Origin of the sequence: Pseudomonas sp. PS01301 (assembly GCF_029960215.1) — a bacterium.
In the GTDB taxonomy this organism is placed as follows: Bacteria; Pseudomonadota; Gammaproteobacteria; order Pseudomonadales; family Pseudomonadaceae; genus Aquipseudomonas; species Aquipseudomonas coleopterorum.
The window spans coordinates 1-55,664 of sequence record NZ_JASCPM010000018.1; the positions used below are offsets into that span (position 1 = coordinate 1).

Annotated in this window: 55 protein-coding genes (1 of these 55 running past the window's edge); 29 read left to right on the plus strand and 26 right to left on the minus strand. The window is 63.7% G+C overall.

The features are described 5' to 3' along the window. Positions 1-81 precede the first annotated feature (81 nt). Complete coding sequence (locus tag QMX89_RS11545) at positions 82-1,404, minus strand: aspartate aminotransferase family protein (RefSeq protein WP_282348258.1); 1,323 nt, start codon at positions 1,402-1,404, stop codon at positions 82-84. Positions 1,405-1,634: 230 nt separating this feature from the next. Between QMX89_RS11545 and QMX89_RS11550 the strand changes: the two genes are divergently transcribed. After that, positions 1,635-2,420: an aldolase gene (locus tag QMX89_RS11550; protein ID WP_282348259.1), complete on the plus strand. Its 786-nt coding sequence runs from the start codon at positions 1,635-1,637 to the stop codon at positions 2,418-2,420. Positions 2,421-2,788: 368 nt separating this feature from the next. Here QMX89_RS11550 and ppa read toward each other — a convergent pair whose 3' ends face one another. From ppa to QMX89_RS11570, 4 genes are all read right to left on the minus strand, one after another. Then, positions 2,789-3,316, minus strand: a complete 528-nt coding sequence (gene ppa / locus QMX89_RS11555; protein WP_049860823.1) for an inorganic diphosphatase — start codon at positions 3,314-3,316, stop codon at positions 2,789-2,791. Between the two features lie 271 nt (positions 3,317-3,587). Beyond that, positions 3,588-4,379: a M90 family metallopeptidase gene (locus tag QMX89_RS11560; RefSeq protein ID WP_282348260.1), complete on the minus strand. Its 792-nt coding sequence runs from the start codon at positions 4,377-4,379 to the stop codon at positions 3,588-3,590. Between the two features lie 4 nt (positions 4,380-4,383). After that, a complete protein-coding gene (locus QMX89_RS11565; protein ID WP_282348261.1) occupies positions 4,384-5,031 on the minus strand; it encodes a DedA family protein in 648 nt (215 codons plus the stop codon). 182 nt (positions 5,032-5,213) lie between these two features. Further along, positions 5,214-6,734: an aldehyde dehydrogenase family protein gene (locus QMX89_RS11570; protein ID WP_049860826.1), complete on the minus strand. Its 1,521-nt coding sequence runs from the start codon at positions 6,732-6,734 to the stop codon at positions 5,214-5,216. A gap of 187 nt (positions 6,735-6,921) precedes the next feature. Between QMX89_RS11570 and mpl the strand changes: the two genes are divergently transcribed. Next, a complete protein-coding gene (mpl, locus tag QMX89_RS11575) occupies positions 6,922-8,271 on the plus strand; it encodes a UDP-N-acetylmuramate:L-alanyl-gamma-D-glutamyl-meso-diaminopimelate ligase (RefSeq protein WP_282348262.1) in 1,350 nt (449 codons plus the stop codon). Beyond that, positions 8,268-8,897, plus strand: a complete 630-nt coding sequence (gene ubiX / locus QMX89_RS11580; protein ID WP_043192628.1) for a flavin prenyltransferase UbiX — start codon at positions 8,268-8,270, stop codon at positions 8,895-8,897. The genes mpl and ubiX overlap by 4 nt, the downstream gene beginning before the upstream one ends. Before the next feature lie 15 nt (positions 8,898-8,912). Here ubiX and QMX89_RS11585 read toward each other — a convergent pair whose 3' ends face one another. Next, positions 8,913-9,554 carry an oxidoreductase gene (locus QMX89_RS11585; RefSeq protein WP_049860828.1) on the minus strand — a complete coding sequence of 214 codons (642 nt, stop codon included), beginning with the start codon at positions 9,552-9,554 and terminating at the stop codon, positions 8,913-8,915. A 40-nt stretch (positions 9,555-9,594) separates the two neighbouring features. Then, the gene (locus QMX89_RS11590) at positions 9,595-11,304 is read right to left on the minus strand and encodes a C13 family peptidase (RefSeq protein WP_282348266.1); all 1,710 of its coding nucleotides are present in this window, start codon (positions 11,302-11,304) and stop codon (positions 9,595-9,597) included. A gap of 221 nt (positions 11,305-11,525) precedes the next feature. Between QMX89_RS11590 and QMX89_RS11595 the strand changes: the two genes are divergently transcribed. From QMX89_RS11595 to QMX89_RS11605, 3 genes are read left to right on the plus strand one after another with little or no spacing between them, the layout of a single operon-like run. Beyond that, complete coding sequence (locus tag QMX89_RS11595; protein WP_049860830.1) at positions 11,526-11,891, plus strand: CidA/LrgA family protein; 366 nt, start codon at positions 11,526-11,528, stop codon at positions 11,889-11,891. After that, complete coding sequence (locus QMX89_RS11600) at positions 11,888-12,604, plus strand: LrgB family protein (protein ID WP_049860831.1); 717 nt, start codon at positions 11,888-11,890, stop codon at positions 12,602-12,604. Before QMX89_RS11595 ends, QMX89_RS11600 begins: the two co-directional genes overlap by 4 nt. Positions 12,605-12,615: 11 nt before the next feature. Beyond that, complete coding sequence (locus QMX89_RS11605; RefSeq protein ID WP_282348267.1) at positions 12,616-13,206, plus strand: LON peptidase substrate-binding domain-containing protein; 591 nt, start codon at positions 12,616-12,618, stop codon at positions 13,204-13,206. Between the two features lie 36 nt (positions 13,207-13,242). Here QMX89_RS11605 and QMX89_RS11610 read toward each other — a convergent pair whose 3' ends face one another. Then, positions 13,243-14,562, minus strand: coding sequence for a bifunctional DedA family/phosphatase PAP2 family protein (locus QMX89_RS11610; protein ID WP_282348269.1), 1,320 nt, complete (start codon positions 14,560-14,562; stop codon positions 13,243-13,245). 3 nt (positions 14,563-14,565) lie between these two features. Continuing rightward, entirely contained in the window at positions 14,566-15,237 is a 672-nt protein-coding gene (locus QMX89_RS11615) for a DNA-3-methyladenine glycosylase (RefSeq protein WP_282348271.1), read from the minus strand. 168 nt (positions 15,238-15,405) lie between these two features. Between QMX89_RS11615 and QMX89_RS11620 the strand changes: the two genes are divergently transcribed. The 13 genes from QMX89_RS11620 to QMX89_RS11680 all read left to right on the plus strand — a co-directional run bounded on the left by QMX89_RS11620 (position 15,406) and on the right by QMX89_RS11680 (position 27,657). After that, positions 15,406-16,677, plus strand: a complete 1,272-nt coding sequence (locus QMX89_RS11620) for a glutamate-5-semialdehyde dehydrogenase (protein WP_056843995.1) — start codon at positions 15,406-15,408, stop codon at positions 16,675-16,677. 1 nt (position 16,678) lies between these two features. Next, complete coding sequence (gene nadD / locus QMX89_RS11625) at positions 16,679-17,368, plus strand: nicotinate-nucleotide adenylyltransferase (RefSeq protein WP_049860836.1); 690 nt, start codon at positions 16,679-16,681, stop codon at positions 17,366-17,368. Positions 17,369-17,385: 17 nt separating this feature from the next. After that, the gene (gene rsfS / locus QMX89_RS11630; protein ID WP_049860837.1) at positions 17,386-17,793 is read left to right on the plus strand and encodes a ribosome silencing factor; all 408 of its coding nucleotides are present in this window, start codon (positions 17,386-17,388) and stop codon (positions 17,791-17,793) included. Between the two features lie 8 nt (positions 17,794-17,801). Further along, positions 17,802-18,269 (plus strand): 23S rRNA (pseudouridine(1915)-N(3))-methyltransferase RlmH, encoded by a 468-nt coding sequence (rlmH, locus tag QMX89_RS11635; RefSeq protein ID WP_043192648.1) that lies wholly within the window; start codon positions 17,802-17,804, stop codon positions 18,267-18,269. 15 nt (positions 18,270-18,284) lie between these two features. Continuing rightward, positions 18,285-20,180: a penicillin-binding protein 2 gene (gene mrdA, locus QMX89_RS11640; protein WP_049860838.1), complete on the plus strand. Its 1,896-nt coding sequence runs from the start codon at positions 18,285-18,287 to the stop codon at positions 20,178-20,180. A 31-nt stretch (positions 20,181-20,211) separates the two neighbouring features. After that, the gene (gene rodA / locus QMX89_RS11645; RefSeq protein ID WP_049860839.1) at positions 20,212-21,315 is read left to right on the plus strand and encodes a rod shape-determining protein RodA; all 1,104 of its coding nucleotides are present in this window, start codon (positions 20,212-20,214) and stop codon (positions 21,313-21,315) included. 17 nt (positions 21,316-21,332) lie between these two features. After that, positions 21,333-22,343 (plus strand): lytic murein transglycosylase B, encoded by a 1,011-nt coding sequence (gene mltB / locus QMX89_RS11650; RefSeq protein ID WP_049860840.1) that lies wholly within the window; start codon positions 21,333-21,335, stop codon positions 22,341-22,343. Beyond that, positions 22,343-23,362, plus strand: coding sequence for a septal ring lytic transglycosylase RlpA family protein (locus tag QMX89_RS11655; protein ID WP_056843999.1), 1,020 nt, complete (start codon positions 22,343-22,345; stop codon positions 23,360-23,362). Before mltB ends, QMX89_RS11655 begins: the two co-directional genes overlap by 1 nt. Positions 23,363-23,484: 122 nt before the next feature. Beyond that, positions 23,485-24,645 carry a D-alanyl-D-alanine carboxypeptidase family protein gene (locus QMX89_RS11660; protein ID WP_049860842.1) on the plus strand — a complete coding sequence of 387 codons (1,161 nt, stop codon included), beginning with the start codon at positions 23,485-23,487 and terminating at the stop codon, positions 24,643-24,645. 79 nt (positions 24,646-24,724) lie between these two features. Next, the gene (locus QMX89_RS11665; RefSeq protein ID WP_049860843.1) at positions 24,725-25,000 is read left to right on the plus strand and encodes a DUF493 domain-containing protein; all 276 of its coding nucleotides are present in this window, start codon (positions 24,725-24,727) and stop codon (positions 24,998-25,000) included. Further along, the gene (gene lipB, locus QMX89_RS11670) at positions 25,000-25,647 is read left to right on the plus strand and encodes a lipoyl(octanoyl) transferase LipB (protein ID WP_049860844.1); all 648 of its coding nucleotides are present in this window, start codon (positions 25,000-25,002) and stop codon (positions 25,645-25,647) included. Before QMX89_RS11665 ends, lipB begins: the two co-directional genes overlap by 1 nt. Before the next feature lies 1 nt (position 25,648). Further along, positions 25,649-26,680 (plus strand): lipoyl synthase, encoded by a 1,032-nt coding sequence (gene lipA / locus QMX89_RS11675; RefSeq protein WP_049860845.1) that lies wholly within the window; start codon positions 25,649-25,651, stop codon positions 26,678-26,680. 65 nt (positions 26,681-26,745) lie between these two features. Next, on the plus strand, positions 26,746-27,657 hold the full coding sequence (locus QMX89_RS11680; protein ID WP_282348278.1) for an LD-carboxypeptidase: 912 nt from the start codon (positions 26,746-26,748) through the stop codon (positions 27,655-27,657). Between the two features lie 25 nt (positions 27,658-27,682). On the opposite strand, the gene QMX89_RS11685 is transcribed toward QMX89_RS11680, so the two are convergent. The 4 genes from QMX89_RS11685 to leuS form a co-directional block, all read right to left on the minus strand. Next, complete coding sequence (locus tag QMX89_RS11685) at positions 27,683-29,002, minus strand: lytic murein transglycosylase (protein ID WP_282348280.1); 1,320 nt, start codon at positions 29,000-29,002, stop codon at positions 27,683-27,685. Positions 29,003-29,200: 198 nt separating this feature from the next. Beyond that, positions 29,201-30,238 (minus strand): DNA polymerase III subunit delta, encoded by a 1,038-nt coding sequence (gene holA, locus QMX89_RS11690; RefSeq protein WP_282348282.1) that lies wholly within the window; start codon positions 30,236-30,238, stop codon positions 29,201-29,203. Positions 30,239-30,312: 74 nt separating this feature from the next. Further along, positions 30,313-30,918, minus strand: a complete 606-nt coding sequence (gene lptE, locus QMX89_RS11695; protein ID WP_049860849.1) for an LPS assembly lipoprotein LptE — start codon at positions 30,916-30,918, stop codon at positions 30,313-30,315. A 72-nt stretch (positions 30,919-30,990) separates the two neighbouring features. Beyond that, positions 30,991-33,597, minus strand: a complete 2,607-nt coding sequence (gene leuS / locus QMX89_RS11700; RefSeq protein WP_282348285.1) for a leucine--tRNA ligase — start codon at positions 33,595-33,597, stop codon at positions 30,991-30,993. 252 nt (positions 33,598-33,849) lie between these two features. Here leuS and QMX89_RS11705 point away from each other — a divergent pair, with 252 nt between their 5' ends. Beyond that, complete coding sequence (locus QMX89_RS11705; RefSeq protein WP_122742653.1) at positions 33,850-34,176, plus strand: hypothetical protein; 327 nt, start codon at positions 33,850-33,852, stop codon at positions 34,174-34,176. 59 nt (positions 34,177-34,235) lie between these two features. Beyond that, on the plus strand, positions 34,236-35,000 hold the full coding sequence (locus QMX89_RS11710; protein ID WP_282348288.1) for a YdcF family protein: 765 nt from the start codon (positions 34,236-34,238) through the stop codon (positions 34,998-35,000). A 35-nt stretch (positions 35,001-35,035) separates the two neighbouring features. On the opposite strand, the gene lnt is transcribed toward QMX89_RS11710, so the two are convergent. The 5 genes from lnt to miaB form a co-directional block, all read right to left on the minus strand. Further along, entirely contained in the window at positions 35,036-36,553 is a 1,518-nt protein-coding gene (gene lnt / locus QMX89_RS11715; RefSeq protein WP_282348289.1) for an apolipoprotein N-acyltransferase, read from the minus strand. 33 nt (positions 36,554-36,586) lie between these two features. Next, positions 36,587-37,426 (minus strand): HlyC/CorC family transporter, encoded by an 840-nt coding sequence (locus QMX89_RS11720; RefSeq protein ID WP_056844008.1) that lies wholly within the window; start codon positions 37,424-37,426, stop codon positions 36,587-36,589. 6 nt (positions 37,427-37,432) lie between these two features. Continuing rightward, on the minus strand, positions 37,433-37,933 hold the full coding sequence (ybeY, locus tag QMX89_RS11725) for an rRNA maturation RNase YbeY (protein ID WP_090360534.1): 501 nt from the start codon (positions 37,931-37,933) through the stop codon (positions 37,433-37,435). Continuing rightward, complete coding sequence (locus QMX89_RS11730) at positions 37,926-38,933, minus strand: PhoH family protein (protein ID WP_090360532.1); 1,008 nt, start codon at positions 38,931-38,933, stop codon at positions 37,926-37,928. The genes ybeY and QMX89_RS11730 overlap by 8 nt, the downstream gene beginning before the upstream one ends. A 149-nt stretch (positions 38,934-39,082) precedes the next feature. Next, positions 39,083-40,411, minus strand: coding sequence for a tRNA (N6-isopentenyl adenosine(37)-C2)-methylthiotransferase MiaB (miaB, locus tag QMX89_RS11735; RefSeq protein ID WP_043192685.1), 1,329 nt, complete (start codon positions 40,409-40,411; stop codon positions 39,083-39,085). Between the two features lie 133 nt (positions 40,412-40,544). Here miaB and QMX89_RS11740 point away from each other — a divergent pair, with 133 nt between their 5' ends. Further along, entirely contained in the window at positions 40,545-40,871 is a 327-nt protein-coding gene (locus tag QMX89_RS11740; RefSeq protein ID WP_043192686.1) for a DUF1820 family protein, read from the plus strand. A gap of 24 nt (positions 40,872-40,895) precedes the next feature. On the opposite strand, the gene QMX89_RS11745 is transcribed toward QMX89_RS11740, so the two are convergent. The 4 genes from QMX89_RS11745 to QMX89_RS11760 all read right to left on the minus strand — a co-directional run bounded on the left by QMX89_RS11745 (position 40,896) and on the right by QMX89_RS11760 (position 44,525). Continuing rightward, entirely contained in the window at positions 40,896-41,450 is a 555-nt protein-coding gene (locus QMX89_RS11745) for a tetratricopeptide repeat protein (protein WP_049860857.1), read from the minus strand. Positions 41,451-41,765: 315 nt separating this feature from the next. Continuing rightward, a complete protein-coding gene (hemL, locus tag QMX89_RS11750; RefSeq protein ID WP_049860858.1) occupies positions 41,766-43,049 on the minus strand; it encodes a glutamate-1-semialdehyde 2,1-aminomutase in 1,284 nt (427 codons plus the stop codon). 17 nt (positions 43,050-43,066) lie between these two features. Further along, entirely contained in the window at positions 43,067-43,693 is a 627-nt protein-coding gene (gene thiE, locus QMX89_RS11755) for a thiamine phosphate synthase (RefSeq protein WP_090360520.1), read from the minus strand. A 34-nt stretch (positions 43,694-43,727) separates the two neighbouring features. Next, a complete protein-coding gene (locus QMX89_RS11760) occupies positions 43,728-44,525 on the minus strand; it encodes a hydroxymethylpyrimidine/phosphomethylpyrimidine kinase (RefSeq protein ID WP_049860860.1) in 798 nt (265 codons plus the stop codon). A gap of 310 nt (positions 44,526-44,835) precedes the next feature. Here QMX89_RS11760 and QMX89_RS11765 point away from each other — a divergent pair, with 310 nt between their 5' ends. From QMX89_RS11765 to QMX89_RS11775, 3 genes are all read left to right on the plus strand, one after another. Beyond that, a complete protein-coding gene (locus QMX89_RS11765) occupies positions 44,836-47,262 on the plus strand; it encodes a hybrid sensor histidine kinase/response regulator (protein WP_282348295.1) in 2,427 nt (808 codons plus the stop codon). An 80-nt stretch (positions 47,263-47,342) separates the two neighbouring features. Further along, on the plus strand, positions 47,343-48,812 hold the full coding sequence (gene amn / locus QMX89_RS11770; protein WP_049860862.1) for an AMP nucleosidase: 1,470 nt from the start codon (positions 47,343-47,345) through the stop codon (positions 48,810-48,812). A gap of 117 nt (positions 48,813-48,929) precedes the next feature. Further along, positions 48,930-49,496, plus strand: coding sequence for a pseudouridine synthase (locus QMX89_RS11775; RefSeq protein ID WP_161804300.1), 567 nt, complete (start codon positions 48,930-48,932; stop codon positions 49,494-49,496). 124 nt (positions 49,497-49,620) lie between these two features. Here the strand turns inward: QMX89_RS11775 and QMX89_RS11780 are convergent, their stop codons facing one another. Beyond that, the gene (locus QMX89_RS11780) at positions 49,621-50,100 is read right to left on the minus strand and encodes an Lrp/AsnC family transcriptional regulator (protein ID WP_043192694.1); all 480 of its coding nucleotides are present in this window, start codon (positions 50,098-50,100) and stop codon (positions 49,621-49,623) included. A gap of 474 nt (positions 50,101-50,574) precedes the next feature. On the opposite strand from QMX89_RS11780, the gene QMX89_RS11785 reads away from it, so the two are divergent. Next, positions 50,575-51,588: a DUF6515 family protein gene (locus QMX89_RS11785; RefSeq protein WP_282348299.1), complete on the plus strand. Its 1,014-nt coding sequence runs from the start codon at positions 50,575-50,577 to the stop codon at positions 51,586-51,588. 310 nt (positions 51,589-51,898) lie between these two features. On the opposite strand, the gene QMX89_RS11790 is transcribed toward QMX89_RS11785, so the two are convergent. The 3 genes from QMX89_RS11790 to QMX89_RS11800 all read right to left on the minus strand — a co-directional run bounded on the left by QMX89_RS11790 (position 51,899) and on the right by QMX89_RS11800 (position 53,776). Beyond that, positions 51,899-52,768, minus strand: a complete 870-nt coding sequence (locus QMX89_RS11790; protein WP_282348300.1) for a cation diffusion facilitator family transporter — start codon at positions 52,766-52,768, stop codon at positions 51,899-51,901. A gap of 8 nt (positions 52,769-52,776) precedes the next feature. Next, a complete protein-coding gene (locus QMX89_RS11795) occupies positions 52,777-53,196 on the minus strand; it encodes a polyribonucleotide nucleotidyltransferase (protein ID WP_282348301.1) in 420 nt (139 codons plus the stop codon). 220 nt (positions 53,197-53,416) lie between these two features. Next, positions 53,417-53,776, minus strand: coding sequence for a helix-turn-helix domain-containing protein (locus tag QMX89_RS11800; protein ID WP_282348302.1), 360 nt, complete (start codon positions 53,774-53,776; stop codon positions 53,417-53,419). A 150-nt stretch (positions 53,777-53,926) separates the two neighbouring features. On the opposite strand from QMX89_RS11800, the gene gstA reads away from it, so the two are divergent. The 3 genes from gstA to hrpB all read left to right on the plus strand — a co-directional run. Continuing rightward, positions 53,927-54,556 carry a glutathione transferase GstA gene (gene gstA / locus QMX89_RS11805; RefSeq protein WP_282348304.1) on the plus strand — a complete coding sequence of 210 codons (630 nt, stop codon included), beginning with the start codon at positions 53,927-53,929 and terminating at the stop codon, positions 54,554-54,556. Positions 54,557-54,669: 113 nt separating this feature from the next. Beyond that, complete coding sequence (locus QMX89_RS11810; protein ID WP_282348306.1) at positions 54,670-55,107, plus strand: YqaA family protein; 438 nt, start codon at positions 54,670-54,672, stop codon at positions 55,105-55,107. A gap of 78 nt (positions 55,108-55,185) precedes the next feature. Beyond that, positions 55,186-55,664, plus strand: partial view of an ATP-dependent helicase HrpB gene (gene hrpB, locus QMX89_RS11815; RefSeq protein WP_282348308.1) — the 5' end (the start) only. Its footprint extends 2,044 nt past the window's final position; only the first 479 of its 2,523 coding nucleotides appear in the window; it begins with the start codon at positions 55,186-55,188; its stop codon lies off the right edge, out of view.

The window sequence follows — 55,664 nt, forward strand, 5'->3', positions numbered from 1 at the left end:
CCCCGCTCCCACAGGTAAATAAGATCTTCTGTGGGAGCGGGGCGGGCGGCGAGCTCTCTGCCCGCGAAGAGCCCAGCCCATTCACCGCATATACCTGCCCGAAAACTCACCGATCACCTCATCGAAAATCCCCAGCGCTTCCTCCACCTGGGCGGCATTGACGATGCACGGCGGCACCACGTGCAAGCGGTTCTCGACAATGAAAGTCAGCAATCCGCGCGCCTGAAACGCCGCTTTCATCTGGCCCATCACCGGAGCGGCCAGCGGCGTCTTGAGTTTTCTGTCGCTGATGAACTCCAGCGCCCAGAACAGGCCGATCCCGCGGGCCTCGCCGATCAACGGGTACTTCGCCGCCAGCGCCCGCAAGCCAGGCCCCAGCACTTCATGGCCGATCTGCCGGGCGTTGTCGACGATGCCTTCCTCGGCCATCACATCCAGCGTCGCCACAATGGCCGCCATGGCCAGCGGATGCCCGGAATAGGTCAGGCCGCCGGGGAAGAAATGGTCATCGAAATACTCGGCAATGGGTTTGGAAATCATCACCCCGCCGGCGGGCACGTAGCCGGAGTTGACCCCTTTGGCGAAGCAGATCAGGTCCGGCACGATGTCGAAATGGTCCAGTGCCAGCCAGCTGCCGGTGCGCCCGAAACCGGCCATCACTTCATCGAGAATCACCAGAATGCCGTACTCGTCGGCCAGCGCGCGCACGCCGGCCAGGTAGCCCTTGGGCGGCACCAGGATGCCGGCCGTGCCGGGTACGCTTTCCAGCAGGATGGCCGCAACGGCAGCCGGGCCTTCGCATTCGATGACCCGGCGCAGGTGCTGCAGTGCGCGCTCACATTCTTCCTGCTCGTTGGTGGCATGAAACTCGGTGCGAAACAGGTACGGATTGAAGAAATGCACATGGCCGCGGGCGAATTCATTGGGCACTCGCCGTGGATCGCCCGTGGCGACGATGGCCGCGCCGGTGCTGCCATGGTAGGAGCGGTAAGCGGAAAGAATCTTGTCGCGCCCGGTGAATAGCCGCGCCATGCGCATGGCGTTCTCGTTGGCGTCCGCGCCGGCATTGGTGAAGAACACTTTGCTGAAGTGGCTCGGCGCCCGCGCCAGGATGCGCTTGGCCGCCTCACCGCGCATCAGGTTGGCCGTGGCCGGAGCCACCGTGACCAGGCTGCTGGCCTGCTCGACGATGGCCGCGATCACTCTCGGATGCTGATGGCCAATGTTGGTGTTGACCAACTGACTGCTGAAGTCCAGATACTCGCGCCCCTCGTAGTCCCACAGCGTGCAGCCCTGGCCACCGGCGATCACCAGCGGGTTCAGCGCGCCCTGGGTCGACCAGGAATGGAACACGAATTCGCGGTCCAGGGCGTACACGTAGGCGTTGGAAACGGGCGTGCTCATGGGCTACCTCTGCAGGATCGTAGTCAGCCAAGGCTGGTGGCGGGGCCGTGAGCGCACGGCGGTGGCCCACGATAGGAACAAACACGGCCGCGTCCGTAGGGCCAGATGGGCTGAAACAGTGGGTCAGGCCGTTCGACTGGCCCAGGCAAACCGCGTAACTGTCCCTTGGCCCGCGGCTGGTTTTGGCTACGCTTGGCAGTCTCTCTCCAGCTTTTTCAGGACCCGTGACCATGGCTCACAGTTTCGATATCCACCCCGCTGTCAGCCCTATGACGCGTACAGCCAGTCTCGACAGCCCCGAGATCCGTCAGGCGCGCAGCGACTTGGCGGCCTGTTTTCGCATGGCGGCGAAACTGGGTATGGCCGAGGGGATCTGCAACCACTTTTCCTTTGTGCTGCCCGGCCATCCGCAGTTGTTTCTGGTGAACCCGTTCGGTCTGGCGTTCGCCGAAGTCACCGCGTCCTCGTTGCTGATCTGCGATTTTCAGGGGCGCGTCCTGGCCGGTGAAGGCAAGCCGGAGGCGACGGCGTTTTTCATCCACGCCCAACTGCATCGCCTCAACCCGCGTGCCACCGCCGCGTTCCACACCCATATGCCCAACGCCACGGCGCTGTGCATGCTCGAAGGCGACCCATTCGTGTGGGCCGGGCAAACAGCGTTGAAGTTCTATGAGCGGATGGTGGTGGACGAGCACTACAACGGCCTGGCCCTGGACGATGCCGAGGGCGAGCGCATTTCGCGCGCGGCCGGTGAGGCGGATATCGTCATGCTCAAGAATCACGGCCCGCTGGTGCTCGGCCCCAGCATCGCCGAAGCGTGGGATGACCTGTACTACCTGGAACGGGCCGCCGAAGTGCAACTCAAGGCCATGGCCAGCGGCCGCCCGCTCAAGCCCGTACCCCACGCCATCGCCAGCGCCGCGTGCCGGCAGATGCTGGTCGGCAACGCCGAGAGCGCGCGTCTGCATCTTGAGAGTGTCAAGCGTGGTCTGGCCGGCACCGGCTACGACCTGTAGGCGCTGCGAGTTACCGTGAAGAGGCTGGATTCGATGGCGACCCGAAAGACGCTTTCGCGGCCGATGACCGCTCCTACATGGGTGTACGGTGCTCCGTAGGAGCGGTCTGTGGCCGCGAAACAAGCGCTGAGCAGTTTCTTGCGGGCATTAAAAAGCCGGCTTATGGCCGGCTTCTCGTCGACGATCTTGCCTTACTTTTGGTAAGCCGCAACCGCCTGCAAACTGTTGACCAGCCTGAGCTGGTGAGGGCCAAAGAATACGCACGGGCGGGTGCCTGTGCAAATCTCTTTTTCCCCTCAAGGCCAAATGCCTTTGCTGCGCCCATGAAAAACCCCGGCCTGGGCCGGGGTTTTCGGTACAGCGACGGATCAGCCCTTGTACGCGGCGACCGACTTGGTGATTTCGGCGCGGGCAGCGTCTGCGTCGCCCCAGCCTTCGATCTTCACCCATTTGCCTTTTTCGAGATCCTTGTAGTTCTCGAAGAAGTGCTTGATCTGTTCCAGCAGCAGCGGCGGCAGATCGGTGTATTCCTTGACGTCCACATACAGCTGCGACAGCTTGTCGTGCGGTACGGCGATGACCTTGGCGTCGCCGCCGCCGTCGTCGGTCATGTGCAGGATGCCGACCGGACGAGCGCGGATGACCGAGCCGGGTGCAACCGGGTAAGGGGTGACGACCAGCACGTCGAGGGGGTCGCCATCATCGGCCAGGGTGTTGGGGATGAAGCCGTAGTTGGCCGGGTAGAACATCGGCGTGGCCATGAAACGATCGACGAACAGGGTGTCGCTGTCCTTGTCGATTTCGTATTTGATCGGCGCGTGGTTGGCCGGAATCTCGATGGCGACGTAGATGTCGTTCGGCAGGTCTTTGCCAGCCGGAATCTTGCTGTAGCTCATTGGGCGTTGCCCCCGTGGTTTGGGCCAGTCTGAAGGCCGTGCAGGCCGAAAATGTGGGCGCGATTATAGGCACATTGTAGGAACGCATGCCACACGCGCCGCGGTCCGGCCCCAGTCGTCTGCAGCGCCTGCCGACGCGGCTTGCGCCGCTGCTACAGGGAATGGGTTTGCCATTAAACGTGGCGTTGGGGAATGGGATTGGCTGTCGACGACCGACGCGGTACGGATGAACGCGGTCCCCTGTAGCAGCGGCGCAAGCCGCGTCCGGGCGTTATGCAGGTCGGGGGAGGGCCGCGAGCCGTTCGAGCGGATCCTGGCGATAGAACAGGCGCAACTGCTCGTAGACCAGCGGATAGGCCTGGTGCAGCAAATCCGGCGCGGCGAAGAAATACTCGCTGGTGACGGCGAAGAACTCCGCCGGGTTTTCCGCCGCATAGGGGTCGATGGCCGTTTCCGCATCCGGATCGGCATCGAGCTGGCGATTGAGATCGTCGTAGGCGTGCTGCATGGCGCTTGCCCAGTCGCTCACACGCATGTCGCCGTGCAGCGGTGGCAGGCCGTTGGCGTCGCCGTTGAGCATGTCGAGCTTGTGCGCCAGTTCGTGGATGACCAGGTTGTAGCCATCCCAGCCACCGCTGGTCATCACCCCCGACCAGGCCAGAATGACCGGCCCCTGTTGCCAGGCCTCGCCACTGTGCTCGCCGTCCCACTGGTGCTCCACGCCGCTGGGATCGCGGTAGCGCTGCGGGCTGACGAAATCGTCGGCGTACAGGACGATTTCGTGAAAGCCCTGATACCAGTCCAGATCACCCAGTTGCAGCAACGGCAACTGCGCCTGCGCCGCAAGATGAAGGCGAGCGCGATCGTCGAGTTCGACACCGGGCAGGCAGGTCAGGGCCTTGGCCTGCAGGAACAGCACGCAGGCCTCGCGCAGGTGCTGGTCCTGCTGTGCATCGAGGCCATCGAGAATCGGCAGGTCATCACGCACCGTTTGCCACAGCGCGTCATCGATACGGTGGCGGTCCAGAATTCGCTGGCGCCGCCAGGCCTTGTACGACCACATGATATCAGCGCGACGGGGCAGGGCCGCCCATACGGCTGCGCACCAGGCCGATGATCATCGGCAGCAGCGAAATCAGGATGATCGCTACGATCAGCAGGGTCAGGTTCTGTTTGATGAACGGCATGTTGCCGAAGAAGTAGCCCAGGGTCACCAGGCCGCAGACCCACAACACCGTGCCCAGCACACTGAAGCCCAGGAAGCGCGGGTAGTGCATTTTGCCGACACCAGCCACGAACGGGGCGAAGGTACGCAAGATCGGCAGGAACCGCGCCAGGGTAACGGTCTTGCCACCGTGGCGAGCATAGAAGGCGTGGGTCTGATCCAGATAGTCGCGACGGAAGATCTTGGAATCCGGGTTGCTGAACAGCTTGTCGCCTACGGTACGCCCGACGATGTAGTTGGTGCTGTCGCCCAGGATGGCGGCGCTCATCAGCAGGGCCGCGAGCAGGAACGGGTCCATGCCGCCGCCGGCCGCCACGGCACCGGCGATGAACAACAGCGAGTCACCGGGCAGGAAAGGCATCACCACCAGGCCGGTTTCGCAGAAGATCACCAGGAACAGGATCGCGTAGACCCAGGTGCCGTACTGGGTCACCAGCATGTTGAGGTACACATCCAGGTGCAGGATGAGGTCGATGAAGCTGAATTCCATGGCGGGTACCTGTGCTGATTCGATCTTTGAGAATCCGCGCAGTATACCGATGGGTGAAGCAGGTTTGTTGGTCGGTTCGCCAGGTCCGCACAAACGACCGACGGTCGCGTGTCGGTCCAGCGAAACTGGCAAGGTCGGCAGAGCAGGCAAGGGACGCCAAGGCATCCCTCGCTGTCGTTGGGTCAGAAGAAGCCCAGTGGATTGATGTCGTAGCTGACCAGCAGGTTCTTGGTCTGCTGGTAGTGGTCGAGCATCATCTTGTGGGTCTCGCGGCCCACGCCGGATTTCTTGTAGCCACCGAACGCGGCATGCGCCGGGTACAGGTGGTAGCAGTTGGTCCAGACCCGTCCGGCCTTGATGCCGCGGCCCATGCGCCAGGCACGGTTGATGTCGCGGGTCCAGACCCCGGCACCCAGGCCGAACTCGGTGTCGTTGGCGATGGCCAGGGCTTCGGCTTCGTCCTTGAAGGTGGTGATGCTGACCACCGGGCCGAAGATTTCCTCCTGGAACACGCGCATTTTGTTCGTGCCTTTGAGCAGGGTTGGCTGGATGTAGTAGCCGGTCGACAGGTCACCTTCGAGTTTCTGCACCTGACCGCCGGTGAGCAGTTCGGCGCCTTCACCCTTGGCGATTTCCAGGTAGGAGAGAATCTTGTCGAACTGCTGCTCCGACGCCTGGGCGCCGACCATGGTGTCGGTGTCCAGCGGATCGCCGCGCTTGATCTGCTCGACCTTCTTCATGACTTCCTTCATGAAGGCCGGGTAGATGGATTCCTGTACCAGCGCGCGGGAAGGGCAGGTGCATACCTCGCCCTGGTTGAAGAAGGCCAGCACCAGGCCTTCGGCGGCTTTCTCGATGAAGGTCTGCTCGGCCTGCATGATGTCTTCGAAAAAGATGTTCGGTGATTTGCCGCCCAGCTCCACCGTCGAGGGAATGATGTTCTCGGCAGCGCATTTCATGATGTGCGAGCCCACCGGTGTCGAGCCGGTGAAGGCGATCTTGGCGATGCGCTTGCTGGTGGCCAGCGCTTCGCCGGCCTCCTTGCCGAAACCCTGGACCACGTTGAGCACGCCCGGCGGCAGCAGGTCACCGATCAACTCCATCAGTACCGTGATGCCCAGCGGCGTCTGTTCGGCCGGCTTGAGCACCACGCAGTTACCGGCGGCCAGTGCCGGGGCCAGCTTCCAGGCGGCCATCAGGATCGGGAAGTTCCAGGGGATGATCTGCCCGACCACGCCCAGCGGTTCGTGGATATGGTAGGCGACGGTGTTGCCATCGATTTCAGCGGCGCTGCCTTCCTGGGCCCGCAGGCAGCCAGCGAAGTAGCGGAAATGATCGGCCGCCAGCGGAATGTCGGCGTTCAGGGTTTCCCGAATGGCCTTGCCGTTGTCCCAGGTTTCGGTGATGGCCAGGGTTTCCAGATTCTGTTCGATACGGTCGGCGATCTTCAGCAGGATCAGCGAGCGAGCCTGCACCGACGTCGTGCCCCACGCCTCGGCGGCGGCATGGGCGGCGTCCAGCGCCTTGTCGATGTCGCGGGCGTTAGAGCGGGGAAATTCGGCGATGGGCTTGCCGTTGACGGGTGAGGTGGTGGTGAAGTAGTTGCCGTCCACCGGCGCGACGAATTCGCCGCCAATATAGTTGCCGTACTTGGCCTTGAACTCGACCTTGGCGCCTTCGGTGCCCGGGTGTGCGTAACGCATGGGGAGTCTCCTGCTGTTGTGGTTCTGTGGAGGACGCGCGGTAGCGCCCCTTAAGCGTAGAACAAAGCCGGGCAGGGCGCCTTGAAACCACTGCGCGGCGGCAGGCCGGAGGCGGGTGATCGCCAATCAAAGGATGCGATTTTTCCTACCCTACGCTACCCTGCCTCGACGTTTTACGAGGCCAACCATGCACATTCACATTCTCGGTATCTGCGGCACCTTCATGGGCTCTCTGGCGGTGCTCGCCAAGGAACTGGGCCACCGCGTCACGGGGTCGGACGCCAATGTCTACCCGCCCATGAGCACTCAGCTGCAGGCTCAGGGCATCGAACTGACCCAAGGCTACGACGCCGCCCAACTGGAACCCGCACCCGACCTGGTGGTGATCGGCAATGCCCTGTCGCGCGGCAACCCAGCGGTCGAATACGTGCTGAACAAAGGCCTGCCCTACGTTTCCGGCCCCCAATGGTTGGCCGACCATGTGCTGCAGGGGCGCTGGGTGCTGGCCGTTGCCGGCACCCACGGCAAGACCACCACCAGCAGCATGCTGGCCTGGGTGCTGGAGCATGCTGGCATGGCGCCGGGCTTCCTGATCGGCGGCGTGCCACAGAATTTCGCGGTGTCCGCCCGCCTGGGGCAGACGCCGTTCTTCGTGGTCGAGGCAGACGAATACGACAGCGCGTTTTTCGACAAGCGCTCCAAGTTCGTCCACTACCGCCCGCGGACCACGATCCTCAACAACCTGGAATTCGATCACGCTGACATCTTCCCCGACCTGGCGGCTATCGAGCGTCAGTTCCATCACCTCATCCGCACGGTGCCCAGCGAGGGGCTGGTCATCCACCCCACCACCGAACCGGCTTTGAGTCGCGTGATCGAGATGGGTTGCTGGACACCGGTGCAGACCACGGGCGAGAACGGTCAGTGGCAGGCGAATCTGCTCAGTGCCGATGGCTCGCGCTTCGAGGTGTCGTTCGAAGGTGTGGTGCAGGGCACGGTGGATTGGCCGCTGACCGGCCAGCACAACGTGGCCAATGCCTTGGCAACCTTGGCCGCCGCCCGCCACGTCGGCGTGGTTGCGCCGCTGGGTATCGAGGCGCTGTGCGCGTTCAAGAGCGTCAAGCGGCGTATGGAATGGGTCGCCGAAGTGCAGGGCGTTACCCTCTACGACGATTTCGCGCACCACCCCACGGCCATCGCCACGACGCTGGACGGCCTGCGCAAGCGCATTGGTGATGCGGCATTGATCGCCGTGATCGAACCGCGTTCCAACTCCATGAGGCTGGGGGCGCATCGTGACGGCTTGCCCGAAAGCGTCTGCGACGCCGATCAGGTGATCTGGTACGCGCCCCCCAATCTGGGCTGGGACCTGGCCGCGACGGCGGCGCAGTGCCCGGTCCCGGCGGTCGTTGCCGATTCGCTGGAAGCCATCATCGAGCGGGTCAAGGGCCAGGCTCGGCCCGGCACCCATGTGGTGATCATGAGCAACGGCGGCTTTGGCGGCCTGCATCTGAAACTGGCGGAGGCGCTCAAATGAGTGGCCCGCAGCGCATCACCCTGGCCATGACCGGCGCCTCGGGCGCGCAATATGGCCTGCGCCTGCTCGACTGCCTGGTGCGTGAGGACCGCGAGGTGCATTTCCTCATCTCCAAGGCCGCGCAACTGGTGCTGGCCACCGAGACCGACGTCACCCTGCCAGCCAAACCGCAGGCCATGCAGGCTTTTCTCAACGAGTACACCGGAGCGTCCGCCGGGCAGATCCGCGTGTATGGCAAGGAAGACTGGATGTCGCCGGTGGCCTCGGGTTCCGGCGCGCCCAGTGCGATGGTGGTGGTGCCGTGCTCGACCGGAACGCTGTCGGCCATTGCCACCGGCGCCTGCAACAACCTCATCGAGCGCGCCGCCGACGTGACCCTCAAGGAGCGGCGGCAGTTGATCCTGGTGCCGCGGGAAGCACCGTTCTCGACCATTCACCTGGAAAACATGCTCAAGCTGTCGCAGATGGGCGCGGTGATTCTGCCGGCGGCACCTGGTTTCTATCACCAGCCGCAGACCATCGACGACCTGATCGACTTCGTCGTCGCGCGCGTACTGAATCTGCTCGATATTCCCCAGGACATGCTGCCGCGTTGGGGCGAGCACCACCACGGCAGCGACGACTGAGGCGCGGGCGGCAAGCTATTTGCCCAGGCGCCGCAGCTCGTCCGATTCCACCACGCGCACGCCGTCCTGTTCCTCCAGCGCCAGGCGCCACAACGCACGGGCCAGTTGCAGCGCTTCGATGCCGTGGTACTTGCCCGGAATCAGTTTCGACAGGGGCCCGGCAATGCGCTCGGCCAGGCGTGCCTCGACGCGGTCGCCGATCAGCAGCGACGGTCGGGCGATGGTCAGTTGCGGCCAGCCCTGCGCACGCAGAGCCTCTTCGGTTTCGCCCTTCACCCGATTGTAGAAAACCGAGGATTGCGGGTCGGCGTCGATGGCGCTGATCAGCAGAAAGTGTCGCGCACCCAGTTCCAGGGCGCGCTGGGCATAGGCGACGATGAGCGTATGGTCGACCTCGCGAAACGCCTCCTGGGAGCCAGCCTGCTTGATGGTCGTGCCCAGGCACGAGAAGGCGATGTCCACCGGCCCTTGCAGGTCTGCCAGCAGGGGCAACAACGGCCCCACCGGGTTTTCCAGGTGCGCGTGCTCGGCGAGGGGGCGGCGGGTGGGCGCCAGGACTCTTTTCACGGTGGGTTCGGCGAGCAGGCGATCGAGCAGGTGCTCGCCGGTCAGGCCCGTGGCGCCCGCGAGAAGGATGTGCTGCGGCGTCAAGTACATGCGGTGTCTCCCTTGATACAGGCAGCGTGAAGCGGATGCCCTATGGCGTGTTCTCAGGCGCTGCGGCATCGTGCAATGCGCGCTTGGCCTGTTGTTGGCGCAATCGCTGCCAATGCGCGAGCACCCCCTTGGGCGCCCAGATCTGTGGCTGCGAGGCCTCGTAATTGTCGGCGATCTCCCGTTCGGCAACGTGCCGGCTGGCAAGTTCGAAAGCCTGCTGCAGGTCGTCCGTCTGGTTCAGGGCCTGGGCGAACAGGGCGTCGCCGAAATAGGTGAAGTCGGCCTCTTCGGAGCAGCCGAAGGACACGCGGTCGGCTCGCGAGGCGGTCATGATCAGGGTTTTTTCGTCCCTGAGCGCCGGGATGAACCCGCCCGAGTAACAGGCCGAAATGACCACCACCTTGTCGCGGCCCTTGAGCGGTGCCAGCACGGCGGCCAGTTCATCGGCTGGCAGGTCGCCCAACTGCAGGCGAGGTTGATCGAGCACCAGTTCGTGCTCGCTGGTGCCGTGGCTGGTCAGGTAGATGAACACCAGGTCTTCCGGGCCGCTGCGCGCCGCCAGCGTCTGGACGCTGCGGCTCAGGGTCTCGCGACTGGCCATCACGCGATCGGCCAGGTGATCGCGATGGTTGGCCAGGGTGATCTGGCCGACGGCGCCGAAACGGCTGGCGAGCATGCCGGTGACGTAGTCGGCTTCGCGCATGAACACGCTTTGCTTGCCATCCCCGGCCAGCGCCAGGCTGTACAGTTCGATCGCCGCGGTGGACGGCGGAACGGCGGCGAGCGCCTGCTCCAGCAGCCGGCCTTGGTTGAGCAGCCCCTGCTCCAGCGGATCGGGCAACAGGTGGCCCTGGGCATCGCGGATGCGCTGGCCATTGAGCCAATAGCCGACCTGGGTGCTGCCATCCTTGAGGGTCAGGGTGCCCTGGCCTTGATAGGTGTCGTTCTCGAAGGTGCCGCTGTAGGTGCTGCCGTCGGCCAGGGCCAGCCAACCCTTGCCGCTGAAGCGCCAATCGGCGAATTCGCCCTTGTAGTGGCTGCCATCGCTGGCGAACATTTCGCCCTTGCCGCTGAGCACGCCTTCCTTGAAGGTGCCGATCCACACGTCGCCTGCGGCATTCTCGTAGCGGCCACGGCCGTGCAGCTGGTTGAGGTGGAAGTTGCCGATGTACTGGTCGCCGTCGGCGTTGCTGAACGTGCCGTGGCCTTCGAGCAGGCCGTTGACGAAGGTGCCAGTGAACTGATTGCCCGCCGCATCGCTGCGCGTGCCTTCGCCATTGGGTTTGCCGTGGGCGAACCAGCCCTGGTACTGGCTGCCATCGTCGAGCTCGATGTGGCCTTCACCCCAGTACTGATCTTCCTTGAAGCCGCCGCGGTACGACACGCCGGCTTCCTTGAAGGTGCCCTCACCCTGGCGCCGTCCCTTGACGAAGCCGCCGGTGTAGGTGGTGCCGCGCGCGATCAGCGTTCCCTGGCCATGAAACAGGCCATGGTCGAAGCCGCCGGTGTAGACCTCGCCATTGCGGCCGTGCCATTGGCCCTGGCCCTGCCACTGGCCGTCCTTGAACTGCCCGGCGTAGCCACTGCCGTTGGGGTAGTCGACCCGGCCCTGGCCCTGCAACAGCCCATTGACCACGTCCCCGCGATAGCGACCGCCATCGGGCAGTCGCGCATCGGGCGGCGACAGTGGCTCGCCATCCCCGCAAGCGGCGATCAACAACGACAGGGCGAGGGGAACGAGAGGGCGCATGAGCGGGTCCGGGCGATTGAGGCGCCGAGTATGCCGCAGATGCAAGGGTGGAAAACAGATGCAGGGCGCTTTTCGGCCAAGCGCTGCCTGCACGCCGACAGCGTTCGGATGATCGTCGCCTGCCTGCTCGGTCCGTAGCCCGCCAAGGGGTGCGCCATCTTGCATCACCCAGGCGTACGCCCGAGGTGCTTATAATGCCTGGCTTGCGAAGGAGACCCCCAATGTTGCTACGCGGTTTGACCTGGCTGGTCCTGTTCCAGCTGTTGGGCACGGCCCTCAATCATCTGATCCTGCCTGTGTTGCCCGGTCCGATCATCGGTCTGGTGCTGCTGCTGATCTACCTGATGGTCCGTGGCGAGGTCAGCGAGCCGCTGAGCCTGGCGGCCAACAACCTGTTGCGCTACCTGCCATTGCTGCTGGTGCCGCCTGCAGTGGGCGTGATGGTGTATGCCCAGCAGATCGCCGATGACTTCTGGGCCATCGTCGGCTCGCTGGTGATTTCCGTCACGGTATCCACGGTGTTCGTCGGCTGGCTGATGCAGCGCCTGATCCGTCGCCGCCGACACGACACCCCGGTGCAACCATGATGCTGGACTGGCAGGGCGCGGTGCAGGCCGTCATCCATCATCCACTGTTCGGCATCGGCATCACCCTGGGCGCCTATCAACTGGTGCTGGCCGGCTACGAGAAGACCCGCTGGATCTTCCTGCAACCGGTGCTGCTGTCGATGCTGCTGCTGGTCGCGGTGCTGGTCGGCTGCGGGATCAGCTATGCCGAATACCGCAAGAGCACGGAAATTCTCGGCATTCTGCTGGGCCCGGCGACGGTGGCCCTGGCGGTGCCGCTGTTCCTCAACCTGCGGCGGATTCGTCAGTTGCTGTGGCCGACGCTGATCACCTTGGGCCTGGGCGGCCTGTTCGCCACGGCCCTGTGCCTGCTGCTGGGGCGTTGGCTGGGGGCCGATCACATGATTCTGATGACCATGGCGCCCAAGTCGGTCACCTCGCCGATCGCCATGCTGGTGGCGGAGCAGATTGGTGGCGTCGCGGCGCTGGCGGCCGTGTTCGTGCTGATCACCGGCGTCATCGGTGGAATCTTCGGCCCCGGCCTGCTGTCTCTGCTGGGCGTCGAGCATCCGGCGGCGCGCGGGATGGCACTGGGCCTGAACGCGCATGCGGTGGGGACCTCGGTGGCATTGCAGGAAAGTGAAGAAACCGGCGCCTTCGCGGCGCTGGCCATGAGTCTGATGGGCGTCGGCACGGCGGTTTTCCTGCCGTTGGCCATCAGCGCATTCGCGTGAGGACACAAGCCATGACATTGCCGCTCTTTCCCCTCAACACCGTGCTGTTCCCAGGCTGCGTGCTGGACTTGCAGCTCTTCGAGGCGCGTTACCTGGACATGATCGGTCGCTGCATGAAGCAGGGCACCGGCTTCGGGGTGGTCGGTATCGTCGACGGCGCAGAAGTGGGCGACGCGCCGAGCGCGCACGCCCAGGTGGGCTGTGAGGCGGTGATCATCGACTTCCAGAAGCAGGACAATGGCCTGCTGGGTATTCGCGTGAAAGGTGCGCGGCGCTTCCGCGTCGAGCGTACCGAAGTGCAGAAGGATCAGTTGCTGGTGGCCGACGTGAGCTGGCTTGATGAGCAGGCGGACCCGCCGCTGACCGAAGAACATGCCGATCTGCAGGCCCTGTTGCAGGCATTGGCCGAACATCCGATGGTCGCCGCTCTGGGCATGACCGAAGGCGCGCACGGACAGCAGTCGTTGGCCAACCAGCTGGCCTATCTGCTGCCGTTCACCGAGCAGGAAAAAAGCCGATTGTTGGCCCAGAGCGATCCAGGTGCCAGCCTGCTGCAGATCCAGGCCCTGCTCGATACCCTGCAAGGCGACGCCCAGGCCTGATCTTTCGCAGGATCATGGGCGTTCCCTGCGCTTGGGCTACATATAGCGATACTGTTCCAGTGCCATCGGTAGCCCGTGCACGGCGAAGAAGCCGAGCAGCAGCGCGCACCCCGGCACCACCAGCCACCAGACATGCAGGGGCATGGCCGGCAGCGGCTTGCGATATTCCACGGCCGCCAGGCACGAGGCGCAGACGAAGCAGGCCAGCATGGTTCCGGCCATGATGTCGGTCGGCCAATGGGCGCCCAGGTAGACCCGCGACAAGGCAATCGACAGCGCTGGAATGCTCGCCAGGATGACCCAGACCAGGCGCATGCGCGGCGTCTGCCGGCGTCCGGCCAGGATCGCCAGGCTCAGAAAGAACGCGAAGGCCGCCGAGCTGTGCCCGCTGGGCATGCTGAAGGTGGTCAGCGGTTCGAGCAGCACGTCGGGCCGCTGCCGCGCTACCAGGTGTTTCAGCGAGCCGTTGAGCAATGCGGTGATCAGCATGGTCGAGCAGGCGAACAGGGCCGGCCGCCATTGGCGAGTGATCAGCAGCAGTACGGTGAGCAATCCGGCCACCATGAACTGGGTGCGGAAATCACCGATGCGCGTCACCAGCACCACGAAGGTTTCCGCCGCCTCGCTGCGGTGCTCCTGCACCAGGGTCTTGAGGCCGTTGTCCAGTGCGCTCAGGTGTGGGAAACCGAAGAACAAGGCAATCAGCATGATCAAGGAGGCGAGGGCGATCAGCATCGTGCCGCGCTCGCGGTTGCGCCAGGTGGCATGCAGGCTCAGGCCCATCAGCAGGGCGATACAGGCAACGACGATACCTGCCTGTGGCCAGAAGTCATCGGGTAGGGGCAGGCGGAATGCCGCACCGGTTGCCCAGCCTGGTAGCAGATAGGCCACCGACCAGCCGGCTGCCGCCACCAGGCTGACCAGAATGAAGCGCGGCAAGGGCATGTCGAGCATCCCGGCGACCATGGGCAGCATCGGCCGCAGCGGGCCGATGAAGCGGCCGACCAGCAGGCTGGCGACGCCGTAGCGCTGGAAATAGCTCTCGGCGGTCTCCAGCCATTGCGGGTGCGTGCGCAGCAACGGTAGGCCACGGATGTTCTGGTGAAAGCGCCTGCCCAAGGCGTATGAAATGGCGTCGCCCAACAGGCCGCCGGCGTAGCCCAGCATCAGGGTTTCGCTGAGCGACAGCGCACCGTTGCCCGCCAGCACCGCCACGGCGAACAACACCACCGTGCCGGGTACGACGATCCCGGCGATCGCCAGGCATTCGATGCAGGCAATGGCGAAGATCGCCACGCCCAGCCACTGCGGATGCAACGTCAGCCAGCCTGTCAGACTGTCCAGCCATTCGCCCATGAGTCAGGTTCCTTGAAAGATCGAGAAATAATCGCGGCCTTCGATCTGGCCGCGACGCAGGGGGTTGCGCGTGCAGAAGCGGACATAGCCGGCATCCACGAAGCGATAGGGCAGGTGCTCGTCACGGCCCAGCGGAATGCCCAGGCGTGTGGTCTGCACCACGTGCGGGACAGTGGCGCCGACGTCGTCGACGAACAGGTGCTCGGTGTCGAAGCGCTGGGCGTCCCACACCGGTACTTTCAGGCCCAGGGCCTTGCACAACAGGGTCTGCCCGGCGCACAGGCGCTCGGCCGGACGTGGCTGGCCGCTCGCATCGGGATTGTTGAGCTGCATCTGGGCGAAGGCGTTGTCGTCGGTGCAGGCGTCGAGCCAGGGGTAGGCCGACTTGATCAGCACCGCGTTGCCCGGTCCCTGGGCACTGAAATTCAGCGAATCGCCACCGCGGGCGTAATACATATAGATGTGGCCGCCGTCCAGGAACAGCGCGCGGCGCTTGTGGGTATAGCCAAGCGAGGCATGGCTGCCGCGATCCGTGACGTAGTACGCCTCGGTTTCGATGATGCGCGCCGACAGCCAATAGGGACCCTGACGGTGGCGAATCACCTTGCCGAGCAACGCACGGGCCAGGGATTGCGCGTCGGTATCGAAGAAGGCGTCGGGCAACGGGTTGAACATAACGGGGTCCATTCGGTGTCGCGGTGGATGATAGCAATTGCACATCGGCCAGGCCCGTGGACATATGTTTAAAGAGGTGTTTTCGACCATCCGCCCGTCACCGCTGTTAGTGGGCGTACGTGACAGCTATAATCAGCCGCTTTCCTCTTTGCCAAGACCACAGAGACCATGACCGAGTCCGTTCTTGACTACATGACCCGCTTGGGTCGCGCCGCCCGCGAAGCCTCGCGGGTCATTGGCCGTGCCAGCACCGCGCAGAAGAATCGCGCCCTGCAGGCTGCGGCCAGTGCCTTGGACAGCGCCCGCGCCGAACTGGTTGCCGCCAACGAGCAGGATTTGGCATCGGGTCGTGCCAATGGCCTGGACGCGGCCATGCTTGAGCGCCTGGCGCTGACCCCTGCGCGCATCGACGGCATGATCGTCGGCCTGCGCCAGGTGGCCAGCCTGCCGGACCCGGTCGGGGCGATCCGCGACATGAGCTACCGGCCTTCGGGCATCCAGGTCGGCAAGATGCGCGTGCCCCTGGGCGTGGTCGGCATCATCTACGAGTCGCGGCCCAACGTGACCATCGACGCCGCCAGCCTGTGCCTGAAGTCGGGCAACGCGACCATCCTGCGCGGCGGCTCCGAGGCCATCCATTCCAACCGCGCCATCGCCGCCTGCATCCAGCGCGGTCTGGCCGAAGCCGGCTTGCCCGCCGCCGTGGTGCAGGTGGTCGACACCACTGACCGCGCGGCGGTCGGCGCCCTGATCAGCATGCCCGAGTACGTGGACATCATCGTGCCGCGCGGCGGGCGTGGTCTGATCGAGCGCGTCAGCCGCGAGGCCAAGGTGCCGGTGATCAAGCACCTGGACGGCATCTGCCATGTGTTCGTCGACGCCGGGGCCGACCTGGCCAAGGCGCAACGCATCGCCTTCAATGCCAAGACCTACCGCTACGGCATCTGCGGGGCCATGGAAACCCTGCTGGTCGACCAGTCGGTGGCGGCCAGCTTCCTGCCGCCGATGGCCGCCCAGTTCCGCGAGAAAGGCGTCGAGCTGCGCGGTTGCCCGCGCACCCGCGACCTCATCGACGCGGTACCGGCCAGCGAAGAGGACTGGGATACCGAGTACCTGGCGGCCATCCTGTCGATCCGTGTGGTCGACGGCCTGGACCAGGCGATCGAGCACATCAACCACCACGGCTCGCACCACACCGATGCGATCGTGACCGAGCAGCAGGGCCACGCCCGGCGTTTCGTCGCCGAAGTCGACTCGGCCTCGGTGATGGTCAATGCCCCGACCTGTTTCGCCGATGGCTTCGAGTATGGTCTGGGCGCCGAGATCGGCATTTCCACCGACAAGATCCACGCTCGCGGTCCAGTGGGGCTGGAAGGCCTGACCTGCGAGAAATACGTGGTGATCGGCGACGGCCAGCTGCGCGGCCAGGAGCCGGTCTGAGTTGACCGCACCGAGCCGCCCCGGTCCCCACGCTGTACACTCCCGCGCTGCGCGTCGAATCGGCGTGCTGGGCGGCACCTTCGACCCGGTGCACATCGGTCATCTGCGCGGCGCCGTGGAGGTGGTCGAGGCACTGGGTCTGGACGACCTGCGGCTGGTGCCCAGCGCGCGGCCGCCGCACCGCGACCAGCCGCAGGTATCGGCCGAGCAGCGCTTGGCCATGGTGCGTGCCGCGGTGCAGGGTCTGGCGCCCTTGAGCGTGGATGACCGCGAACTGGCGCGCGACAAACCGTCGTACACACTCGACACCCTGGTGTCGATGCGTGCCGAGCTGGACCCGCAAGACCAGTTGCTCCTGCTGCTGGGCTGGGACGCCTTTTGTGGCCTGCCCACCTGGTACCGCTGGGAAGAACTGCTGCAGCACTGCCATATCGTCGTGTTGCAGCGACCTGATGCCGACACCGAGCTGCCCGATGCCCTGCGCAATCTGGTGGCGGCGCGTTCCATCAGCGACCCGCAAGCCCTCAAGGGGCCCTGCGGGCAGATTACTTTCGTCTGGCAGGCACCGCTCGCGGTGTCGGCCACCCAGATCCGTCAACTGCTGGCCAGCGGCAAGTCGGTGCGTTTCCTGGTGCCTGACGCTGTACTGGCCTACATCGAGGCGCACGGGCTGTACCGTGCGTCCAATTGAACTGAACGAGTTTTTTTATGAGCAATAAGCAAGCAATCCCCGCAGAAGAAATCGTCGAGCTGACCAAAGCCGCTCTGGAAGACGTCAAGGCCCAGGACATCCTGGTCATCGACGTGCGCGACAAGAACAGCATCACCGACTTCATGGTCATCGCCACCGGTACCTCCAACCGCCAGATCAGCGCCATGCGCGAGAAGGTTCGCGAACTGGTCAAGGCCAAGGGCGTCAAGCCGCTGGGCGAAGAAGGCGCGGGCGACAGCGACTGGGTCCTGCTGGACCTGGACACCGTGGTGGTGCACATGATGACCGCCGCCGCGCGCCAGTTCTACGACCTGGAACGCCTGTGGCAGGGCGCCGAGCAGAGCCGTGCCGCCAGCGCTGCGCACCATACCCCTGGCCACCAGGCTCTTAACGACCAAGAGTAGCCTGGGCCATGCGTCTGCGTCTGATCGCGGTGGGTTCGCGCATGCCCAAGTGGGTGGAAGAAGGCTGGCATGAGTATGCCAAGCGTCTGCCTGCCGAGCTTGCGCTGGACCTGGTCGAAATTCCGCTGAACACCCGCGGCAAGAATGCCGACGTCGCACGCTTCATCCGTCAGGAAGGCGAAGCGATGCTGGCCAAGGTCGGCCCGGGCGAGCGCATCGTCACCCTGGAAGTGCACGGCAAGCCCTGGAGCACCGAGCAGTTGGCGGTGGAGCTGGATCGCTGGCGCCTGGACTCGCGCACGGTGAACTTCATGGTCGGTGGCCCCGAGGGGCTGGCGCCGGAAGTCTGCGCCCGTGCCGAGCAGCGCTGGTCGTTGTCGCCGCTGACCTTGCCTCACCCGCTGGTACGGATACTCATCGGCGAGCAGCTGTATCGCGCCTGGACCGTACTGTCCGGGCACCCTTATCACAAATAGGCCGTAAACCAGCCGATGTCCCAGCCGATTCGCCTCAAGGACCACGAGAAAGACGCGCGCACCGTGCGCAGCCGCGTCGTGGTCGGTGCGGCGGCGATTCTGGTGCTGATCTGCGTCCTGATCGCGCGCCTGTATTTCCTGCAGGTGATCCAGTACGAGTATCACTCCACGCTGTCGGAAAACAATCGGGTGCACGTGCAGCCGATTCCGCCCACGCGCGGGCTGATCTTCGACCGCAACGGCGTGGTCGTGGCCGACAACCGGCCCAGTTTCAGCCTGAGCATGACCCGCGAGCGCTCCGGCGACTGGCGTCAGGTGCTCGACACCATCGTCGAGGTGCTGGAGCTCAGCGACGAAGACCGGCAACTGTTCGAACGCCGCATGAAACAGGGGCGCCGGCCGTTCGAGCCGGTGCCGATCCTGTTCGAGCTCAACGAAGAGCAGATCGCCCGGGTCGCGGTGAACCAGTTTCGTCTGCCCGGTGTGGAAGTGGTCGCGCAATTGGTGCGGCACTACCCGCAGGGCGCGCATTTCGCGCACTCGGTGGGCTACGTCGGACGCATCAACGAGAAGGAACTCAAGACCCTGGATCCGGTGGACTACAGCGGTACTCATCACATCGGCAAAACCGGCATCGAGCGCTTCTACGAGCCGGAACTGCACGGCACGGTGGGTTACGAGGAAGTCGAGACCAATGCTCGCGGCCGTGTGCTGCGGGTGCTCAAGCGCACCGATCCGAAACCGGGCAAGGACATCGTCCTGAGCCTGGACATCAAGCTTCAGGAAGCCGCCGAAGAAGCGTTGGGCGGTCGGCGCGGTGCCATCGTGGCGATGGACCCGCGCACCGGTGAAGTGCTGGCCATGGTCAGCCAGCCCAGTTTCGACCCCAACCTGTTCGTCACCGGCATCGGTTTCCAGGCCTACGCCGACCTGCGCGACTCGATCGACCGACCGCTGTTCAACCGTGTATTGCGCGGCCTGTATCCACCCGGTTCGACGATCAAGCCCGCTGTGGCGATCGCCGGCCTGGATTCCGGCGTGATCAACGCCGGTTCGCGGGTGTTCGACCCCGGCTTCTATCAGCTGCCCAACTACGACCACAAGTACCGCAACTGGAACCGCACCGGCGATGGCTGGGTGGACCTGGACACCGCCATCATGCGTTCCAACGACACCTATTTCTATGACCTGGCGCACAAGCTGGGCATCGACAAGCTGGACAGCTACATGGGCCAGTTCGGCATCGGTCAGAAGGTGTCCCTGGACATGTTCGAGGAGTCGCCGGGCCTGATGCCTTCGCGCGAATGGAAGCGCAAGACCCGTCGCCAGGCCTGGTTCCCCGGCGAAACGCTGATCCTGGGCATCGGCCAGGGCTACATGCAGGCCACCCCGCTGCAATTGGCCCAGGCCACCGCTCTGGTGGCCAACAAGGGCAAATGGAATCGTCCGCGGCTGGCGCGCACCATCGAGGGCGCGCCGCCGGTGGACGAGAACCCCATGCCCGACATCGTGCTGCGCAACCCCTCCGATTGGGGCAAGGTCACTCATGGCATGGAGATGGTCATGCAAGGTGCCCGCGGTACCGCGCGCAAGGCGGCCATCGGCGCCAAGTACCGTATCGCCGGCAAGTCCGGTACGGCTCAGGTCGTCGCCATTCGCCAGGGCGAAAAGTACGACCGCAGCAAGGTCCAGGAACGCCATCGCGACCATGCCCTGTTCGTCGGCTTCGCGCCTGCCGACAACCCGCGCATCGTGGTGTCGGTGATGGTCGAGAACGGGGAGTCCGGTTCAGGCGTCGCCGCGCCCGTGGTGCGGCAGATCATGGATGCCTGGCTGCTCGGCCCCGACGGCCAGTTGAAACCCGAATACGCCAGCGCCGCGGGCGCGGAGATCACCGCCCTTGAAGAGTAATTTCGACCGCATCCTCTCCAGCGAGGATGTGATGCGTCGCCGCGCGACGTTCCTGCAACGCATCCATGTCGACGGCCCCCTGCTGATCCTGCTGCTGACCCTGGCGGCCGGCAGCCTGTTCGTGCTGTATTCGGCCAGCGGCAAGAACTGGGACCTGCTGATCAAGCAGGCGACCTCGTTCGGTCTGGGCCTGGTCTCGATGTTCGTCATCGCCCAGCTGGAACCGCGCTTCATGGCGCGCTGGGTACCCCTGGCCTACGTGGCCGGGGTGATATTGCTGGTGGTAGTGGACGTGATGGGCCACAACGCCATGGGCGCCACGCGCTGGATCAACATTCCCGGGGTCATCCGCTTTCAGCCCTCGGAATTCATGAAGATCATCATGCCGGCGACCATCGCCTGGTACCTGGCCAAGCGAACCCTGCCTCCCACGCTCAAGCACGTGGCGGCCAGCCTGGCCCTGATCGGCATTCCCTTCGTGCTGATCGTGCGTCAGCCGGACCTGGGCACGTCGCTGCTGATCCTGGCTTCGGGCGCCTTCGTGCTGTTCATGGCCGGGCTGCGCTGGCGCTGGATCCTCAGCGTGCTGGCTGCAGCCGTGCCCGTTGCCGTGGCCATGTGGTTCTTCATCATGCACGACTACCAGAAGCAGCGGATCCTGACTTTCCTCGACCCGGAGAGCGATCCGCTGGGGACCGGCTGGAACATCATCCAGTCCAAGGCGGCCATCGGCTCCGGCGGCGTGTTCGGCAAGGGCTGGCTGCTGGGCACCCAGTCGCACCTGGACTTCCTGCCGGAAAGCCATACCGACTTCATCATCGCGGTGCTGGGCGAGGAGTTCGGCCTGGTCGGTATCTGTGCGCTGCTGTTGATCTATCTGTTGTTGATCGGCCGCGGGCTGGTGATCACTGCGCAGGCCCAGACCCTGTACGGAAAGTTGCTGGCCGGCAGCCTGACCATGACTTTTTTTGTTTACGTTTTCGTCAATATCGGTATGGTCAGTGGCCTGCTGCCGGTGGTGGGGGTGCCGTTGCCATTCATTAGCTACGGCGGAACTTCGTTGGTGACCCTACTGTCAGCGTTTGGCGTTTTGATGTCGATCCACACCCATCGCAAGTGGATCGCACAGGTTTGAATAAGGTGAGCAATTGCATGCAAGTAATGCGTAGCTGGGCAGCTCGAAGCGTTCCCTGGATCGGCCTGATGGGCCTGTTGGGGTCGGCACAGCAAGCCAGCGCCGGCGACTACGGTGGCTCACCGCAGGTGACCCAGTTCATTGGTGAGATGACCCGCGACTATGGCTTCGCCAGCGACCAGTTGAACGAGGTATTCAGGGAAGTCGAGCGCAAGCAGTCGATTCTCGACGCGATCTCGCGTCCCGCCGAACGGGTCAAGCCGTGGAGCGAGTACCGGCCGATGTTCATCACCGATGCACGTATCGCCCGCGGCGTCGACTTCTGGCGTCAGCACGAAGCGGTACTGGCCCGTGCGGAACGCGAATACGGCGTCCCGGCGCAGGTCATCGTCGCGATCATCGGTGTCGAAACCTTCTTCGGCCGCAACACCGGCAATTATCGGGTGATCGATGCGCTGTCCACCCTGAGCTTCGATTACCCGCCGCGCGCGCCATTCTTCCGCAAGGAGCTGCGCGAGTTCCTCATGCTGGCGCGCGACGAGCAGCTCGATCCGTTGACCCTCAAGGGCTCGTACGCGGGGGCCATGGGCCTGCCGCAGTTCATGCCCAGCAGCTTCCGCGCCTACGCGGTGGATTTCGACGGCGACGGCCACATCAATATCTGGACCGACGCCGATGACGCCATCGGCAGTGTCGCCAGCTATTTCAAGGAGCATGGATGGGTCGCCGGCCAGCCAGTGGTCAGCCGGGCCAGCGTTTCCGGTCCACAGGTCGACGATGGCTTGAGCCCGGGCATCGACCCGGTCAAGAATGTCGGGCAGTTGCGGGCGCTGGGCTGGTCGAGTCATGATGCGCTGCGCGACGACCTGCCAGTGACTGCCTTCCGCCTGCAGGGCGCCGAAGGTCCGGAATACTGGATGGGCCTGAAGAATTTCTATGCAATCACTCGCTACAACCGCAGTGTGATGTACGCCATGGCTGTGCACCAACTGTCGGAATCGCTGGTTCAAGCACGGGGCGTCAAGTAATGCGGGCAATGCCGATACGTACATCCTCAGCCATCGCGGCCTGCGCGGCCCTGGGCCTGTTGCTCGCCAGCTGCTCGTCGACCCCGCCGCCGTCGCGTACCGTCAAGCAATCGGGCCCGACCGTCAAAGCCATTCCCGGCCTGAACATCAATCGGGCTCACAAGGACGGCGCGCCCTGGTGGGACGTCGACGTGTCGAAGATCCCCGACGCCGTACCGACCCTGCACACCGGTCCCTACAAGGCCAACCCCTACACGGTGCTGGGCAAGACCTACTTCCCGATAGCCGAGTCGCGCCAGTATCAGGCCACCGGCACGGCGTCCTGGTATGGCACCAAGTTCCACGGCCAGAACACCGCCAACGGTGAGGTCTACGACCTGTATGGCATGAGCGCGGCGCACAAGACCCTGCCGCTGCCCAGCTATGTGCGCGTGACCAACCTGGACAACAATCGCACGGTGGTGCTGCGGGTCAACGACCGCGGGCCTTTCTATTCCGACCGGATCATCGACCTGTCCTATGCTGCCGCCAAGAAGCTGGGCTACGCCGAAACGGGCACTGCGCGGGTCCGGGTCGAGGGGATCGATCCTCAGGAATGGTGGGCCCAGCGTGGTCGCCCGGCGCCGCTGGTGCTGAACCAGGGGCCGGTGGTGGCTCAGGCCCGGCCCAACATCACGCCGTCGGCCGGTACGGTCGAGCAATATACGCCGCCGCCGCAGCAACACGCGGTCGCCACGCTGCCGGTGCAGATGGACGCAAAAAAAAACGGTTCTGCACAAGCGTCTGGCCTGTATCTCCAGGTGGGAGCGTTCGCCAACCCCGACGCTGCGGAGCTGCTGCGTTCCAAGCTGAGCTCGATGGTCAGCGCACCGGCCTTCACCAGCCAGATCGCAGTCAACCAGCAGACGTTCTATCGGGTGCGCCTGGGACCGATCAATTCCCAGGGTGAAGCCCAGCAGATACAGGACAACGTGCGCATGGCCAACCTCGGCGTGCCCAAGTTGGTGACACTGGATTGAACCGCGCCGCCTGCGGGCGGCGCTGCAATGAACGCCCGGCAACGGGCGTGCGACACCGGGCCGCCCGCCCACAACAAGACTGCCCGCAAGGGCATGTGCCCATCAGCAATTTCGAGAGACGGATGAACATCACCACATTTGCCAAACGCCTGTGCCTGCTTGTACCGCTGATCATTGCCCCTGCCGCTTGGGCGGCAGATCAGATGATGCCAGCGCCGCCGCAACTGGCTGCCAAATCCTACGTGCTGATGGAAGCTTCCAGCGGTAACGTGCTGGTTGAAAACAACGGCGACCAGCGTCTGCCGCCAGCCAGCCTGACCAAACTGATGACCGCGTACATCGCCACCCTGGAGATCCGTCGCGGCCAGATCGGCGAGAACGACCCGGTCACCGTCAGCGAAAACGCCTGGCGCACCGGCGGCTCGCGGATGTTCATCAAGGTCGGCACCCAGGTGTCGGTCAGCGACCTGCTGCACGGCATCATCATCCAGTCGGGCAACGACGCTTCGGTGGCGCTCTCCGAGCACATCGCCGGCAGCGAAGACGCCTTCGCCGACATGATGAACACCACCGCCGGCAAACTGGGCATGAGCAACAGCCACTTCATGAACCCGACCGGTCTGCCGAACCCTGAGCACTATTCCACCGCTCACGACATGGCACTGCTGGCTCGCGCCATCATCCACGAAGACCCGGCCCACTATGCGATCTACTCGCAGAAGGAGTTCTTCTGGAACAACATCAAGCAGCCCAACCGCAACCTGCTGCTGTGGCGTGACAAGACCGTCGACGGTCTGAAGACCGGCCACACCGAAGAAGCCGGCTACTGCATGGTGTCCTCGGCCGTGCGCGACGGCATGCGTCTGATCGCCGTGGTGTTCGGCACCAACAGCGAACAGGCCCGTGCAGCCGAGACCCAGAAGCTGCTGACCTACGGCTTCCGTTTCTACGAAACCCAGACCTTCTACCAGAAGGGCACCGAGCTGGCCAAAGCGCCGGTGTGGAAGGGCGACATCCGCGAGATCAAGGCCGGCCTGGCTGAAGACCTGACCATGACGCTGCCCAAGGGTCAGTTGAAGAACCTGGCTGCCAGCATGACCATCAACCCGCAGCTGACCGCGCCCATCGCCAAGGGCGACGTGATCGGCAAGGTCGAAGTGAAGAACGGTGACAAGATCGTTCAGACCTCCGATCTGATCGCGTTGGACGATGTACAGGAAGGTGGTATTTTCCGCCGCGTGTGGGATAGCGTTCGTCTATTCTTCTACGGCTTGTTCAACTGATATCGCGACCGCGCGCCCTCGCCTTGGCAACAGGCGGGGGCGTTGTTGTTTTCACGGTTTACCCGAGGCCGTCATCGTCATGACCGATACCGAAGTAAAAGAACCGAAGATCGAATTCCCCTGCGCCGACTACCCGATCAAGATCATCGGCGACACCGGCGTGGGCTTTCGCGACACGGTGGTGAAGATCGTCGAGAAGCACGCCACCGTCAATCACGACAAGAACGCCGAGCGCCAGAGCACCAACGGCAACTACACCACTCTGCAGTTGCACATCCTGGCGACCGGCCAGGAACAGCTCTACAACATCAACAGTGAGCTGCGCGCCACCGGCATCGTCAAAATGGTGCTTTGATGCCGCAATGCCTGGGGTTTCGCGAACTCGGTCTGATGCCTTACGAGCCCGTCTGGCACGCGATGCAGCGGTTCACCGATCAGCGCGATGCGGACGCCGCCGATGAAGTCTGGCTGGTCCAGCATCCGGCGGTCTTCACCCAGGGCCAGGCGGGCAAGGCCGAGCACCTGCTGGTGCCCGGCGAGATCCCGGTGGTGCAGGTCGACCGCGGTGGTCAGGTGACCTACCATGGCCCCGGCCAACTGGTGGTGTACCTGCTGCTGGACGTGCGCCGGCTGGGCTACGGTGTGCGCGAGCTGGTCACGCGCATGGAGCATACCCTGATCGATCTGCTGGCTTCCTACGGTGTGCCTGCCGCAGCCCGTGCGGATGCCCCCGGCGTCTACGTGGACGGCGCGAAGATCGCCTCGCTGGGCCTGCGTATCCGCCGTGGTTGTTCATTCCACGGCCTGGCGCTGAACGTCGACATGGACCTCGCGCCCTTTCGACGGATAAATCCATGTGGATATGCCGGCCTGCCGATGACGCAGATGTGCGATCATGTCGCACCCCTTGAATTTGCCGAGGTCAGTGCAAGGCTGCGAGCGCAGCTGGTCAAGCACCTCGACTATGTTGAGCAGACGACCCTTACGGGCGGAATCGACTGATATGACTACCGCGACAGAAGCTGTGCAAACGCTGATCCCCCTGCAGAACCTCGCCGAGGGTGCGCCCAAGGCCAACGCGCCACGGCCCAAGGTCGAGGCGGGCGTCAAGCTGCGCGGTGCCGAAAAGGTCGCGCGCATCCCGGTCAAGATCATCCCCACCGAAGAGCTGCCGAAAAAGCCCGACTGGATCCGTGTGCGCATTCCGGTGTCGCCCGAAGTCGACCGCATCAAGCAGCTGCTGCGCAAGCACAAGCTGCACAGCGTCTGCGAAGAGGCCAGTTGCCCCAACCTGGGCGAATGCTTCTCCGGCGGTACCGCGACCTTCATGATCATGGGCGACATCTGCACCCGTCGCTGCCCGTTCTGCGATGTGGGTCATGGTCGCCCCAAGGCGTTGGACGCCGACGAGCCGATGAACCTCGCCGTGGCCATCGCCGATCTGCGCCTCAAGTACGTGGTGATCACCTCGGTGGACCGCGATGACCTGCGCGACGGCGGTGCCCAGCACTTCGCCGACTGCCTGCGCGAGATCCGCAAGCTGTCACCCGGCGTGCAGTTGGAAACCCTGGTGCCCGACTACCGTGGGCGTATGGACGTGGCACTGGCCATCACGGCGCAAGAGCCGCCGGATGTGTTCAACCACAACCTGGAAACCGTACCGCGCCTGTACAAGGCTGCGCGTCCGGGTTCGGACTATCAGTGGTCGCTGACCCTGCTGCAGAAGTTCAAGGAGCTGGTGCCCCATGTGCCGACCAAGTCCGGCCTGATGCTGGGTCTGGGCGAAACCGACGAGGAAGTGATCGAGGTCATGCACCGCATGCGCGAGCACAACATCGACATGTTGACCCTGGGCCAGTACCTGCAGCCATCGCGCAGCCACTTGCCGGTCCAGCGCTTCGTGCACCCGGACACCTTCGCCTGGTTCGCCGAGGAAGGCTACAAGATGGGCTTCAAGAACGTCGCCTCCGGGCCGTTGGTGCGCTCCTCGTACCATGCCGACCAGCAGGCGCACGAAGCCAAGATCAAGCTCTGACATCTGCCGGCGTAGAGCAGGCACCGCCTGGTCTACGCCGGACCCACGATTGCGGAGTTTTTCCCATGCAATTACCCCCACGCCTGCCCGACCACGGCACGATCGCCCTGATCGCGCCGGCGGGCCCCATCGAGCTGGACATCGAAGCAGCTTGCGCCTGGGCCCGAGCGCGCGGCTACACGCTGCGGATCTACCCCGGTGTTGCGCTGGCCCAGGGTTATCTGGCCGGTAGCGACGAGGCCCGCCTGCAAGACCTCCACGACGCGTTTTCCGATCCCGAAGTAGATGCCATTTTCTGCCTGCGTGGTGGCTACGGTACGCCCCGTCTGCTGGACAAGATCGACTTCCCGCTACTGGCGCGCCACCCCAAACCCTTCGTGGGCTACAGCGATATCACCGCGTTGCATGTGGCCATCGCTCGCCATGCCGGGTTCGTGACCTTCCACGGGCCGCTGTTCAAATCCGATCTGCTGACGCAGAAACAGGCGCCGACCGAGTCTTCGTTGTGGCAGATGCTGCGCGGAGAGCTGGGGGCAGGGGACCTGTTGCGGCATCCCCCAGCGTGGCCGCTGACCACGATACTGCCTGGCCAGGCTCAAGGGCGATTGATGGGCGGCAACCTGGCGATGATCAGTGCCACGCTGGGAACGCCGTACGAGCTGCCTGGCGATGACATCGTGCTGTTCATCGAGGACGTCAACGAGCCGCTGTACCGCGTGGATCGTTTCCTGACCCACCTGCGCCTGGCCGGCAAGCTGCGTGGGGTGCAGGGTGTGATCGTGGGCGACTTCGCGGGCATCGGTGTCGAGCAAATGACGCCGCTGCTGCTCGATACGTTTCAGGCCGATGGCATTCCAGTGCTGGCCGGGTGGCGCAGTGGTCATTGCGATCCGAACCTGACTTTGCCGCTGGGCGCGCAGGTCAGGCTTGACGCCACTGAGCGCCAGGTCTGGTTGGAGCAGGATGTGGTGGCCTAGGCGACGCCAAGGCCACCACATCCTGTTACTGCTGCGCCCGCAAGGCTTCCAGCAGTTTGTGGGTCGGATAGCCGTCAGCTGGCCAGCCCAGGGTTTGCTGCGCACTGCGGATAGCCTTGCGTGTGTTGGCGCCGATGATGCCGTCCGGAGCGCCGGCGTCGTAATTGCGCGCAGTCAACCGGCTCTGCAACTCGATGCGCTCGGTGCGTGTGAGGGGCATGTCATCTTTCGGCCAGGTGCCTTGAATGTAGCCCGAACCCTGGAAGCGCTGTGCCAGCAGGCTCACGCCCAATGCGTACGACGAGGAGTTGTTGTACTTCAGGATCGCGCGGAAATTATCGAACACCAGAAAGGCCGGGCCGCGGTAGCCGGCGGGCAGAAGCAGCGCCGCCGAGGCATTCTCGCTGCCCGCCGGGACTCCGCCGCCGGGCATCGTCGCTACACCCAGACGCTGCCATTCGCTGACCGGCTTGCGACTGCTGCCGTCGGCCAAGGCGTAGTCGAAGCCGTCGGGCAGGCGCACTTCCAGGCCCCAGGTCTGGCCGCTTTGCCAGCCAGAGCTTTGCAGGTAGTGGGCCGTAGAGGCGAGGGCGTCGGCGGCGCTGTTCCAGATGTCGCGGCGACCATCGCCGTCGAAGTCCACGGCGTGGGAATTGTAGGTGGTGGGGATGAACTGGGTCTGGCCCATGGCACCGGCCCACGAGCCGAGCATGCGCTCAGGTTGGATGTCGCCATTCTGCAGGATCTGCAACGCAGCCAGCAGCTGGCTTTGCGCGAACTCAGGGCGGCGGCCTTCGTAAGCCAGGGTCGCCAACGAGCGGATCACCGATTTGTCGCCCTGGATCTGACCGAAGCTGCTTTCCATGCCCCACACGGCAACCAGCACCTGGCGCTCGACGCCGTAGCGCTGCTCGATGCTCGTCAGCACGTCCGCATACTGGTCAAGCATGGCCTGGCCACGGCGCACGCGAGTCGGGGAGATGGCGCCGTCGAGGTATTCCCACACCGGACGGCTGAATTCAGGTTGGCTGCGATCAGCCTTGATTACGCTCAGGTCGGGCGTGACGCCTTCAAAGGCGCGGTCGAACAGCTGCGCGTCGACGCCGCTGCGCAGCGCTTGCTGGCGGAAGCCCTGTTGCCATTCTGCGAATGTCTGGGTTGGCAGCACCGGGGTGTCGACGCTGCTCGGCGCGGGCGCCATGGGCACAGGCAGGGAAGGCTGGACGATCGGAGCGGGCAGGGTGTCGGCGACGGTGGGTTTTTCCGCGCAGGCAACCAGCAAGGCCAGGCAGGTAGTCACGGCGAACTGGCGCATGGGCCAGCCAGAGGTACGACGAGAAGACATTCACAAGTCCAGGGCTTTCGGGGCAGAGGCAAACCTTAACATGCCAGCCGAACCTGTAGCATGGGTTTAGCCTTGTCAGCGATCAGCCCGACACGCTGCAGTGCGGCTTTGCGGGAGCGGGCTCTGCCCGCGAATGCAGCGACGCAATGTATCTGACACACCGCAGTGAATGCTCCATCTGCCCACCAGAATGCTGCGCTATTCGGCCGGAAGGGCCAGGCGCTGGCCCGCCATCAACAGCGATAACCGCGACAACCCCACCCACACCGAACCTGGCGCCTGGCCCTTGATCTGCGCGTCGATGCGTTGTGCATCCTGCAGCAACTGCGCCCAGCGCAGTGCCGAATGCCGCTGCAGAGCCTTGCTCATCAGCGGCTTGCGCTTGTCCCAGACGGGCGGGCGGGCCTGGCTGAAAGCCTTGTCCAGCGACACCCCCTGGCTGTACTGCTGCGACAGGCTGGCCAGCAGACGCAGCTCGCGGGCCAGCGCCCAGAGGATGACCGGCGGCTCGACACCCTCGCCACGCAACCCTTCGAGCATGCGCAGAGCATGTTCGGCCTGGCCATTGAGGATCGCATCGATCAGGCCGAACACGTCGAAGCGAGCACTGTCGGCGACCGCCGATTGCACCGTCTCCAGCGTGATCTGGTTACCCTCGGCCAGCAACTTGAGCTTTTCGATCTCCTGCGCGGCCGCCAGCAGATTGCCCTCAACCCGCGCGGCGATCAGCTCCACCGCATCCGGTTGCGCCGCCAGCCCGGCCTGGGCCAGGCGCTGGCGGATCCATTGCGGCAACTGCTGCGCATCCACCGGCCAGATCTGCACGAACTGCGTGTGCGCGCCATCCACCAGCGCCTTGCCCCACTTGGTTTTCTGCGCACTGCCATCCAGCTTGGGCAGGCTGATCAACAGCACGGTATCTTCGGCAGGTCGTGAGCAGTATTCGATCAGCGCCGCAGCGCCCTTGTCACCCGGCTTGCCCGAAGGCAGGCGCAGTTCCAGCAGGCGCCGCTCGGCAAACAGCGACAGGCTGGCACCGGCCTGCAGCAGCGTGCCCCAATCGAAGTTGCTGTCGGCACTGAACACCTGACGTTCGTCGAAGCCTTGCTGACGCGCCGTGGCACGTATGGCGTCCGCCGCTTCCTGGCAGAGCAGCGGATCGTCGCCGCTGACCACATAGACAGGCGCAAGCGGGCCTTGCAGGTGTTTGCCGAGCTGGGCGGGGCTGATTTTCATGGACGCATCGACAGGATTGAACACTTCACGGGTGCGATGGCAGCGAAAAGGGCGCCTGAGCGCCCTTGTCTGCCTTACTGATTGGGGATCTGGATCGGCGACTGCTGGGGCGTTGCATCCATCACACGCTGAGCTTCGGCGGCCGCATCGGCTTCGGCCTTGGCGCGTGCGTCGGCATCTACCTGCAGCTTTTGCAGCTGGGCAGGGGTGATCTGCTGCAGACGCAGCATCATGCGCTGGACCAGCTCGTTGCGCATTTCACGACGCACCTGGCTGGCTTCCTGGTCCGAACCGGTCAGGTTGTTGCCGTCGTGGACATAAACCTTCTGCACTTCGATCTTGTCGTTGAGCAAGCTCAGGTTGTTCTGCCCGCGAATCTCATATTGCAGCATGTTGCTCAGCTCGTACTCGGACGAGCGCGCCGAACCGCTGTAGCTGGCGGTGCGACGATCCTCGCGCTCGTTCACCAGGTCCAGGGTGTACGGTGCGCCGCTGGCCACGTGGACCCCGCTGTTCTGCAACGCCTTGCGCAATTGCACCACGGTCTGGCCGTAGGCGTCGCGCGCAGTAAGGTTGAGTTCCTTGATGGCCATCTCGTTGGTACCGGTACCGCGGAGCTGGAAACCACAGGCGCTCAGCAGGACAGCCAGGCCCATAACCAGCAGATTGCGTTTGATCATCTTGTTGCTCCCTAGAAACCTTGTTGGCTGTGGCATGCGTGACGGGCGCCCGGTGAAGCGGGCGCCGGTCGATCAGCTGGCGACGATGTTGACCAGTTTACCTGGTACGACGATGACCTTGCGGATGGTCAGGCCGTCGGTGAAACGCAGCACGTTTTCGTTGACCCGTGCGGCGGCTTCGATCTCTTCGCGGCTGGCACTGGCAGGCATGTCGATCTGGCCACGCAGCTTGCCGTTGACCTGGATGACCAACTGCAGACTGTCCTGCACCAGGGCCGATTCGTCCAATACAGGCCAGCCGGCATCGATTACCGCATCGGCGTGGCCCAACTGCTGCCAGAGCTCGTGGCTGATGTGCGGCGTGATCGGTGCCAGCAGCAGGGTCACGGTTTCCAGACCTTCGTGCAGCAAGGCACGATCCTGAGCCGTGGCCTGCGGGGCCTTCTCCAGCACGTTCATCAGCGTCATCACCTGGGCGATGGCGGTGTTGAACTTGTGGTTCTGGCCCACATCCTGACTGGCCTGCTTGATCGCCAGGTGGATCGCGCGGCGAACGGCTTTCTGTTCGTCGTCCAGAGCTGCGACGTCGAGCGGGGCATGCGAACCCTGGCCGACATGTGCCTGCGCCAGACGCCAGACGCGCTTGAGGAAGCGGTGCGAGCCTTCCACGCCGGAGTCGGACCACTCCAGGCTCATGTCCGGTGGCGAGGCGAACATCATGAACAGGCGGCAGGTATCGGCACCGTACTGGTCGATCATCGATTGCGGATCGACGCCGTTGTTCTTCGACTTGGCCATCTTCTCGGTGCCGCCGATTTCCACCGGCAGGCCGTCGCTGATGAGTTTGGCCGATACGATCTTGGCCTTGGCATCGCGGACCAGCTCGACGTCGGCTGGGTTGAACCAGGTCTTGCTGCCGTTGGCTTCGAGACGGTAGTAGGTTTCGGCGATGACCATGCCCTGGGTGAGCAGGTTCTTGAACGGCTCGTTGGAGCTGACCAGGCCTTCGTCGCGCATCAGCTTGTGGAAGAAGCGCGCGTACAGCAGGTGCAGGATCGCGTGCTCGATACCACCGATGTACTGGTCCACCGGCAACCAGTGGTTGGCAGCGGCCGGATCGACCATGCCGCCTTCATAGTGCGGCGAAGCGTAACGGGCGAAGTACCAGGACGATTCCACGAAGGTGTCCATGGTGTCGGTTTCGCGCTTGGCCGGTGCGCCGCATTTCGGGCAGGTGCACTCGTAGAACTCGGGCATGCGTGCCAGTGGCGAACCGGCACCATCGGGGACCACGTCTTCGGGCAACACGACCGGCAGCTGATCCTCGGGGACCGGAACGTCGCCGCAGGCATCGCAGTGCACGATCGGGATCGGGCAGCCCCAGTAGCGCTGGCGGCTGATGCCCCAGTCACGCAGGCGGAACTGAGTGCGCGACTTGCCCAGGTCCTTCTTGATCAAGGCCACTTCGATGGCGTCAAATGCACCTTCGAAATCGAGGCCGTCGAATTCGCCGGAGTTGATCAGCGGGCCGTGTTCATTGTAGGCCGCGAGCCATGGTGCAGGCGTCAGCTCGCCGGCGCTGGTGCGCACCACCGGCTTGATCGGCAGGTCGTACTTCAAGGCGAACTCGAAATCGCGCTCGTCGTGGGCCGGAACGGCCATGACCGCACCGTCGCCGTAGTGCATCAGTACATAGTTGGCGACCCAGACCGGCAGCTTCTCGCCGGTGAGCGGATGCTCGACGAACAGCGCGGTCGGCATCCCGCGTTTTTCCTGGGTAGCGACGTCGGCCTCGGCCACGCTGCCGCTCTTGCACTCCTCGATGAAGGCCTGCAACGCGGCATCGGAGCGTGCGGCCAGGGTCGCCAGCGGATGTTCTGCGGCAACGGCAACGTAGGTAGCGCCCATCAGCGTGTCGGGACGCGTGGTGAACACTTTCAGCGTCCCGGCCTCGCCGATCGAAGACTGATCGTAAGGGAACTGCACTTCCATGCCCTTGGACTTGCCGATCCAGTTGCGCTGCATGGTCTTGACCTGTTCCGGCCAGCCCGGCAGTTCGTCGAGGCTCTCCAGGAGCTCGTCGGCGTACGCGGTGATCTTGAAGTAGTACATCGGGATTTCGCGCTTCTCGATGAGCGCGCCCGAACGCCAGCCCCGACCGTCGATGACCTGTTCGTTGGCCAAGACCGTCTGGTCCACCGGGTCCCAGTTCACGGTACCGTTCTTGCGGTAGATCACGCCTTTTTCGAACAGGCGGGTGAACAGCCATTGTTCCCAGCGGTAGTAGTCGGGCTTGCAAGTGGTGACTTCGCGCGACCAGTCGATGGCCAGGCCCAGGCTCTTGAGCTGGGTCTTCATGTAGGCAATGTTTTCGTACGTCCACTTGGCCGGCGCGACGTTGTTCTTCATGGCCGCGTTTTCCGCAGGCATGCCGAAGGCGTCCCAACCCATGGGCTGCAGGACGTTCTTGCCCTGCATGCGCTGATAGCGTGCAATCACATCGCCAATGGTGTAGTTGCGCACGTGCCCCATGTGCAGTTTGCCGCTGGGGTAGGGGAACATCGACAGGCAGTAGTACGTGTCCTTGCCTGGCTGTTCACTCACTTCAAAAGACTTCTTCGCATCCCAGAAGGACTGGGCGGCGGCTTCGATTTCGCGGGGCTGATAGAGTTCGTGCATGGCTACTTTGCGCTGAGAAATGGGTGACCTTATCCGGCAGCTGCTAAATAGGCTGAGCCTGTTGGCAAGGTACGATGATATTAAACGCCGTAGCATACATGACCCCCCTCTATCGAGGGAAACCTTGATTGCAGCTGCCATCGCTCGACCAAGCGCCTGGCGCGATCCGTTGGTCGCTGCAACCGACTGATTTTCCAGCCAGCGCTAAGCTTGGGGAGGATAGAGCGTTTTTTTCTGGAGTGAGGTGAGCCAATGGTAGAGCCGCATATCAAGGCCATGCAGCCTGATGTTTACGAACGTCTCATCGACCGTCTGGGGCTGGCCCTGGATGTGGCCCGAACAGCGGTTCGCCTGCGCGATGAAAAGCCTGCGGAACTGGAGTTGCGTGGCTTGAGCCGGGCCGAGTACGAATTGATCGACGCCTACCTGCATGTCTGTGGCGAGCGCGCCTGTGCCGAGCCGTCGGCCCCCACTGTGCCGGTACGCAAGGCATCGGCCAAGGTGTACTGGCTGCACGAGCGCGACCGACGCAGGTCGTCCATCGGCAGGCATGGCCGTGGGTATTCGGGGAAACCGTGAGCGCAGTTGTTCGCCAGCGCGGCAACGCTTAGGCTTCGGGCATTTTCTGGAGATGCCCGATGTTTTCACGTTTCATCCTCAAACAGTTGTTGCTGCCGCCCGGAATTTTTTTCGTCCTGTTGCTGGTCGCCTGGTGGCTGCGCCGTCGCTGGCCACGGTTGGCGGGCGCCTGCTTCGTCGCCGGATTGGGTGGGCTATGGCTGATGAGCCTGCCGGTGGTGATGCAGCAGGCGGCGAACTGGCTCGAAAGCGAACCGGCACTGCCAGTGCAGGGGTGGAGCACCTTGGCGCAGCGTGCCGACGCCATCGTGATTCTGGGAGCCGGTCGCGAGCGCGGCGACCCGGCCTGGGACGGCATCGATCAGCCGACCGGTGTCGCGCTCGAACGGGTCCGCTACGCGGCCAGGCTGGCCAAGGCGTCCGGGCTTCCGGTGCTGACTTCCGGTGGCCTGCACTATGGCTCGCCGCCCAGCGAGGCGTGGATCATGGCGCAGTCGTTGCGCGACGATTTCGGCACCTCGGCGCGCTGGATGGAAGAGCGCAGCCGCACGACCTGGGAGAACGCCGAGTTCAGCGCCCAGTTACTTGCCGAGCACGGCATCAAGCGTGTGGTGGTGGTCACTCAGGCCTGGCACATGCAGCGCTCGCGGTGGAGCTTCGAGCAGCACGGGCTGCAGGTGGTGCCGGCACCGGTGGGCTTTCTGGGTACCGACAATGCACGGCCGCTGGGAGGGTGGTTGCCTGAAAGCAAGGCGATCTGGCAGAACGGCCAGCTGCTCAATGAAGCGGTGGGGTTGGTGGGGTACAAGATGTTTTATCGGTGATCTCGAGGGCCTCTTCGCGGGCAGCACAAACACCATCAAACTTGGCCGGCAGCCCGTTTACGCACCAACGCCCACCCCAGCAACAACACACACACCACCGTCATCGGCCATGACCGCAGCTGCAGATAAGGCGTCAGACCCTGCATCGGCGTCACCTCGCCATACATCACCGCCTCCTCGAACTGCGGCACCTGGGTGGTGATGTTGCCGAACGGATCGATCAACGCAGTGACACCGTTGTTGGTGGCGCGGATCATCCAGCGGCCGGCCTCCAGCGCGCGCATCTGTGCCATCTGCAGGTGTTGCAGCGGACCTATCGAAGTGCCGAACCAGGTGTCGTTGCTGATCGTCAGCAGCAGGTCGCTGCGTGCGGCCATGCTCGCGGCCAGCTCCGGATACACCACTTCGTAGCAGATGAACGGCGCGATCTGGTATCCCTTGGCCTGCAGCAACGGCTGGTCGGCCGGGCCGCGTGCGAAGTCGGACATAGGCAGGTCGAAGAACGCGATCAGGCCGCGCAGCAGATCCTGCAAGGGCACATATTCGCCGAAGGGCACCAGCTTCTGCTTGCGGTACAAGCCTTCGCCGTCACCTACCACGGTAATGCCGTTGTAGAACCGGCGCTGACCGTCTTCCACCTGGCGTATGGGCACGCCGGTGATCAGTGCCGAATGCCGGTCGCTGGCAAACCTGCCCATCATCGCCAGATAGCCTTGAGCCGAGTCCATCAGTACCGGCACCGCCGTTTCCGGCCAGACGATGAGGTCCACGGGCTTGGAAACGAAGGTTTTGTCGCGATACAGCTGCAACTGATGATCGACCGCTTCGGGGTTCCACTTGATGCTCTGGGCAATGTTGCCCTGGACCGCCGCCACGTTCAGCGGCTCGCCGGCGGGGGTCGTCCAGTTGTGGCCCTTGAATGCCTGGCCGAGGATCCACGGCGCCAGCAGCAACACCACAGCGCCCGCCAGCAATGGCTTGCGGTGGCGCAGGCGTGCAAGGTTGCACAACAGCGCCGCGGTCAAGGCGAGGGCGAAGGACACCAGCCACATGCCGCCCACTGGCGCCAGGCCGGCAAGCGGACCATGCAACTGGCTGTAGCCGCTGTACAGCCAGGGGAAACCGGTCAAAAACCAGCCGCGGAATGCTTCCTGGCCCAACCACAGCGCGGCAAAGGCCAGGGCGTCGGCCAGAGGCGCATCGGTGCGCCGCAGCCAGCGCGCCCACACCCAGGCGGGCAGGGCGAAGAACAGCGCGACCGCAGCGACGAAGCCGAGCATCAGCAAGCCTGCCAACGCCACCGACGCGCCGCCATAAGTATGAATGCTGACGTAGATCCAGCTGGTGCCGGCACCGAACAGACCGAAACCGTAGCACCAGCCACGGCCCAGCGCCTGGCGCGGTTTCAGCTCGCGCAGGCCGAGATAGAACAACGCCAGCGAAAGCAGGGCCAGCGGCCAGAGATCGAAGGGGGCCAGGAACAGCGGGGTCATCCCGCCGGCCGCCATGGCCAGCAGGTTACCGGGCCAGCCGGGGCGGGTGATCCAGCGCATTATTTTCCTTAACGAGGGGTCTGGGCAGGTGCCTCAGCGGGCGATTGGCGTAAGGCGCAGCAAGTGGATGCGGCGGCTGTCGGCGTTGAGGATGCGAAAGCGCCAGGCACCGATTTCGGTCGTCTCGTTGCGCTTGGGCAGGTGGCCGAAGGCACTCATCACCAGGCCACCGACGGTGTCGAATTCATCGTCGGAGAACTGGCTTTCGAAGAACTCGTTGAAGTTCTCGATCGGGGTCAGCGCCTTGATCAGGAAGTCACCGCTGGGCAGGGGCTTGATGTAGCTGTCTTCCTCGACGTCGTGCTCGTCCTCGATGTCGCCGACGATCTGTTCCAGCACGTCTTCGATAGTCACCAGGCCCGCCACACCGCCGTATTCGTCGATCACGATGGCCATGTGGTTATGGTTGGCGCGGAACTCGCGCAGCAACACGTTCAGACGCTTGGACTCGGGCACGAAAGTGGCCGGGCGCAGCAGATCCTTGATGTTGAAGTTCGCGTGGTCGTTCTGCAGGATCAGCGGCAGCAGGTCTTTGGCCAGCAGCACGCCGATCACGTCGTCGTGGTTCTCGCCCACCACCGGGTAGCGCGAGTGCGCGGCATCGATGACCGCCGGCAGGAATTCCTGCAGGGTCTGCGTGGACTTGATGCTGATCAGCTGCGAGCGCGGCACCATGATGTCGCGCACTTGCAGGTCGGCGACCTGGATGGCGCCTTCCACGATGGTCAATGCTTCGCTGTCCAGGAGCTTGTTCTGGTGCGCTTCGCGCAGCAGTTCCAGCAGTTCCTGGCGGTTCTTGGGCTCATGGGCAAAGGCCTGGGTCAGTTTACCCAACCATGACTTCTGCCCGTTGCTCGATCGATCTTCGCTCATAGCCCTTTACTCGTGATCCTTGCCAATTGCTTTGGTGGGGGTGTCGTCGACGTCTTCGTCGGCGGCATAGGGGTCCGGATGACCCAATTCTGCTAGCAACTCTCGTTCCAGCGCTTCCATTTCCTCGGCCTCATCGTCGTCGATGTGGTCGTAGCCCAGCAGGTGCAGGCAGCCATGCATCACCAGGTGCGCCCAGTGTGCGTCCAGAGCTTTGCCCTGTTCGGCGGCCTCGCGCTCGACTACCGGCACACAGATGACCAGGTCGCCCAGCAGCGGAATGTCGAGCAGGTCGTCCGGCACGTCTGCGGGAAATGAAAGCACGTTGGTTGCGTAATCTTTGTGACGATAGGTGAGATTCAGCTCGCGGCCTTCGGTTTCATCGACCAGGCGGATGGTCATCTCCGAATCGGCGCTGCGCTGGCGCAACGCCAGTTCGCACCAGCGGCGGAACTCGGCATCGCTCGGGCCAGGCGTGGTGCTGGCCCGTTGCAGGTCAAGCTCAAGCATCGCGGCGTTTGTCCCCGGCCTCGTTGACGGTGGCGGGCTGGGCGTCGAAACGCTCGTAGGCCTCGACGATGCGCTGCACCAGCGGGTGACGAACGACGTCCTTGGGCATGAAGTGGGTGAAGCTGATGCCCGGAACGTCCTTGAGCACTTCGATCACCTGGCCCAGGCCTGACTTGGTGCCCTTGGGCAGGTCGACCTGGGTGATGTCGCCGGTGATCACCGCGGTCGAGCCGAAGCCGATGCGGGTCAGGAACATCTTCATCTGTTCCACGGTGGTGTTCTGGCTCTCATCGAGGATGATGAAGCTGTTGTTCAGGGTGCGTCCGCGCATGTAGGCCAGTGGCGCGATCTCGATGACCTGTTTTTCGATCAACTTGGCGACGTGTTCGAAGCCGAGCATTTCGTACAGCGCGTCGTACAGTGGACGCAGGTAGGGGTCGATCTTCTGGGCCAGATCGCCGGGCAGGAACCCGAGCTTTTCGCCCGCTTCCACGGCAGGGCGCACCAGAAGAATGCGTCGAACCTGCTCGCGCTCCAGCGCATCGACGGCAGCGGCCACGGCCAGGTACGTCTTGCCGGTACCGGCCGGGCCGATGCCGAAATTGATATCGTTGGCCAGGATTTCCTTGACGTAGCGCTGCTGATTCAAACCGCGCGGCTTGATCATGCCCTTGCGGGTACGCAGCGCCACCGGCACTTCGCCCGAAGCCGGGTTGTCCAGCTCCTCGACGGCCGATTCCTGTAAAAACAGGTGAACGGTGTCGGGGGACAACTCGGTGGCCTTGGTTTCCCGGTACAGGCGGCGCAGCAGGTTTTCCGCCGAGCGCGTGTGCTGGGCGTCGCCGATCAGTTCGAACTGATTGCCACGGTTGCGAATTTCGATTTCCAGGCGCTGTTCGATCAAGCGCAGATGCTCGTCGAATTGTCCGCACAGGTTGGCGAAGCGGCGAGCCTCGAAAGGCTCGAGCAAGAAGCGATGTGGTTCGATAGGTGCGTTCAAGGTCGTATTCGGCCGCCCGACGGCAATTGAAATGAGTCCAAGGATAACCCCTGTCAGGGGCGGGGCGAAAGGGGCGAGCGGCGAATGGCGCTCGCCGCCTCCTTGTAGGAGCGGCCATCGGCCGCGCAGGGTTCGCCGTGGTGCGGCTGTCAGGCCAGCAGTTCACCACGCAGGGAGTGGGGCCGGGCCTCGGCGATGTGGATGTCGACGAACTGGCCGATCAGTCGGGCATCCGAGCAGGTGAAGTTGACGATACGGTTGTTCTCGGTACGCCCCTGCAACTGGCCCGGATCCTTGCGCGAATAATCGGTGACGAGGATGCGCTGGGTGGTCCCGACCATCTGCCGGCTGATCTCGAACCCTTGCTGATTCAAGCGATGCTGCAAGGCATCCAGGCGCTGTTTCTTCACCGCCTCGGGCGTGTCATCGGCCAGGTCGGCCGCAGGTGTGCCGGGCCGCTGGCTATAGATGAAGGAATACGAGAAATCCATGCCCACGTCGGCGACCAGTTTCATGGTCTGCTCGAAGTCCTTCTCGGTCTCGCCGGGGAAACCGATGATGAAGTCCGAACTGATGCAGATGTCCGGCACCGCTGCCTTGAGCTTGCGCAACTTGGACTTGTATTCCAGCACCGTGTGCCCGCGCTTCATCGCGGCCAGCACGCGGTCCGAACCGGACTGCACCGGCAGATGCAGGTGTTTCACCAACTGCGGCACTTCGGCGTGGGCCAGGATCAGGCTGTCGGAAAACTCCAGCGGGTGCGAGGTGGTGTAGCGGATGCGCTCGATCCCGTCGATCTGGGCGACCACGCGGATCAGCTCGGCCAGATCGGCCAGGCGACCGTCGTGGGTCTGGCCTCGGTAGCCGTTGACGTTCTGGCCCAGCAGGGTGACTTCGCGCACGCCGTTGTCGGCCAGGTGCATGACCTCGGCCAGAACGTCGTCGAAGGGCCGGCTGACCTCTTCGCCACGGGTATAGGGCACCACGCAGAAGGTGCAGTATTTGCTGCAGCCTTCCATCACCGACACGTAGGCGGTCGGTCCGTCGATACGCGGTTCGGGCAGGTGGTCGAACTTCTCGATCTCGGGGAAGGAAATATCCACCTGCGGCAGGCGGGTGATGCGCGCTGCGTCGATCATCTCGGGCAGTCGGTGCAGGGTCTGCGGGCCGAACACCACGTCGACGTAGGGCGCGCGGTCGCGGATGGCCTCGCCTTCCTGGCTGGCCACGCAGCCGCCCACGGCGATGACCATTTCCGGCTTGGCCAGCTTGAGCTCGCGCCAGCGACCCAACTGCGAATAGACGCGGTCCTGGGCACGCTCGCGAATAGAACAGGTATTGAGCAGAATCACGTCGGCATCTTCGGCGCGGGCCGTGACTTCCAGGGCTTGATGTTCACCCAGCAGGTCGACCATGCGCGAGCTGTCGTACTCGTTCATCTGGCAGCCGTGGGTTTCGATGTAAAGCTTCTTGGCCATTAGGTGATCATCAAGTGGTTCAAAGAACCGCGCATTATAGTGTCCGTGGTCGGTGGTTCCTAGCATTGCCTGTCGGGCGGCTATGCTATAGTTTTCGCCCTCTTTAAAGCTCACGACCTTGTATCTGCCGACGATGACCAAACGCGAAGCTCCAATCTACAAAGTGATTTTCCTCAATCAGGGCCAGGTATTCGAGATGTACGCCAAGCAGATCTACCAGAGCGATCTGTGGGGGTTTCTGGAGGTCGAGGAATTTGTCTTTGGCGAGCGCACCACCGTGGTCGTCGACCCCAGCGAAGAAAAGCTCAAGGCGCAGTTCGAAGGCGTCACGCGCAGCTTCGTGCCGATGCATTCGATCGTGCGGATCGATGAGGTCGAGCGTCTCGGTACGCCGAAGATCAGCGAGGCGCGCATGACTGGCAACGTGATGCCCTTCCCCATGCCGATGCCCGACAAGTAACCGCTCGCCGGACAGCGACCGGGCTCAGGGCAGGGGGGCGAAGGGCGAGCGGCTGCCGCCGTCGGCGGTCTGCAGTTCGAGCAGGTATTTGCGGAAAATCTGCCCCAGCACCTGGGTGGCCACTTCGAGGTCTTCGCGGCGCATCTGCCCGGACACCTCGTCGGCCACGTCCAGCGCATCCTCAGCGCCGTTGACCGCGGCCATCTTCAGTACGATGTAGGCCTGGATATTGTTGGCCGCCACGCCCTCACCCTTGAAGAACATGGTCCCCAGGTGATACTGCGCTTCGGCATGGCCTTGCAGGGAGGCCTGTTCAAAATAGCTCAGGGCCTGATTGAGGTCGCGCTCGGTGCGCGTGCCGTCGTAGTAGAACTGACCCAGCTCGAATTGCGCCTGCGCGTCGCCGTCCTTGGCCGCCTGCTGACAGGCAGCCAGCGCTGCGGGCAACGCCTGGGCAGAAGTATTGAGGGTGCAGCGACCCACCGCCGGGATCAACAACGAATTGCCGCCTGCGGTAGCCATTAGCGGCTGAAGAAGCAACAGGCAGCCCAATGCAAGGGCGCGGCCGGTGCGGTTCATGGGGATCGACTTACCTCTGCGGAATGCGGGCGGACCCGACGTGGAAACGTGGCGGGTGCTGCATTATGAAATAAGCGGGGGGGCGGTTACAAAGTCTTTACTCGTTTTTCTGCGATATCGTCCAGATGGTCAGACTTCACAGGGACAAGCGGCCGTTGGAAGGCGCGATCATGTGAACGGCTGGAAGGGGTGACAAGGCTATCTGTAGGAGCGGTCAGTGGCCGCGAAAGCTCATGCGCGGCAAATCTGACACTGCGCGGTGAATTCTTCGCGGCCACTGACCGCTCCTACAGGATGGCTATTCCCGGTTTGGACTTACTTCAGCGCGGCGAACGCTTTCTCGGCAGCATCCAGGGTGATCTTCAGTTCCGCATCGCCGTGGGCGATGGAGGTGAAGCCTGCTTCGAACGCGCTCGGCGCCAGGTACACGCCGCCGTCGAGCATCAAATGGAAGAAGCGCTTGAAGCGCTCGGCATCGCTGCTCATGACGTCTTCGAAGGTGACGATGTCGTCGGCGCCGCTGAAGTACAGGCCGAACATGCCGCCCGCCTGGGTAGTCACGAACGGGATGCCTGCGGCATCGGCTCGCTGCTGCAGGCCATCGAGCAAGCGGGCGGTGTAGTCGCTCAGCTCGTCATGGAAGCCCGGACGGCTGATCAGGTTCAGGGTGGTCAGGCCGGCGGCCATGGCCAAGGGATTGCCCGACAGCGTGCCAGCCTGGTAGACCGGGCCCAGCGGCGCGATGTGCGACATGATCTCGCGCTTGCCGCCGAAGCAGCCCACGGGCATGCCGCCACCGATGATCTTGCCGAACGTGCTCAGGTCCGGCGTGACGCCGTAGTACGCCTGGGCGCCGCCCAGGGCCACGCGGAAACCGGTCATCACTTCGTCGAAGATCAGCACCACGCCGTACTGGTCGCACAGGCGACGCAGGCCTTCCAGAAAACCGGGTGCCGGCGGTACGCAGTTCATGTTGCCCGCCACGGGTTCGACGATGATGCAGGCCACCTCATCGGCGACGTCGGCCAGCATCTGCTCCACTGCAGCGATGTCGTTGAACGGCAGGGTCAGGGTATGTTTGGCGAACGCCGCCGGCACGCCGGGCGAGCTGGGCACACCGAGGGTGAGGGCGCCGGAGCCGGCCTTGACCAGCAGGCTGTCGGAGTGGCCGTGGTAGCAACCTTCGAACTTGATGATGCTGTCGCGACCGGTGAAACCACGGGCCAGACGAATGGCACTCATGGTCGCCTCGGTGCCCGAGCTGACCATGCGCACCATTTCCATGGACGGCACGATGGCGCAGACCAGGTCGGCCATCTGGGTTTCCATTTCGGTCGGCGCGCCGTATGACAAACCATGTTCGAGCTGCTTGCGCACGGCGTCGAGCACGTCCGGATGGCTGTGACCCAGAATCATCGGCCCCCAGGAACCGACGTAGTCCACGTAGCGCTTGTCGTCTTCGTCGGTGACATAGGCGCCGGCAGCGTGCTTGAAGAACAGCGGCGTGCCGCCGACGCTCTTGAAGGCACGCACGGGCGAGTTGACGCCGCCGGGGATGTGCTTCTGGGCATTGGCGAACAGGGTTTCGGAACGGGACATAAATGAGCTCTCTAGCATCAGGCAGTTTCGAACAACGCGTTCAGGGCGCGGGCGCGGCGGGTGACTTCCTGGGCCGTGTCGGCGCCGAACAGCGCATGCACTACGGCCAGCAGGTCGGCACCGCAGGCCACCAGCGGCGCAGCGTTGTCCAGGGTGATGCCGCCAATGACGGCAATCGGCAATTTCAATTCGGCCCGCGCCTGGCCCAACAGTTCAATGCTGGCAGGCGATGCGTCGGGCTTGGTCTGGGAGGCGAAGAAGCGGCCAAAGGCGACGTAGCTGGCGCCTTCGCGGGCCGCCTGGCGCGCCAGGTCGAGGTTGGCATGGCAGGTGCTGCCGATGATCGCCTTGCGCCCCAGCAGGGCGCGGGCTGGAGTCAACGGGCCATCGGTCTGGCCCAGGTGCACGCCGACGTTGAGTCGCGCCGCCAGTTCGGCGTCGTCGTTGATGATCAGGTGCGCCTTGTAGCGCTCGCACAGCTGACGCAGTTTTTCCGCTTCGCGCAGGCGACGGGCTTCGTCGTTGCTCTTGTCACGGTACTGCAGCAGCGTGATGCCGCCATCCAGGGCGGCCTCGACGTACTTGAGGAACTTGCCGGCCAACAGCTGGCTGTCGGTGATGGCGTAGACGCCACGTAAGTTCATCGCTTGGGCCTCGGGCAGGGGGCGGAGATTTGGCTCAAGAGCAGAAATCCAGGGGCAGGCGACGGGGCACGAATTGCCCGTGGCCCAGTTGCTCGGCGTCGCGCAGGGTACGCCAGGTGTAGTCGAGGGCCGACTGCACGGCGCTTTCCAGGCCTTCGCCCAGGGCCAGGCGACCGGCCAGAGCACTGGCCAGGGTGCACCCGGAGCCGTGGTAGCTGCCGGGCAGGCGCTGGCAGGTGAAGGTGCGACGGCTGCCGTCGCGGCTGTACAGGCGGTTGTGCACTTCGTGCTCGTCGCCGTGGCCGCCGGTGATCAGCAGGTGCTTGCAGAACGGCAGCAACTTTTGCGCGCATTCGTCGGCGCTGCCCTCGGGCAGGTCGGCGAGGATGCGTGCCTCGGGCAGGTTCGGCGTGGCGATGGTGGCCAGCGGCAGCAGCCGCTCGCGCATCGCATAGCCGACCTCGTCCTTGCCCAGGCTGCCGCCACCGCCGGCGCGCAACACCGGGTCGCAGACCATCGGCAGATGAGGGTGGGCCGACAACAGCTCGACCACGGTCGCGACCATGTCCACCGAGCCGAGCATGCCCAACTTGACCGCCGCCACCGGCGAATCGCTGAGCACGGCATTGGCCTGGGCCAGGATCCATTCGCGGTCGAGCACACGGAAATCGCTGACGTTGACGGTGTTCTGCACGGTCAGCGCGGTAACCGTCGGCGCGGCATGGCAGCCCTGGGCAAGCAGGGCTTCGATATCTGCCTGCAGGCCGGCGCCGCCACTGGGGTCGTGGCCGGAGAGACAGAGGACAACGGGGCGGGAGCTATAGATATTCATGGTGCGCGAGCTTATCACGGCGCACGGCGTTGTAGCAGGGCTGCAAGCGCTGGGCAGGGTGCCCTGATGACTGGTTCGATGGACAGGGTTCGCGCTTTGTACGGTGCCTCTGTATCATATTGACATTACACTCTGACAGGTTCCGAAAGCAGTGGCCCAGAGCCGACTGAGGGAACATTGCGCACCGCCCGTCGTGCACGCAGACGCTGTGCTAGAGTCATTCGATATCGATAACAGGCTGTGCCGATTGCATCGAACCAAAGGGAATGGGGGCTTCCCGATGCGATCAGGTGTGCCACGCTGGGGCTGTATGCGCTATTTGCTTATCCTGATCATGGCTTTGCTGCCCATGCTGGCGTGTGCAGTCGACTTCGACGAGACCACGCGCAGCCTTGCGCTCGGCCGCTCGATGCAGGTCTACGAAGACGTGGCCGGCGATGCGACCATCGAGCAGATCACCCGCGACCTGGCCCCGGCCTTCCGTCAGCACCATGCCGACGTGCTCAATGCGGGCTATTCGAAGTCGGTGTTCTGGCTGCGTATCGATCTGCGCTATGTGCCGCGTGTCGACAGATCACCCCATAGCTGGCTGCTGGAGCTGGCGTATCCGCCGATGGATCACCTGGAACTGTACCTGCCCGATGCCGCCGGCCAGTACCACTTGGTGCAGCGAACCGGCGATGCGTTGCCGTACGACAGCCGCCAGATCAAGCAGAACAACTACCTGTTCGAAGTGCCTTTCCAGCCCGATGAAGCCAAGACGGTGTACCTGCGCCTGCACAGCCAGGGCTCGGTCCAGGCGCCGGTAAGCCTGTGGTCGGCCAATGCGTACCTGGAGGCGCAGCCTTCACGGCTGTACGTGCTCGGGCTGATCTACGGCGTGCTGCTGGGCATGCTGGTGTACAACCTGTTCATCTTCCTCAGCGTGCGCGACCGCAGCTATCTCTACTACATCGTCTATATCGCCTCATTCGGGCTCTACCAGGTGTCGGTGAACGGCGCCGGGGTCGAGTATTTCTGGCCGAACAACCCGTGGTGGGCCAACGCCGCCACGCCGTTCTTCATCGGCGCGGCCGGGTTCTTCGGCTGCCTGTTCTCGCGCAGTTTCCTACAGACCGCCCGCCACAGTCGTTGGATGGATCGACTGCTGATCGGCCTGATGGTGTACGGCGCCGTGGTCATGGCGCTGTCGCTGTCGACCAGCTACGCCTTGGCGTTGCGCCTGGCCACCGCGCTGGCGTTGTGTTTCACCGTAGTGATCTTCACCGCCGGTATCGTCGCCTGGTTGCGCGGCATGCGCCTGGCGCGCTATTTCATCATTGCCTGGAGCGCGTTCCTGCTGGGCGGCATCGTCAACACCCTCATGGTGTTGGGTTACCTGCCCAATGTGTTCATCACCATGTACGCCAGCCAGCTTGGCTCGGCGCTGGAGGTCGGCCTGCTGTCGCTGGCGCTGGCCGACCGCATCAACGTGCTGCGCGACCAGCAGGCACAGACGCTCAAGGAAGCCGGGCTCAAGCTTGAACTGGCGAACCAGGAGCTGGCGGCGAGCAATCGCCTGAAGGATGAGTTCCTGGCTACTGTCACCCACGAACTGCGCACGCCGATGAATGGCGTGATCGGCTCGCTGGAACTGATGCAGACCGTACCCATGGGGCCGGAGCTGGCCCAGTATCAACACACTGCGGCAGGCTCGGCGCGGGACATGATGCGCATGGTCGACGACATTCTGATCCTGACCGAACTGCAGGCCGGGCGGCTCTATCCGCGCAACGAGCCGTTCAGCCTGCAGGCGTTGCTCGACAGCATGCAGATGCAGTTCAGTCGCCAAGCCCATGCCAAGGGGCTGGCGTTCACCGTCGAGCGCGCCGCGGGGTTGCCCGATCGTCTGCGGGGAGACGTCAAGAAGCTCGCGCTGTGCCTGGCCTGCCTGATCGACAACGGCATCAAGTTCACTCGCGAAGGCAGCGTCAACGTGCGGGTCAGCGGCGGCGAGCCGCAGGACGATCACCTGCAGGTCGTCTTCAAGGTCAGCGACAGCGGCATCGGCTTCACGCATCGTGATGAAGAGACGCTCTATCAGCGCTTCTACCAACTCGATGGTTCCATGACCCGCGAATACGGCGGGCTGGGCATCGGTCTGGCGATCTGTCGGCAGTTGGCCGAGCTGGTGGGTGGTCAACTTCATCATCAGTCCGAGCCCGGACGTGGCAGCTGTTTCGAATTCAGCGTGCGTCTGGGGGTGGTCGAAGCCCATCCGGGCCGTGCCTTGAGCACCAGTGCCGGTGCCTTCGGTACCCAGCGCGCCGCCCACGAATGCACCGTGTTGCTGGTGGACGACAACAGCGTCGACCAGTTGGTCGTTCGCGGCATGCTGCTCAAGCTCGGCTATCGGGTACGGACCGCCGAGGACGGTTCAGGCGCATTGGCCCTGCTGGCGCGCGAGCGGTTCGATGCGGTGCTGATGGAGTGCAGCCTGCCGACCCAGAGCGCCCTGCAGACCATCCGCGCGCTGCGCAGCCTGCCAGGGTGCGAGCGGCTGCCGGTACTGGCGATCATCGATGTCGGCCAGCAGGGGCAGCGCGAGCGGTGCCTGGAGGCAGGTGTGTCGGTGTGTCTGGCGCGTCCGGTGCGCTTCGAAGAACTGCAGGCGCTGTTGCATGGCTGCGTCCTCGCTCAGCCCAAGCCCCTCTCGGTGCTGGCTGCAGATGCTCCGACTGGAGCGGCTCCGGCATAACCCGGGACGTGTCACGGGGGTGCCTTTCATCGGCATTGCAGGCAAGATGCAAGACTGCCAGATCAGCCAGGACATGCCCCATGAGTAATGCCCCAGACTTCGTAGTTGTGGAAACTGCCGAACAAGCCGTGGATCGGTTGGCGGAGCTGCACGAACGGGCCACCCGCGCCCTGAGCCAGGCACTCAAGCGCTACCTCAAGGATCGCAGCGAGCCGGATGCGGCCGAACGTGACCTGTTCCGCTACCCCGAACTACGCCTGACCTACGCCTACAACGGCGAATTGCCGGCCATCACCCGCGCCTACGCCAAGGTCAACCTGCCCGGTGTCTATTCGGTGACCGTGACCCAGCCTGCGGCCTTCCGCGGCTATCTGCTGGACCAGTTGCGGCCCTTGATGCGCGACTTCGCGGTGACCATCGAAGTCGGTGTCAGCGAACAGAACATCCCTTACCCCTACGTCGTCGACCAGGGCGACGAGCTGGCCGGCAGCGGTGTGACCGCCGCAGCGCTGGCGCGAGTGTTCCCCAGCACCGACCTGTCCGCCGCCACCGACGGTATTGCCGACGGCCTGTACGATTGGGCCACGGCCGATCCGCTGCCGCTGGCGCTGTTCGATGCCGCGCGGGTGGATTTCTCCCTGCGCCGTTTGATCCACTACACCGGCAGCGACTGGAAGCATGTGCAGCCCTGGATCCTGCTGACCAACTATCACCGCTACGTCGACCAGTTCGTCACCCACGGCCTGGAGCAGCTGCGCAACGACCCACGCTTCGTGCGCCTGGTGATGCCGGGCAACGTGATCATCGAAAAGAGCATGGACAACGGTGAGGCCCAGGCGCTGGTGGCCAGCGTGGTCTGGCACCGCTACCAGATGCCGGCCTACCACCTGATCGCCGAGGACGGCGATGGCGTGACCCTGGTGAACATCGGCGTCGGCCCGTCGAATGCCAAGAACATCACCGACCACCTGGCCGTGTTGCGCCCGCATTGCTGGTTGATGATCGGCCACTGCGGTGGCCTGCGTCAGTCGCAGACCATAGGCGACTACGTCCTGGCCCACGCCTACATGCGCCAGGACGGGATTCTCGATCGGGTCCTGCCGCCCAACATCCCCATCCCGGCCCTGGCCGAAGTGCAGCTGGCCTTGCAGGAAGCGGCGGCGCAAGTCACCGGCGAGCGCGGCGATGACCTCAAGAAGCGCCTGCGCACCGGCACCGTGCTGACCTACGACGACCGCAACTGGGAACTGCGCTGGGCCCAGGAGCGGCCGCTGATCAACCTGTCGCGCGCCGTGGCGGTGGACATGGAAAGCGGCACCATCGCCGCCCAGGGCTATCGCCTGCGGGTGCCCTACGGCACCTTGCTGTGCGTGTCCGACAAGCCGCTGCACAGCGAGATCAAGCTGCCGGGTTCGGCCAACGCCTTCTATAACCGTGCGGTCAGCCAGCACCTGAACATCGGCATCGCTGCCTTGAACCTGCTGCGCAGTCAGCTCAATTCGCTGCACTCGCGCAAGCTGCGCAGTTTCGACGAGCCGCCGTTCCGCTGACAGGTTTGCCGTGGCGGGCAAGGGCCTCTAGCATGAGCGCTCTTGCCCGCACGAAAGCCTTTTGTCATGCCTTTGCCTCCTCGCTCCAAGCAACGTCCCGCCGCCGGTAAACGCCGCGTGGCCAAGGCGCCACCTGCCCAACCTCGGCTGGTGCTGTTCAATAAGCCGTTCGATGTGCTGACCCAGTTCAGCGACGGTGAGGGGCGCGCGACCTTGAAGGATTTCATCGACATCGCCGGGATCTACCCAGCCGGCCGTCTGGACCGCGACAGCGAAGGGCTGTTGTTGCTGACCAACGATGGACAACTGCAGGCGCGCATCGCCGACCCGAAGCACAAGCTGGCCAAGACCTATTGGGTGCAGGTCGAAGGCGTGCCCGACGAAGCGCAATTGCAGCGTTTGCGCTGCGGGGTGGAACTCAACGATGGCATGACCTTGCCCGCCGAGGCGCGGTTGCTGGATGAGCCGGACCTGTGGCCGCGCGATCCGCCCGTGCGCTTTCGCAAGAGCGTGCCGACCCATTGGTTGGAACTGGTGATCAAGGAAGGACGCAACCGTCAGGTGCGGCGCATGACGGCGGCGGTAGGCCTGCCGACCCTGCGTCTGGTACGGGTGCGCATCGGCGACTGGAGCCTCGAGGGCCTGGGACAGGGCGAATGGCGCGAGGTGCCCGCCAGTCTGTAGCAGGCCCCGCCCCCTGTGGGAGCGGGCTCTGCCCGCGAGGATCTGCCCGCCTGCCTCCGGCCCAGCCCCTTGTGGGAGCGGGCTCTGCCCGCGAAGATCTACCCGCCTGCCTCAAGCCTCAACCTCAGCTACGCAGATGAGTCAACGGCAGTTCAGTGCTGGCCATGACCTGGTTGAGCACGAAGCTGGAACGTACGCTGGTCACCCCTTCGATCCGCGTCAGGTGGCCCAGCAGCAGCTTTTGATAGTGGTCCATGTCCGGCACCACTACCTTGAGCTGATAGTCGGCATCCATGCCGGTCACCAGGCTGCATTCGAGCACCTGCGGCAGTCCGCGGATGGCCGCTTCGAAGGTTTCGAAACGTTCCGGGGTGTGGCGGTCCATGCCGATCAGCACATAGGCGGTCAGGCTCAACCCCAGTTTCTTGCGGTCCAGCAGAGCGACCTGGCGGGAAATGTAGCCGTCGTCTTCGAGCTGCTTGACGCGCCGAGAGCAAGGCGACGGCGAGAGACCAATGCGTTCGGCCAGTTCCTGGTTGGAAATGCGCGCGTCGCGCTGCAATTCAGCCAGGATGCTCAGGTCATAGCGATCAAGTTTGCTCATCAAATCTGCCTTCGTGTTTTTGCGTTGCGGCAAATTATCCATCCGAAGGCAAAAATTGCGCAAGTGCTGTGTAAATCAGCAATGTTCGCAATCGGCTGCTGCACCTGCGGCGCTATAGTTATCCACAGAATCACTGCCCGGACATGAGTCCACTGCGATCCGCTCAATCAGGCGGGTTGCGGCCACCACCCCCACCGGGGTTGCGCTGGCCCCCGGGCTGCACACTGCCCAGAAGGCGGCGTGAGGTGAGCCGACGTCACAAGCGTCGAGCAGGGACAGAGTTCGAAAGAGGAGGCCGACGGGTCTCCTTTTTTTTCGCCTGCGAAACGGTGGTGAGTGCGGCGCAGTGGGTCAGTCATGAAGTGGCTGCTTGTGCCGATAACCTGTGCAGGTCCCTGACGGGATCTTCACAGAACCGCGTTCGGGTTTGTCAGTCTGATGATCAGTAGCTCCCCTTATCTTGCGAGGAACAGCATGAAATCGCCCCTCTGGCGTCTGGCCGGTGTCGCTGCGCTCTGCCTGGCCGTAGGCGCGCCGGCGTATGCGGAAGGTCCGCAGGATCAGTTGCGCGGCAGCTCCAACGGCGGCCAGCGCGGGCCGGGCGGGGGCAACGCCGGGCCGGGTCGGCAACCCGGGGGTGGTCAGTATCGGCCGCAGCCCGGTGGCAATCAGGGCCAGTGGCAAGGGCGGCCTGTGCAGGGCAATCAGGGGCAGTGGCAAGGCCGGCCAGGCGGCAATTCGAACCAGTGGCAGGGCAACAGGCCGGAACAGGGTCGCCCAGAACAGGGTCGCCCCGAAGGTGGCCAGCAGGACAATCGGCCGCCGATCATCGGCAAGCCTGACGAAGTGCGCCAGACTCAGGCGCCGTTACGGGGCAGCTATCCGGACCTGCGTCGCGACAACGACCGGCGCTGGGAAGGCGGTCGTGATCGCTGGCCCGGTGAGCACGGTGGCGGTTGGGGCCCCGGCCCGCAGTATCGTCCGGGGCAGGTGATCGACCGTTTCCCCGGCCAGAATTATCGCGTGCCGTATCGAGGCCAGGATTATTACTATTCGGGTGGGTATTGGTACCGACCCCAGGGCCCGCGGTACGTGGTGATCGAGCCACCGCGCGGCGTTCGAGTGCGCGTGCTGCCCGATTACGCGCAGCGCATGTGGATCGGCAGTTCGGTGTTCTTCGTGGCGGCGGGGACGTACTACCAATGGGTCGATAACACCCAGGAATATGTAGTGGTGAATCCGCCGGTGAATGCCAGCATTCCACAGCCGGCGCCGACCTTGACCAGCTACGACGTCGCGGCGTATCCGGCCCAGGGCCAGAGTCCGCAGCAGATTGCCCAGGATCAATACGAGTGCAAGCGCTGGGCCGTGGAACAAAGCCGCTTCGACCCCGCCAGCGCCACCTATGCGCCATCGCCCGAAGTGGTCAGCGTGTATCGGCAAAGCCTCGCCAACTGCTTCGCGTCACGCGGCTACACGGTGAATTGATCGCGTACCGACGCAGCTTGCGCCGCAGCCACAAGGCACCGCGTTCTGCCTGACACACCGTATCCACCGCCGACGCGGCTCGCGCCGCTGCTACAGGGGGCGTGTGTTTACGGGATGCCGCGATCCCCTGTAGCAGCGGCGCAAGCCGCGTCCGGGGGACCGCGTTTTTTCAGCCGGACCGTATTCGCCGCCGACGCGGCTCGCGCCGCTGCTACAGGGGGCGTGTGTTTACGGGGTGCCGCGATCCCCTGTAGCAGCGGCGCAAGCCGCGTCCGGGGACACTGCGGTTTTGCAGGCTGACCGCATTTCTTCAAACGGGATCGGCGTGAACGAGGACTTCGGCGCGTGGATACTGGCTTTCGATGGCCGCTTCCACGTCCTCGCAGATGCCGTGGGCTTCGGCCAGCGACAACTGCCCCGGCAATTCCAGATGCACCTGCACGAACCAATGGTTGCCCGACATGCGCGTGCGCAGATCATGGGCGCCCAGCACCCCCGGTACGTTGCACGCCAGCGCCAGCATTTGCTCGCTGACATCCAGCGGCAGCTCCTGGTCCATCAGGATCGCCGTGCTTTCGCGGGCGATGTGCACCGCACTCCACAGAATGTACAGCGCAATGCCCAGGCCAAAGAAGGCATCCAACTGCGGCCAGCCATAGCTGGCCAGGACCAGCGCCACCAGGATGCTGCCGTTGAGCAGCAGGTCCGAACGATAATGCAGCGAGTCCGCACGCACGGCCGTCGAACCGGTTTCGCGGATGACCTTGTATTGCAGGGCCAACAGTGCCACGGTCAGGGCCAGGGAAAGGATCATCACCGCGATGCCCACCCCCGCAGCGCCCAGCGGCTGGGGATCCTGCAACTGCTTCCACGCCTGATAACCGATCAGCACGGCGCTGGACCCGATGAACAACGCCTGGGCCATTCCCGCCAGGGCCTCGGCCTTGCCGTGCCCATAACGGTGATCGTCATCGGCCGGGCGCAGCGCATAGTGCACCGCTAACAGATTGAGAAACGACGCTGCACCATCGAGCACCGAATCGGTCAGCCCCGCCAGCAGGCTCACCGAACCACTGGGCCACCAGGCCACGGCCTTGGCCACGATGAGAATGCTGGCCACCGCCAGCGACGCCCGTGTCGCGAGGCGAAGCAGGCGTGCATGTTCCTTGCTGGTTGGCATCGCAATCCTTAAGCGGCGGGCTTCAGACCATACATGGCCAGCTGTTCGACACTGCCCTTGTGCTGGATCAGGCGTGGATCGTCGAGCGGCAGGCTGCGACCCAGTTCGGTTTCAAGAATGGCCTGCAGTTTCAGGTTGTCCACCTTGCCATCGCGACCGACCGCTGGCTGCAGTTTTTCCGGCGAAATCTGCGCGGTCTTACCGTCGTTGAGGTAGATCGCGCCCGTGGCGAAGTCCACGCCGAAGGCGATCAACCCGGGAATCACATAGAACAGGATACCGATGGCATCCAGCGCCGCCACGACCGGGTCGATACGGCCTTCGATCTGCCCGCGCCGATCGGGCCAGAACAAGGTGCCGCAAGCGGTCAACTGGGTCATCAGGGCAGCGGCAACGGCGCCGCAGAGCAAACGTTGATGAATACGCATGACAATCTCCGCAAAATAAGCTGCAACGATACAAGCAAATGGTCGAGCGGAGTAGATGGGGCGTACCTCCCAGAGACTGCAACACAAGGTCGTGCTAGCGCTCGATAGAAGGCTCGTCATGCCGAGATGATGGTGGTCGAGCCCTTGAATGTTCGGTCGGCGCTGAAAACGGCTCAACCGAAAACCATCGCCCATCATGCAAGAGCATGCGCGAACAGAATCAATCCGCCATGGCCGCATCAGTGGGAATCTCACTGCCAACAGACTCGCGCCCTTTGACCCATAGCCCAAAGTGTTTCATGACCTCGACTACAGGCTCCAAGCGCCGTCCCTCAACGGTGAGTTCATATTCAACCGTGACAGGCACGGTGGGAAATACAGTGCGTTTCACAAGTCCAGCTTCCTCAAGCGCACGTAAATCCAAGGTCAGCATTCGTTGCGAGATAGCGGGGATGTCTCGCCTGAGCGCACTGAAGCGCTTCGGTCCATCGAGCAGGTAGGACGCAATGAGCAGTCGCCAGCGCCCACCGAGCAGGCGCATCGCTTCTTCGACAGAGCAGCCTGACAGGTTGTCTTTCATGGTCTGCATCCTCGGACAATAGAGGTATATTTTTTGTACCTATACTACAAAATAGTGCGTTCTTCCTATTTTATACCGCGCTCCTAGAATGAGCTGGTGCTGTCTGCAGGTGGAAATCGACAGCGCTCACTCACGCTCTGGAGTCTGCACATGAAGCTGTATTACATCCCCGCGTCTTGTTCCCTGTCTCCCCATATCGTGCTCAATGAGCTAGGTCTTGATGTTGCACGGATCAAGGTCGATCACAAGAAGCACCTGACCGAATCAGGCGACGATTATTTGAAAATCAATCGCCTTGGCTACGTGCCTGCACTCGAACTGGACGACGGAACCCTTCTGCGCGAAGGTCCAGCCATCGTGCAATATCTGGGTGACCTGAAGCCGGAGCTTGGACTCGTTCCCGGCCATGGCACCCTTGATCGATACCGGCTTCAGGAGTGGCTGAACTTCCTTTCCACCGAGATCCACAAAGGCTACATTCCGCTGTTGTACTCGACACTGGCCGGTCGATACGTAGACAGTGCGAAGCCAAAGTTGGAGAAGCGCTTCGCCTGGATCGATGAGCAGTTGACCAGCAAGCCCTACCTCATGGGTGATCACTTCACCGTGGCTGACGCCTACCTGTTCGCGTTGACAGGCTGGGGGCAGGCCGCGTGGTTGACCAGCTATTACAAAGCCGACATTCACTTCGACGATCTGCATAACCTCCGTGCCTGGTATAACCGGGTCAAGGTTCGTCCAGCGGTTCAGAAAGCGTTGCGGGAAGAAGGTCTTGTGTAAAAGCAGACATTGGCCGATTCGAGCACAAGAGCAGCAACATGACGCAGGTATCACTGAGCAGGGCGACCGGTCTCCATGGCTGGATCGGCCCGAACCTGTAAGGCAAGTCCTCGATGTTTGAACTCACCAGTTACCTGGGTCTTTTCTTGGCAGCGTTCGGTGCCGCCACGTTGCTGCCGATGCAGTCCGAGGCGGTGCTGGTTGGCATGTTGTTGTCCGATCGCTACGTCATTTCGACCCTGTTGGCGGTCGCCATAGTCGGTAATGTACTGGGCTCTGTACTGAACTGGGTGCTGGGCCGCTGCGTTGAAAGATTCCGCCACAAGCGCTGGTTTCCAGTGAGCGAGGCAAAGCTCGCAACGGCCCAGCAGTCCTATCTGCGCTACGGGCACTGGTCGTTGTTGCTGAGCTGGGTGCCGATCATTGGCGATCCGCTGACCGTCGTTGCCGGCATCATGCGCGAGCCTTTCTGGCGTTTCCTGCTGATCGTCACCCTGGCCAAAGGCATGCGTTATCTGGTGCTGGCCGCCGTGGCGCTGGGGTGGACATGACGGCTGCGCATGGGGAACCGAGTGCGCCCGTCGGCCTGCCGTAGCTTGTATAATTGCGGCACCACTGCCGGAGAGACCATGACCTCGTTGCCGATTGACGCCGCCTTGCCGGCTCTCCTCAAAGCCCTTCACGATCGCAATGAAGCCGTGCTGCAAGCGCCGCCCGGCGCCGGTAAAACCACACGCGTTCCGCTCGCGCTGCTGGATCAGTCGTGGCTGGCGGGACAGACCATCGTCATGCTCGAGCCCCGTCGACTGGCCGCTCGCGCAGCAGCAGAACGGATGGCAAAGGAACTGGGCGAGGCGGTGGGCGAAACGGTCGGTTATCGAATCCGTCTCGAGAGCCGCGTTGGTCCCAGGACTCGAATCGAGGTGGTGACTGAAGGGATTCTTGCACGCAGGCTGCAGGACGATCCTTCGTTGGATGGCGTGGGTGTAGTCATTTTCGACGAGTACCACCTTCGAAACCTTGACTCCGACCTTGCACTGGCTTTATGCCTGAGTGGCCGGGAACTGCTGCGTGATGAGCTTCCGCTGAAGCTGCTTTTGATGTCCGC

Excerpts from the sequence above, each read along its gene's own strand:
- QMX89_RS11545 (WP_282348258.1), bottom strand. The coding sequence starts at position 1,404 with ATGAGCACGCCCGTTTCCAACGCCTACGTGTACGCCCTGGACCGCGAA.
- QMX89_RS11550 (WP_282348259.1), top strand. The coding sequence starts at position 1,635 with ATGGCTCACAGTTTCGATATCCACCCCGCTGTCAGCCCTATGACGCGT.
- ppa (WP_049860823.1), bottom strand. The coding sequence starts at position 3,316 with ATGAGCTACAGCAAGATTCCGGCTGGCAAAGACCTGCCGAACGACATC.
- QMX89_RS11560 (WP_282348260.1), bottom strand. The coding sequence starts at position 4,379 with ATGTGGTCGTACAAGGCCTGGCGGCGCCAGCGAATTCTGGACCGCCAC.
- QMX89_RS11565 (WP_282348261.1), bottom strand. The coding sequence starts at position 5,031 with ATGGAATTCAGCTTCATCGACCTCATCCTGCACCTGGATGTGTACCTC.
- QMX89_RS11570 (WP_049860826.1), bottom strand. The coding sequence starts at position 6,734 with ATGCGTTACGCACACCCGGGCACCGAAGGCGCCAAGGTCGAGTTCAAG.
- mpl (WP_282348262.1), top strand. The coding sequence starts at position 6,922 with ATGCACATTCACATTCTCGGTATCTGCGGCACCTTCATGGGCTCTCTG.
- ubiX (WP_043192628.1), top strand. The coding sequence starts at position 8,268 with ATGAGTGGCCCGCAGCGCATCACCCTGGCCATGACCGGCGCCTCGGGC.
- QMX89_RS11585 (WP_049860828.1), bottom strand. The coding sequence starts at position 9,554 with ATGTACTTGACGCCGCAGCACATCCTTCTCGCGGGCGCCACGGGCCTG.
- QMX89_RS11590 (WP_282348266.1), bottom strand. The coding sequence starts at position 11,304 with ATGCGCCCTCTCGTTCCCCTCGCCCTGTCGTTGTTGATCGCCGCTTGC.
- QMX89_RS11595 (WP_049860830.1), top strand. The coding sequence starts at position 11,526 with ATGTTGCTACGCGGTTTGACCTGGCTGGTCCTGTTCCAGCTGTTGGGC.
- QMX89_RS11600 (WP_049860831.1), top strand. The coding sequence starts at position 11,888 with ATGATGCTGGACTGGCAGGGCGCGGTGCAGGCCGTCATCCATCATCCA.
- QMX89_RS11605 (WP_282348267.1), top strand. The coding sequence starts at position 12,616 with ATGACATTGCCGCTCTTTCCCCTCAACACCGTGCTGTTCCCAGGCTGC.
- QMX89_RS11610 (WP_282348269.1), bottom strand. The coding sequence starts at position 14,562 with ATGGGCGAATGGCTGGACAGTCTGACAGGCTGGCTGACGTTGCATCCG.
- QMX89_RS11615 (WP_282348271.1), bottom strand. The coding sequence starts at position 15,237 with ATGTTCAACCCGTTGCCCGACGCCTTCTTCGATACCGACGCGCAATCC.
- QMX89_RS11620 (WP_056843995.1), top strand. The coding sequence starts at position 15,406 with ATGACCGAGTCCGTTCTTGACTACATGACCCGCTTGGGTCGCGCCGCC.
- rsfS (WP_049860837.1), top strand. The coding sequence starts at position 17,386 with ATGAGCAATAAGCAAGCAATCCCCGCAGAAGAAATCGTCGAGCTGACC.
- rlmH (WP_043192648.1), top strand. The coding sequence starts at position 17,802 with ATGCGTCTGCGTCTGATCGCGGTGGGTTCGCGCATGCCCAAGTGGGTG.
- mrdA (WP_049860838.1), top strand. The coding sequence starts at position 18,285 with ATGTCCCAGCCGATTCGCCTCAAGGACCACGAGAAAGACGCGCGCACC.
- rodA (WP_049860839.1), top strand. The coding sequence starts at position 20,212 with ATGCGTCGCCGCGCGACGTTCCTGCAACGCATCCATGTCGACGGCCCC.
- mltB (WP_049860840.1), top strand. The coding sequence starts at position 21,333 with ATGCAAGTAATGCGTAGCTGGGCAGCTCGAAGCGTTCCCTGGATCGGC.
- QMX89_RS11655 (WP_056843999.1), top strand. The coding sequence starts at position 22,343 with ATGCGGGCAATGCCGATACGTACATCCTCAGCCATCGCGGCCTGCGCG.
- QMX89_RS11660 (WP_049860842.1), top strand. The coding sequence starts at position 23,485 with ATGAACATCACCACATTTGCCAAACGCCTGTGCCTGCTTGTACCGCTG.
- QMX89_RS11665 (WP_049860843.1), top strand. The coding sequence starts at position 24,725 with ATGACCGATACCGAAGTAAAAGAACCGAAGATCGAATTCCCCTGCGCC.
- lipB (WP_049860844.1), top strand. The coding sequence starts at position 25,000 with ATGCCGCAATGCCTGGGGTTTCGCGAACTCGGTCTGATGCCTTACGAG.
- lipA (WP_049860845.1), top strand. The coding sequence starts at position 25,649 with ATGACTACCGCGACAGAAGCTGTGCAAACGCTGATCCCCCTGCAGAAC.
- QMX89_RS11680 (WP_282348278.1), top strand. The coding sequence starts at position 26,746 with ATGCAATTACCCCCACGCCTGCCCGACCACGGCACGATCGCCCTGATC.
- QMX89_RS11685 (WP_282348280.1), bottom strand. The coding sequence starts at position 29,002 with ATGTCTTCTCGTCGTACCTCTGGCTGGCCCATGCGCCAGTTCGCCGTG.
- holA (WP_282348282.1), bottom strand. The coding sequence starts at position 30,238 with ATGAAAATCAGCCCCGCCCAGCTCGGCAAACACCTGCAAGGCCCGCTT.
- lptE (WP_049860849.1), bottom strand. The coding sequence starts at position 30,918 with ATGATCAAACGCAATCTGCTGGTTATGGGCCTGGCTGTCCTGCTGAGC.
- leuS (WP_282348285.1), bottom strand. The coding sequence starts at position 33,597 with ATGCACGAACTCTATCAGCCCCGCGAAATCGAAGCCGCCGCCCAGTCC.
- QMX89_RS11705 (WP_122742653.1), top strand. The coding sequence starts at position 33,850 with ATGGTAGAGCCGCATATCAAGGCCATGCAGCCTGATGTTTACGAACGT.
- QMX89_RS11710 (WP_282348288.1), top strand. The coding sequence starts at position 34,236 with ATGTTTTCACGTTTCATCCTCAAACAGTTGTTGCTGCCGCCCGGAATT.
- lnt (WP_282348289.1), bottom strand. The coding sequence starts at position 36,553 with ATGCGCTGGATCACCCGCCCCGGCTGGCCCGGTAACCTGCTGGCCATG.
- QMX89_RS11720 (WP_056844008.1), bottom strand. The coding sequence starts at position 37,426 with ATGAGCGAAGATCGATCGAGCAACGGGCAGAAGTCATGGTTGGGTAAA.
- ybeY (WP_090360534.1), bottom strand. The coding sequence starts at position 37,933 with ATGCTTGAGCTTGACCTGCAACGGGCCAGCACCACGCCTGGCCCGAGC.
- miaB (WP_043192685.1), bottom strand. The coding sequence starts at position 40,411 with ATGGCCAAGAAGCTTTACATCGAAACCCACGGCTGCCAGATGAACGAG.
- QMX89_RS11740 (WP_043192686.1), top strand. The coding sequence starts at position 40,545 with ATGACCAAACGCGAAGCTCCAATCTACAAAGTGATTTTCCTCAATCAG.
- QMX89_RS11745 (WP_049860857.1), bottom strand. The coding sequence starts at position 41,450 with ATGAACCGCACCGGCCGCGCCCTTGCATTGGGCTGCCTGTTGCTTCTT.
- hemL (WP_049860858.1), bottom strand. The coding sequence starts at position 43,049 with ATGTCCCGTTCCGAAACCCTGTTCGCCAATGCCCAGAAGCACATCCCC.
- thiE (WP_090360520.1), bottom strand. The coding sequence starts at position 43,693 with ATGAACTTACGTGGCGTCTACGCCATCACCGACAGCCAGCTGTTGGCC.
- QMX89_RS11760 (WP_049860860.1), bottom strand. The coding sequence starts at position 44,525 with ATGAATATCTATAGCTCCCGCCCCGTTGTCCTCTGTCTCTCCGGCCAC.
- QMX89_RS11765 (WP_282348295.1), top strand. The coding sequence starts at position 44,836 with ATGCGCTATTTGCTTATCCTGATCATGGCTTTGCTGCCCATGCTGGCG.
- amn (WP_049860862.1), top strand. The coding sequence starts at position 47,343 with ATGAGTAATGCCCCAGACTTCGTAGTTGTGGAAACTGCCGAACAAGCC.
- QMX89_RS11780 (WP_043192694.1), bottom strand. The coding sequence starts at position 50,100 with ATGAGCAAACTTGATCGCTATGACCTGAGCATCCTGGCTGAATTGCAG.
- QMX89_RS11785 (WP_282348299.1), top strand. The coding sequence starts at position 50,575 with ATGAAATCGCCCCTCTGGCGTCTGGCCGGTGTCGCTGCGCTCTGCCTG.
- QMX89_RS11790 (WP_282348300.1), bottom strand. The coding sequence starts at position 52,768 with ATGCCAACCAGCAAGGAACATGCACGCCTGCTTCGCCTCGCGACACGG.
- QMX89_RS11795 (WP_282348301.1), bottom strand. The coding sequence starts at position 53,196 with ATGCGTATTCATCAACGTTTGCTCTGCGGCGCCGTTGCCGCTGCCCTG.
- QMX89_RS11800 (WP_282348302.1), bottom strand. The coding sequence starts at position 53,776 with ATGAAAGACAACCTGTCAGGCTGCTCTGTCGAAGAAGCGATGCGCCTG.
- gstA (WP_282348304.1), top strand. The coding sequence starts at position 53,927 with ATGAAGCTGTATTACATCCCCGCGTCTTGTTCCCTGTCTCCCCATATC.
- QMX89_RS11810 (WP_282348306.1), top strand. The coding sequence starts at position 54,670 with ATGTTTGAACTCACCAGTTACCTGGGTCTTTTCTTGGCAGCGTTCGGT.